Here is a 57,334-nt window from a genome sequence, read left to right on the forward strand (position 1 = left end):
GACCTTGCGCGCCAGGTCCGCGTAGGACGCGCGACCATTTTCCAGCAGGGCGCTGAGCAGCATGCGGTCGTACTTATCCATCGTGGCACTCCTGAAAAATGACGGACTTTCGAAAACACGGTTTATTGCCATGAACACCGTGTTTTGAAAAGTGTACTGGCGGTTTAAAAAGGTTTTGTAACTTATTTTCCGGCTCCAGCCTTTCTAGAATAGCCGTTCACCTGTTCTGCCTGTGAGTTGCCCCATGTCCGGCCTACGTCGCTTTCCCTTACCGTTGATCGCAGCCTTTTTCGCCTTGTACGTGATTTGGGGCTCGACCTACCTGGTGATCCGCATCGGCGTGGAGTATTGGCCGCCGCTGCTACTCGCCGGCATCCGCTTCGTCATTGCCGGGACCTTGATGTACGCCTTCCTGCGTTGGCGCGGGGCGCCGGCGCCGACCTGGGCGCAGTGGAAAGCCGCCGGGATCATTGGCGTATTGCTGCTGGCGTGCGGTAACGGAGCGGTCAGCGTGGCCGAACACACCGGCGTGGCTTCTGGAGTGGCCGCTTTGGCGGTGGCAACGGTGCCGCTGTTTACCTTGCTCTGTGGCTATTTCTGGGGCGCGCGTAATACCCGTCTCGAATGGGCTGGCGTTGCGCTCGGAATGATCGGCATCGTCATGCTCAACCTCGGCTCCAACCTGCAATCGAGCCCGTTGGGTGCAGCCCTGCTGATTTTTGCGGCGGCCACCTGGGCCTTCGGCTCGGTGTGGAGCAAGCATTTACCATTGCCTCAAGGGGCGATGGCCAGTGCCGTGGAAATGCTGGTGGGTGGCGTGGTGTTGCTGATCGGCAGTGCGGTCAGCGGTGAGCATCTGGACAAGGTTCCGCCGATTGAAGGCTGGGCTGCGCTGGCGTACCTGACTGTGTTCGGTTCGATCATCGCCTTCAACGCCTACATGTACCTGTTGAAGCACGTGCGTCCGGCCGCTGCCACCAGTTATGCCTACGTCAACCCGGCGGTGGCGGTCTTGCTGGGGATCGTGTTTGTCGGTGAGACCATTGGAGTCGAGGAAGCACTGGCCATGCTGGTGATTATCAGTGCCGTGGTGCTGATTGGCTTGCCGCAGTGGCGTCGTAAGCCGCAGCAGCCGGTGGAGAAGGTCGTGCCGACGGTAGTGCCGACAGAATCCCGTGTGAATTAGGGTAAACTGCGCGCCATTGCACTCTTGTTTCGCACAACCGCGCTGAATTTTCCTACGGTACTCCCATGACTTTCGCCACCCTTGGCCTGATCGAACCCTTGCTGCGCTCCCTTGAGACGCTCGGCTACCAGACTCCGACGCCGGTTCAGGCGCAAGCCATTCCGGCAGTGCTGGCCGGTCGTGACCTGATGGCCGCGGCCCAGACCGGTACCGGCAAGACTGCCGGTTTCGCCCTGCCGCTGCTGCAACTGCTGGCCATGGAAGGGCCGAAAGTCACCGCCAACTCGGTTCGCGCACTGATCCTGGTGCCGACCCGCGAGCTGGCCGAGCAGGTTCACGAAGCCGTGCGCCAGTACGCCGAAAACCTGCCATTGCGCACTTACGCGGTGTACGGCGGCGTCAGCATCAACCCGCAAATGATGAAGCTGCGCAGTGGCGTCGACTTGCTGGTAGCGACTCCGGGCCGCTTGCTCGACCTGTTCCGCCAGAACGCGCTGAAGTTCAACCAGCTGCAAACCCTGGTGCTGGACGAAGCCGACCGCATGCTCGACCTGGGCTTTTCCGAGGAGCTGGCGAACATTTACCGTGCGCTGCCGAAGAAACGTCAGACGTTGCTGTTCTCCGCAACCTTCTCCGATGACATCCGCCTGCTGGCCGGGCAGATGCTCAACGATCCGCTGACTATCGAAGTCAGCCCGCGCAACGTCGCAGCCAATACGGTCAAGCAATGGATCGTGACGGTGGACAAGAAGCGCAAGCCGGAACTGTTCGTGCACCTGATGCGCAAGGGCAAGTGGAAGCAGGTGCTGGTGTTCGCCAAGACCCGCAACGGCGTGGACGCGCTGGTGGAGAAACTTCAGGGCCTGGGCATCAACGCCGACGGCATCCACGGCGACAAACCCCAGGCGACCCGCCAGCGTGCGCTGGACCGCTTCAAGGCGAGTGAAGTGCAGATCCTGGTCGCTACCGACGTGGCAGCCCGTGGCCTGGACATCGAAGACCTGCCGTTGGTGGTCAACTTCGACTTGCCGATCGTCGCTGAGGATTACATCCACCGCATCGGTCGTACCGGTCGCGCGGGTTCGACCGGCGAGGCGATTTCCCTGGTCTGCGCCGATGAAGTGAATCTGCTGTCGGCCATCGAGATGCTGACCCGCCAGACTTTGAAGCGGCAGAACGAGCCGGACTTCGAACCCGAGCACCGCGTGCCGGACACCGATGCCAGTGGCCAGGTCGTCAAAAAGCCGAAAAAACCGAAGAAGCCCAAGGCTTCCGGTGGTGGCGGTGGTAAACGCAATCTGGGTCGGTGGGTTGATAGCGGTGAGGTTGCACCGGCGGAGCCTTCGATCAAGCCTGTGCGCAAGGTGCCGGTGTTCAATACCGGGCCGCGCAAGCGTAAGCCTTGATTAACTTCGGCGTCTGTTAAGCCGCCATCGCGAGCAAGCTCGCTCCCACAGGGGATTTGTGATCGACACAATTCCAATGTGGGAGCGAGCTTGCTCGCGATGGGCGCGCTGCGGCCTTCAATCTTTGCGCTGTAACCATTCAACCATCCCCAACCCCGCCGCTCGCCCACTGGCGAAACACGCGGTCAGCAGATAGCCACCGGTCGGCGCTTCCCAGTCCAGCATCTCTCCCGCGCAGAACACGCCAGGCAGTTGCTTGAGCATCAAACGCTCATCCATCGCCTCGAACAACACCCCGCCAGCGCTGCTGATGGCCTCGTCCAGTGGTCGGGTTTTCACCAGTGTCAGTGGCAACGCCTTGATCGCGTTGGCCAGCAAGGCCATGTCGGCAAAGCAGTCGGCGCTGGTCAGTTCACGCAATAGCGCCGCTTTGACCCCATCGATACCCAACTGACTGTGCAGGTGCTTGGCCATGGAGCGTGATCCCCGGGGTTTGCTCAACGCCGCTGCAACTTTATCCACAGGCCGGCCCGGCAACAGGTCCAGATGAATGGTTGCCGAACCGTGCCGGTTGATTGCCTCGCGGATGGGGGCCGACAGGGCGTAGATCAGACTGCCTTCAATTCCGGTGGCGGTAATCACGCATTCGCCGAGTCGCGGCACGTCATCGTTAAGGCCGATGGCGATGTTTTTCAGCGGCGCGCCGGCGAATTTGCTGACCATCAATTCGCTCCAGGCTTGCACCTCGAAGCCGCAATTACTGGGTTGCAACGGCGCCAGTCCTACACCGCGTTGCTCCAGTGGCAGCATCCACGCGCCGTCCGAACCCAGGCGCGACCAACTGCCGCCACCGAGGGCGAGCAGGGTGGCATCGGCTTGCACGGTTGTTTCGCCTTCCGGGCTGTCGATACGCAAGCCGCCACGCTCGTCCCAGCCGAGCCAGCGGTGGCGGGTGTGGATAACTACGCCACTGTCGCGCAGGCGTTTGAGCCAGGCGCGCAGCAGCGGCGCGGCCTTCATGTCGGTGGGGAATACCCGGCCGGAGCTGCCGACGAAGGTCTCGATGCCCAGTTCATGAATCCACTGACACAACGCTTCGGCGCCGAAGCCGCGCAGCAGCGGGGCGATCTGCGGGGCGCGTTTGGCGTAGCGTGAGAGAAATGCCGGGTAGGCTTCGGAGTGCGTGATGTTCATGCCGCCGACGCCGGCCAGGAGGAACTTTCGCCCCACTGAAGGCATACCGTCGTACAGGTCGACCTTGATCCCGGCCTGGCTCAACACTTCGGCCGCCATCAGACCGGCGGGGCCGCCGCCGATGATGGCGACGCGGGAAGGGGAGGAGGTCGAAGATCGGGTCATGGAGTGCGCTGCGGTTTTGGCGAATGAAGCCGGGCATTCTACCAGCCCAGACCTCTGTAGGAGCGAGCCTGCTCGCGATGGTCTTGAACGATTACGCGGGAAACCGGATGCCCGGCGGCGACGTTGCGTTTTTCGCGAGCAGGCTCGCTCCTACAGGGGGCGTTGGTGAATTCGAGGGTTGGTTAAAAAACAACCGCCGCTCTGTAGCCCAAGCCCCGCATGGCCTGTAGTCCCTTTCACTCAGGTTATCCACAGGCAGCTCCACAGGCATTGTGGGTAAAGCATCCACAGCTCAGTGACAACCTGATGACTGCCATACGCGCTGCGCGCTGTGATGGAGGATGCCGTGTCGGCGGGCCAGGGCCTGGCGGTCCTTGCTGTAGCCGCCGCCGATTACCCCGACCACCGGAATGTCACGGCCCAGGCAATGACGCATCACGCTTTCATCGCGGGCGGCGACGCCTTCGTCTGTCAGCTTCAGATAACCCAGGGCGTCGTCCTTATGCACATCGACCCCGGCGTCATACAGCACCAGATCCGGTTGGTAGAGCGGCAGCAGGTAGTTGAGTGCATCGTCCACCACCTTCAGGTAGTCGGCATCGCCCATGCCTTTGGGCAGTGGAATGTCCCAATCACTTTCGGCCTTGCGTGCGGGAAAGTTCTTCTCGCAGTGCAGGGAAACGGTCACCGCTTCCGGGGTGTTGTGCAGTATTCGTGCAGTCCCGTCGCCCTGATGCACGTCGCAATCGAAGATCAGCACACGGTTCACCCGACCACTTTCCAGCAGGTAATGGCTGATCACCGCCAGGTCATTGAAGATGCAGAACCCGGCCGGGTAATCGTAGTGCGCATGGTGGGTGCCGCCCGCCAGGTGGCAGGCCAGACCATGCTCCAGCGCCTGCTCGGCCGCCAGCAACGAACCGCCCACCGCCCGCACCGTGCGTCGGGCCAGGGCTTCGCTCCAGGGCAGGCCGAGGCGGCGCTGGTCTTCGCGGGATAATTCGCCACTCATGTAGCGCTCGATATACGAAGGGTCATGGGCGAGGGCGAGAATCTCTGCGGGACACAGATCCGGGCGCAGCAGATCGGCGTCGCGGGTCAGGCCGCTGCCCACCAGGTGATCGCGCAACAGGCGGAACTTGTCCATGGGGAAGCGGTGATCCGCCGGAAACTCTGGACTGTAGTCTTCGTGATAAATCAGCGGCAGTGGCATGGTCATTTCATGTAGGAATGAGAGACGGATCCTACCAGCGTTGTAGACTGGCGACATTGAAATGGAGGGGCGGGGCACGATGGAGCCAATACTGGAGCTTGAAAGCGCTCGGCTGCTGTTGCGCCAGTGGCGCGATGAAGATTTACCTGACTTTGCGGCGATGTGTGCCGATCCGCAGGTGATGCGCTATTTCCCGGCAGCCTTGAGTCGGCTGGAGAGCGCCTCATTGATCGGGCGAATCCGTGGTCATTTCGCCGAGCACGGTTTCGGCCTATGGGCTCTGGAACGCAAGGACACCGGCCAATTCATCGGTTTTACCGGGCTCGGTGTGGTCGGTTTCGACGCGCCTTTCACCCCGGCTACGGAAATCGGCTGGCGCCTGGCCCGCGAGCACTGGGGGTTGGGTTACGCCAGTGAAGCGGCGTGGACCGCTCTGCGCTGCGGGTTTGACCGTTTGCTGCTGAGCGAAGTCGTGTACTTTACCGCTGACAGTAACCTGCCGTCGCAGAAAGTCATGCAGGCGATTGGCATGCATCACGATCCGGCCGATGACTTCGATCATCCCAAGCTCTCCGTCGATCATCCCCTGCATCACCACGTGTTGTACCGCATCAGCCGTGAACAATGGCTGCAAACCTTGCATGGATAACCTGACACGGACGTTTACAATGGACCACATGTTGGCCCGGGCCAGAAACTGAATCGACCGCCGCAGCCAAGACTGCGCGGTATTGCGTTGTGTGAGGAGAGTCTGAATGAGCCAAGTGTTGGAAGATCTGGTCGACCTGCTGACGCTGGAGCCGATCGAAGAAAACCTGTTCCGTGGCCGTAGCCAGGACCTGGGTTTTCGTCAGCTGTTCGGTGGTCAGGTGCTCGGTCAGTCGCTGTCGGCGGCCAGTCAGACGGTTGAAGAGGCGCGCCATGTGCATTCGATGCACGGCTATTTCCTGCGCCCGGGCGATGCCGGGTTGCCGGTGGTGTATCAGGTTGACCGGGTGCGTGACGGTGGCAGTTTCAGCACGCGTCGGGTGACGGCGATCCAGAAGGGCCACCCGATATTCACGTGCAGTGCGTCGTTCCAGTACGACGAAGAAGGCTTTCAGCACCAGACCGAAATGCCGCAAGTGGTCGGTCCGGAAAACCTGCCATCGGAACTGGAGATCACCCAGCAGCGCGCGCACCTGATCCCCGAGAAAATGCGCGAAAAACTGCTGTGCCCGAAGCCGATCGAATTTCGCCCGGTGACCGAGAAAGATCCCTACAACCCGCTGCCCTCCGATCCGGTCAAGTACGTCTGGTTCCGCGCCGACGGGGCGTTGGCCGATTCGCCGGCGCTGCATAAATACCTGCTGGCCTACGCATCGGACTTCGGTCTGCTGGTCACCTCGATGCAGCCCCACGGCAAATCGGTGTGGCACAAGGATATGCAGGTCGCCAGCCTCGATCACGCACTGTGGTTCCACCAGGATCTGCGTGCCGATGACTGGTTGCTCTATGCGATGGACAGTCCGTGGGCCGGCAATTCCCGTGGCTTCTCCCGTGGCAGCGTGTTCAACCGCGCCGGGCAACTGGTGGCCTCGGTCACCCAGGAAGGCTTGATCCGTCACCGCAAGGATTGGGCGTGAGCCTGGCCGACGTGCGTCACTGGGTGTTCGACATGGACGGCACCCTGACGGTAGCCGTGCACGACTTCGCGGCGATTCGCGTGGCGTTGGCGATTCCTGCCGAACACGACATCCTGACCCACCTCGCCGCACTGCCGGCCGATGAAGCCGCAGCCAAACATGCATGGCTGCTGGAGCACGAGCGGGACTTGGCCCTTGGTTCGCAACCGGCGCCGGGCGCGGTGGAACTGGTGCGCGAACTGGCCGGGCGTGGTTATCGCCTGGGCATTCTCACGCGCAACGCCCGGGAGCTGGCGCATGTCACGCTGGAGGCCATTGGCCTGGCCGACTGCTTTGCGCTGGAGGATGTGTTGGGCCGCGATGATGCTCCGCCCAAGCCGCATCCGGGCGGGTTGCTGAAACTGGCCGAAGCATGGAAGGTGCCGGCGAGCGAGATGGTGATGGTCGGTGATTACCGCTTCGATCTCGATTGTGGGCGGGCAGCGGGAGCGCGGACTGTGTTGGTGAATCTGCCGGATAATCCATGGCCGGAATTGACCGATTGGCATGCGGCGGATTGTGTTGAGTTGCGGCAGATGCTTTCGGCCTGATCAGGTGGTTGCCTGGTAAATCGCCATCGCGAGCAGGCTCGCTCCCACAATGATTCCCTGGTGTTCACAAATCATGTGTTCACATTGATTCCAATGTGGGAGCGAGCCTGCTCGCGATGGCGTCAGATGCGGCACTGCAAAACTTACTGACTGAACAACGCCCTTTGTCCCTCTGGCGAGGTAAACATCCCATCCCCGTTATGCCCGACCCCGGGCACTTCGATCAGTTGCTGGTTCAACCCCTTGGGTGCCAGCCGCTTCAGGTAGTCAAAGTAAAAACGCCCGCGGGCCAATCGAGACGGCCCTTGCGCCTTGGCTTCACAGCTCTTATCCAGCGCCGGATGATTCGGGTCGGTGTCCTGCTGCCCCAGCAGATAAACGACTTCACGCTTGAGGTAACTTTCCTGCAACTGTGCTGCGGTTTGTCCTTCGGCGTAAGCCGGTAAATCCGCCAGCCCGTACTTCCAGCGATGGAAATTCGGGCAGCCGGCGTGGCTGAACGCCACGGGCCTGCGCTCATCGAAATAAGCGTAGGAGGACGGATTGGCGATCACGTAGCGCACCTGCACGCCGGCTGCATCGAGGTCGGATTGCGCGTGGCCGAGCAACGCATAGCGCTGAACCACCTGCGCGCCGCCGGAGTGCCCGGCGATGACGATTTGCTTCACATCCGGAAACTGCTGACGGTCACCCAAGCGGGCGATGATTTCGTCGAGCGCCGCGTAGGAACTCAGCCGAAAGGGTGCCGTGGATTCGCCGCCGGCCATCCATTCATTGCCTTGCCAGCGCAAAACGGTGTCGGCCACCGGATGGACCGCAACGTCGGTTTCATTGAGGAATTGCGGGGCGATCACCAGGGTCGTTGCGCTTTGCCCCGCCAGTTCGGCCGCGTGCTCACCACTCTGCAGATAGGTTTGCGCATTGCGCAAGCGACCGTGGAGGATGATCAGCACCCGTTCGATTTTTGCCGGGGCGGGGCTGATGCCCACCGCGATTTCACCTGACTTCAACAGCAGGCGCCCTGAACTGAGTTCCTTGACCCCATGCTCGGCGGCCTGGGACGTTGCGCAAGTAAACAGAACAACCAACAACCACTTCTTCATTTACAGATTTTTCGCCGCAAAGGTATCGCACTGGCCAACCTGGCCTTGGGCGAAACCGGTTTTGAACCAGCGCACCCGTTGCGCCGACGTACCATGGGTGAATGAGTCCGGGACCACACGGCCCTGACCCTGTTGCTGCAAACGATCGTCGCCGATGGCGTTCGCGGCGTTCAGTGCTTCTTCGATGTCGCCCGGTTCCAGCCAGTTCAGGCGCTTCTGCGCATTGTTGGCCCAGACGCCGGCCAGGCAATCGGCCTGAAGTTCCTGGCGAACCAGCAAACCACCGTCGCCTTCCATCTGCCGGCCTTGTTGGCGCGCTGCCTGAATTTTCGTGGACACCCCAAGCAGGGTCTGCACATGGTGTCCGACTTCGTGAGCGATCACGTAGGCCTGGGCGAAGTCGCCCGCGGCGGAAAAGCGTTGGGACATCTCCTGGAAGAATGCCATGTCCAGGTAGACCTTCTGGTCGCCCGGGCAATAGAAGGGGCCGGTCGCCGAGGTGGCCAGACCGCAGGCCGAATTCACGCGGTTGCTGAACAACACCAGGGTCGGGTCCTTATATTGGCGGCCGGCCTGCTGGAATATCGCGCCCCAGGTGTCTTCGGTATCGCCGAGGATCGAGCGCACGAATTCCGCGCTCTCATCATTGGCCGGCGGTGCCTGGCGACTCTGGTTGGTGGCGGGCGCCGATTGCTGCTCCATTTGCCCGGTCAGTTGTCCGAGGATCTGCAGTGGATCCTGGCCGGTGATCCAGCCGATGCCGACAATCAGGAGGATCGCCGTCAGGCTCAAACCCTTGCCACCGCCAAAACGCATGCCGCCGCCACCACCGCCGACATCATCGCCACGGGCGTCGACCACGTTGTCGCTGCGTCGGCCTTTTTTCCATAGCATGTGGGAATCCTCTTCTGTTCCGGGGAAAGCGTCGTCCGATGAGTGTTGCTGCCAAGTGGGAGCGGCGCCAGTCCGGCCGTCCGTCTTTTTTCCGCGCACAGGTTGATTCCCGGCTACCCGTGAAGGGTTGCCGAGAAGGTCTCAGGCTTGTATTGAACACGGATAACCCATCGAATTCCCTCGGGCGATGGGTTTTTATCGTGAGAGCGATCGCCGGTCCTGCGGATTATTCGTCGAATGCATCCCACACCGGCGCAAAGTCAGGGCTGACCTGGCGCTCGCGTTTGGACAGGCTGGCGATCAAGGCACGGTCTTCATCATCCAGTCGCACATCCAGCGCCGCGAGATTGGCCAGTTGATTGGGCTCGCTGCTGGCCTTGGGGATCGCGGCCACGTTGGGTTGATCAAGCAGCCATTTGAGCGCGACCTGCGTCGGCAGTACGCCGTGTTTCGCGGCGATCAGCCGGATGGCCGGAATGTCGGATACCTTGTTGCGTGCCAGTGGCGTGTAGGCTGTCAGCGCAAGATCCTGTTGACGGGCGTAGTTGAGCAGGGCGTTTTGTCCGAGCAGCACGTGGTACTCGACCTGGATCGCCGACAGCGGCGCCCCCAGTTCTTCGACGACTTTGCGTAGCAGGGGCAGTGGAAAATTCGCCACGCCAATGTTGCGCGCCAGGCCTTGCTCCTTGAACGACACCAGGGTTTCTATGGTGCGCGGCAAATCCCAATCGGTGGTTGGCCAATGGAGCATGAACAGGTCGACGTATTCGCTGCGCAGGGCTTTGAGGCTACGGTCCATGGAGTGACGCATGGCATCGGGTTGCAGTTGGTCCCACCAGACTTTGGTCGTGACGTGGATCTGTTCGCGGGGTGTCGGACTGTTCGCCAGCGCCTGACCGACAGCGTCTTCGTTGTTGTAGGCCGCTGCCGTGTCGATGTGCCGGTAACCCAGGGCCAGAGCCTGCTCCACTGCTCGGGTGCATTCCTCGCCGAGCATTGGCCAGGTGCCGAGGCCGAGTTTCGGCATGTTCAAACCCTGAGCGTTAATGATGTGCTGCATGGTCGATCTCCTTTTCATAAGCAGTGACACCTGCGATATGGCGCGCGGCGATGTAGCCGAAGGTCAGCGCCGGGCCGAGATTGATGCCGCCAGCGGGGTAGTGACCGCCCATGATGCTGGCCATGTCGCCGCCCGCCGCGTACAGCCCGGCGATGGGTTGCGCCGCGCCATCCAGGACTTGGGCATGTTGGTTGACCTTGAGCCCGGCGAAGGTACCGAAGCAGCCCGGCTGGACTTTCACGGCATAGAAGGGGCCTTGTTCGATCGGTGCGACGCATGGGTTGGGCTGTTGCAGTGCGTCACCCTGCTTGCGGTTGTAGGGTGTGGAACCACGGCCGAATTGCGGGTCCTCGCCGTTGCGCGCGTGGCGGTTGTAGTCCGACACGGTGGTGCGCAAGCCAACCGGGTCGATGCCGCAGGCTGCAGCCAATTCCTCAAGGGTGTTGCCGGTTTTCAGATAGCCGCTGCGGATGAACGATGACAGCGGCACCGGAAATGGCCGAGAGATGCCCAGGCCATATCGACGCTGAAAACCATGGGTGCAGATCAACCACGACGCCACTTCCTCACCCGGCGGGGCGGCGGCGACCATGGCCGTGACGTAGTCGTAGTAGCCGTTGGCTTCATTGACGAAGCGCTGGCCGTTGCTCAGCACACCGATGATGCCCGGTTTGCCCCGCTCGATGATGTGCGGGAAGTGTCCCGTGCTGCCATCGCTGTGCGGCACCTGCGAAACCGGTGCCCAGGCGACGGCGGACGCCATGTCGCTATTCACCCGGGCACCGGCACTTTCGCCCAGGCGCAGGCCATCGCCGCAAACGCCGAGGGGCGGCAAGGCCAGATGCTCATGCCCGGTCGGTGTGCGGGGGAACAGGGCCTTGCGGCGGTCGATGTCATTGGCGAAACCACCCGCGGCGAGCACCACGGCCTTGCGTGCATGGATGCGCACCGAGCCTTTGGCGGTGTTGACCACCGCGCCTCGTACCTGGTCATTCTCGCGCAGCAATCGGCTCACGGGCGCTGATTCCCAGAGCAACACACCGAGGTCATCGGCGGATTTCGCCAGGCGCGCCACCAAGGCCACGCCGTTGACCAGTTGCATCGCCCGGCCATGTACGACGAGATCGAACAGGTGGCGGCTGAAGCGCCGCGTAACGTGCCAGGCCGCCGACAGTGAACGGGTCAGGTTGAGGAATGCCGTGAGGTCCGCCCCCGCCATGATCGGCATGCCCATGAACGATGTTTCCCGCATGGTTTTGCGCAGACGCTTGAGCAGTGTGCCGACTTTTCGTGCGTCGTACGGGGCGGCGATCACCGAGCGTCCACCGGTGCCGGCCCCCGGCGTGTCGCCATGAATGTCGGCAATGGCGTTGCCGTCGGCGAATTGCAGCGAGGTGTGCTGCTCGAAGAACGACACCATCCGCGGGCCGGCTTCCAGGAACGCGTCGATCATCGCCGGATCAAAGCGCTCGCCCAGTTCGTGTTTCAGGTAAGTGCGCGGCAGTTCAACGTCTTCGACGATGCCTGCGCGTCGGGCCAGCGGGTTGCAAGGCACCCAGGCCCAGCCACCGGACCAGGCCGTGGCACCGCCGAACACCGGGTCCTTTTCTACCACTATGACTTTCAGTCCATGCCACGCGGCGGTCACGGCCGCCGACAGTCCCGCCGCACCGGAACCAACGATCAGCACATCGCAGTCAATGTCGGGAAGAAAGTGCGCTTGGGCAGGCATCGTTTGAACTCCGGCGTTTTATTGTTTTGGAATCTTGTTCCAGAAAATATAAGAATCAGGTGAGGCCGAACAAGTCTTGAGGGTCTAAAACGGGCGGTTATCGAACGTTCAGTTCCAGATTTCGCATTCGTTCAGATGTCTTCTAGAATCGAGCAAATTTTGCGTGGAAGCGACCATGGCCGGCAGTCAGATCGAACGTGTTTTCAGTGTGCTCGAAAGCCTCACCAGCGATCCCCGTGGCCTGCCGATGCAGACCCTGGCAGAGCAACTGGATATCCCCAAGAGCGCGACCCATCGCCTGCTGGCCGAGCTGATCCGCCTCGGTTACGTGCGGCAGAATCCGGATAATCTGCGTTATCACCTCTCGACCAAACTGGTGGCGATGGGCTTCCGTTACCTGTCGAGCAGCGGTGCCGACATCGTGCAGCCAGTGCTTGACCGCTTGGCGCAGGAAACCGGCGAACTGGTGCGTCTCGGGGTGATCGACGGTGAGCGTCAGACCTGGATCGCCAAGTCCCAGGGCGCGCGCTCCGGTCTGCGTTACGACCCGGACATGGGCCGCGATGCGCCGTTGTTTTACACAGCCTCTGGGCATGCGTGGCTGGCCTGCATGAGCGATGCCGAAGCCTTGTCGCTGGTGGAGCGGCAGGGCGCACAAGTGCCGGAACATGTGGGGCCGAACGCGCCGCGCTCGAACATCGAATTGCTCGAACGCCTGCGTCTGGCGCGGGACCAGGGCTACGCCTGGGTCGAGGAGAGCTCGGCGGTCGGCACTTCGGCGATTGCGGCAGTGGTGCGCCATCCCGCCGATGGGCGGGTGATCGGCGTGCTCAGCGTCGCCGGGCCGAGTGCACGGATGCCGGGGGCGCGGCTGCATGAGCTGGCGCCGTTGTTGCTGGCGTACACCGAGGAGTTGAGTGCAGCGAGCCTGGCGTCGGAGTTGTTCAACTAAGGCCTGTGCAAATCGACTGTGGGAGCGAGCAAGCCCGCTCCCACATTTTGAACAGCGCACAGCTTGAGAAGCTGTGCGCTGTTCGAACACTTTCAGGATAGGTCTGTGTAAGAATCTGGAACCAGGTTCTAAATTATTGGAGTTCATCGCTCCAATAACACTCACAAGAGGACCGTATCTTGAATTCGCCACTTCGCATCGCCCTGATCGGTGCTGGCAACATGGGCCAGCAGCACTACCAGCATCTGCAATCCCTGACTGAAGCGACGTTGTGCGCCGTGGCCGATCCGGGACCGCAGGCGGCCAGTCTTGCGGCGCAATGGGGCGTAGCCTGTTTCGCCGATCATCGTCAGATGCTGGAGCAGGCGAAACCGGACGCCGTGATAGTTGCCAACCCGAACACGCTGCACGTCAGCACGGCCCTCGATTGCCTCGCGGCCGGCGTGCCGGTATTGCTGGAAAAACCGGTGGGCGTGCACCTGGATGAAGCCAGGGAGCTGGTGACTGCCTCGAAGGCGAGTGGCGTTCCGGTACTGGTCGGACATCATCGTCGCCACAATCCGCTGATCGTCCGCGCCCACGAGCTTGTCCACAGCGGCGCATTGGGTCGGTTGACCACGGTTACGGCGCTCTGGCAGTTGCGCAAGCCCGACAGCTATTTTGAAACACCCTGGCGTCGCGAGGCCGGCGCGGGGATGCTGTTGACCAACCTGATCCACGACCTCGATCTGCTGCGGCATTTGTGCGGTGAAGTGCGCCAGGTTCAGGCCATCACCAGCAACGCCATTCGCGGGTTTGCCAACGAAGATTGCGCGGCGGTACTGCTGCAATTCGACAACGGTGCACTGGGCAGCCTGACCGGCTCCGATGCGGTGGCTGCGCCCTGGAGCTGGGAGCTGGATTCGGGGGAGAACCCGGTGTATCCGCGTCATCCTGATCAACCGTGCTACTTGCTGGCCGGGACAGGTGGGGCGCTGAGCATTCCGCAGCTTAAACGCTGGCACTACAACGATGTCGATGGCGGCTGGCATCAACCGTTGCTGGCAACCCAGGAAAACTTCAGTGCTGATGAAGCCCTGCGTCTGCAGTTGCAGCACTTCGTGCGAGTTGCGCGCCGGGAGGTCGAGCCGCTGGTGAGTGCCGCCGATGCCGCGCGTACGTTGGCGCTGATCGAAGCCATCCGCGAAGCCGCCGAAACCGGGCGTGCCTGCGCGCCATCCTTGATCGAGGGGTGAGCATGAGCGAGCGTATCTTCTCCCTGGCCAGCCTGACCGTGCTGGAGTTATCACCGCCCGACATGGTCGAGGTCGCCGCGCGGGCCGGTTACAGCCATGTCGGCTTGCGTCTGGTACCGGCAACCCCGGAAGAGCACCATTTTGCCTTGGTGGCCGACCACGAACTGCGGCGCCAGACCCTGGCGCGTCTGCGCGATACCGGTATTCGGGTGCTGGACGTCGAAATTCTGCGTCTCAAGCCGGAGACCGTTGTTACCGACTTCGAGAAAATCCTGGCGGTGGGTGCCCAATTGGGTGCCAGTGAATTGCTGGTGGCCGGCAACGACCCTGATGAACAACGGCTGACGGAACATTTTGCCGAACTCTGTGATCTGGCGGCACTCTATGGGCTGCACCCGCATCTGGAGTTCATGCCCTGGACCGATGCGCGCAATCTTCAACAAGCCGCGCGAATCGTGGAAAACGCCGGGCGTGAAAACGGTGGCGTACTGGTGGACGCCTTTCACTTCGACCGCTCTGGATCGCTGTTGGAAGAACTGGTCAAAGTTGCCCCCTCACGGTTACGGTATGCACAGTTGTGTGACGTCGCAGGACCACGGCCGGTGGATATGGCGGAGATCTTGCGTCAGGCGCGTAACGAGCGGCGTTTCCCCGGCGATGGCGATTGTGACCTGCCGGGGTTGTTGCGCGGTTTGCCGGCTGACATTCCATTGAGCCTGGAGATTCCCACCGTGCAGTTGCTGGAGCAGGGCGTGAGTGGGTTGGAGCGGGCACAGATGGCGCTGGATAAAACCCGGGAATTGTTTGCGCGGCTGTAATCGGTGCTGCGCACCTTTCACTGGTAGGAGCGAGCTTGCTCGCGATGGTCGTCAACGATAATGAAGGCTGCCTGGAAAAACATGGCGCCCTCAGGTTCATCGCGAGCAAGCTCGCTCCTACAAAATAAGGATGTAATAAAGGAAACCCAATGACCGTCAGCACTCCGCTTTCCGGCGTCAATCAGCCCTTCAAAGGGATCCTGCTGATCATTGTCGCAACCTTCCTGTTTTCCACCCACGACGCCTTTTCCAAATACCTCTCCGGTTTCTATCCCATTGTCATGGTGGTCTGGGCGCGCTACGTGGTTCACACCTTGTTGATGGCCGGGATTTTCCTGCCGCAGTCCGGGTTGCGGGTGCTTCGCACCAAACGGCCATTGCTGCAGGTGATCCGGGCGCTGTGCCTGCTGGGCACCAGTCTGTTTTTCACCACGGGGCTGATGTACATCCCGCTGGCCGAGGCCACGTCGGTCAACTTCCTCGCTCCGGTATTGGTCACCGCGCTGTCGGTACCGCTGCTTGGCGAGCGGGTGACCCAGGGGCAATGGCTGGCGGTGATTTTCGGTTTTAGCGGAGTGCTGATCATCGTTCACCCCGGGGGCGATCTGTTTACCCCGGCGGTGTTGCTGCCGTTCTGCTCGGCGCTGTTTTTCTGCTTCTACCAACTGCTGACCCGCAAGCTCAGCGAGATCGACAGCCCGACCACCAGTAACTTCTTCGCAGGCTTGTGCAACACGCTGGTGATGAGTGCGCTGGTGCCGTTCTTCTGGCAGACGCCGAACCTGGTGCATGGCGCGATGATGCTGGCGCTGGGGGCTTGCGGGATGACGGCTCACCTGTTCCTGACCCAGGCTTTCCGCCTCGCGGCACCGGCACTGCTGGCACCGTTCAGCTATTGCCAGATCATCTTCGCCGGCCTGCTGGGCTGGCTGCTGTTTTCCCATACGCCGACACTGACCACCGTGCTCGGCATCGCCGTGATCTGCTGCAGCGGGTTGGCGGCGGCCTGGCAGCAAAGCCGCAAGTAGAAAGTAACCGGAAAACAACGGTGGGAGCGGGCTTGCTCGCGAAAGCGGAGTGTCAGTCACCATAAATATCGACTGACACTGCGCATTCGCGAGCAAGCCCGCTCCCACAGGGGCATTGCGCTTAACTTTAGTCAGTGACGGTCGGAATCTTGCGCGGTGCCATGAAGTACATCCAGATCAGCGCGATGAAGTACATCGCCGGAATCATGGTGAACAGCACGGTGTAGTTGTTGTTGGTGATGGTCAGGATGTGGCCGACCAGTTGGGTCATGAACATCCCGCCAATCGCCGCACACATGCCACCGAAGCCGAACACCGTACTCATCATGTGCTTGGGCGTGTAGTCCATCACCAGGCTCCAGATGTTCGCGGTCCAGGCCTGGTGCGCGCCGATGGCCAGGGAGATAGCGGCCACCGCGACCCACAGGTTGCTGGAACCGGCCGCCATGATCACGCCGATGATGCAGCAGGCGAACAGGAACATGGACATCAGTCGCGCCTTGATCGGGTTGACGCCGCGACCGATCAGGAACGAGGAGAGGATGCCGCCGCCAACGCTACCGAAGTCGGCAGTGAGGTAGATGATGATCAGCGGGATACCCATCTGGGTGACGTTGATGCCCAGGTTGTATTGCTGATTGAGGAACGGTGGCAGCCAGTACAGGTAGAACCAGAACACTGGCGCAGTGATCGAGTAGGCGAGGGCGAAGGCCCAGGTGCCGCGCATGCGCAGGATTTTCGAGAACGGCACGCGGGTTTGTTCCGGCTCGACTTCTTTCTGGATGTAGTCCAGCTCGGACTGTTTCACGTTCGGGTGGTCTTCCGGGTTGAAGTACTTCAAACCCCAGAACAACAGCCAGATCCCGCCCAGTGATGCCATGCACAGGAACGCGGCCTGCCAACCCCAGACGTGCAGGATCAGTGGCAGCAGCATCGGCGTGAACATCGCGCCGACGTTGGTCCCGGCATTGAAAATACCGGTGGCTACCGCACGTTCACCGGCCGGGAACCACAGGCGCGTGGTTTTCACGCAGGCCGGGTAGTTGGCCGCTTCGGTCAGGCCGAGGATGAATCGGCAGACCATGAAGCCGACCGCCGAAGTGGCCAGGCCGTGGGCACCGGTCGCCAGGCTCCAGAGCAGCACGGCGCAGAAGAACACGCGCTTGACGCCGACCCGGTCGATCAAACGGCCTTGCAGCACGAAACCGATGGCGTAACCGACCTGGAACCAGAAGTTGATGTTGGCGTAGTCCATCGCCGTCCAGCTCATTTCCTTGGCCAGGATAGGCTGCATCACGCCCAGGGCGGCGCGGTCGATGTAGTTCAGGGTGGTGGCGAAGAACACCAGTGCCAGCATGCCCCAACGGGTTTTGCCGACTGCCATGGCGCCGCGGATTTTGTCGCCGATGCCACCTGTGGCGGTGCTCATGGCAGGTGCCATGCGAGAACTTTGAGAAGGAATCATGTGTGCCATCCGTTCAATGACTGACAAGCGGGGCTCGTCGTGACTTCAAGGGCGCGTGATCAATCGGTCTGTCGCGGCGTGCGCGAAAGGGCTGATCGGCTGTGTTCGTCGGCTGACGGGTTATTCAGCGAGCGGCACGGTTGTGCCGGCGGAGCGCGGGGTTCGGATGGACGCCAGGCAAGGCGTAATGACGGTAGAGCGAGTGAGCAAGGCGTTGAATGAGCGCATGAGCGTATACCCGTTTTTTGAAATTTTTATGTGGTGTTCTGGGTCTTGTTGACCGGGGCCGACGATTTCAAGACCGGACCCAATGTGGTGTTGATGTTGCGCAGTGAACAAAAAATCGTCAATTCGCTATCGGCCATTGTGTTCGATAATCGCACGCAAAACTAACTGGGTAGTACACTTTAAGTTGCTCAATGCATCGACCAGCTCAATAATCCATCCACTCTTTTAAAAGCGGCGCAAATTCCCTGTAGCCGAAGCCTCCACCGGGAGCCGAAACATGCAGCGTTCCATTGCCACCGTATCCTTGAGCGGTACCCTGCCGGAAAAACTCGAAGCCATTGCCGCCGCCGGGTTCGACGGCGTCGAGATTTTCGAGAACGACCTTCTCTACTACGACGGTAGTCCACGGGAAATTAAACAGATGTGCGCCGATCTCGGGATCGCCATCACCCTGTTTCAACCGTTCCGTGATTTCGAAGGCTGCCGCCGCGATCGCCTGTCGCGCAACCTGGAACGCGCCGAGCGTAAATTCGACCTGATGCAGGAGCTGGGCACTGACCTGGTGCTGGTGTGCAGCAATGCCTCGGCCGAGTCCATCGGTGATGAACAGGTTCTGGTCGACGACTTGCGACTGCTGGCCGAGCGTGCCGGGGCACGTGGCCTGCGCATCGGCTACGAAGCACTGGCCTGGGGCCGGCATGTGAACACCTGGCAACAGGTGTGGAACATCGTGCGTCAGGCCGATCACCCAAGCCTCGGCGTGTTGCTGGACAGCTTTCACACCCTGTCGCTCAAGGGCGATCCAAGTGCTATCGCCGAGATTCCCGGCGACAAGATTTTCTTCGTGCAAATGGCTGACGCGCCGATCCTGGCCATGGACGTGCTGGAGTGGAGCCGGCATTTTCGCTGCTTCCCGGGCCAGGGTGAATTCGACTTGCCGGGATTCCTCGCGCCGATCATCAAGAGTGGCTACACCGGGCCTCTGTCGCTGGAAATCTTCAACGATGGCTTCCGCGCCGCGCCGCCACGAGCCAATGCCGCCGACGGCTTGCGTTCGTTGCTGTATCTGGAAGAGAAAACCCGCGAGCGTCTGGCCCAGGAAGCCAAGCCTGCAACCAACTCTGAGATTCTGTTCGAAACGCCCAAGGCCAGTGAATACAACGGTATCGAGTTTCTCGAGTTCGCCGTGGACGAAAGCCTCGGCGCCAAGCTCGTCCATTGGCTTGAGCGACTGGGTTTCGTCAAGGCCGGGCAGCATCGTTCCAAGAGCGTCAGCCTGATGCGCCAGGGCGATATCAATTTGATCCTCAACTCCGAACCTTACTCCTTCGGCCACAGCTTTTTCGAAGCCCACGGCCCTTCGTTGTGCGCTACCGCCGTGCGAGTCAAGGACAGCGCCAGTGCGCTGGCACGAGCCGTGGCTTACAAGGGTCAACCCTATCGCGGGCTGGTGGGCCCCAATGAACTGGAACTGGCGGCGGTACGTGCGCCGGATGGCAGCCTGATTTATCTGGTGGACCAGGATGCCGACGTCTACGGTACCGACTTCAATCTGCTGGCGGATGCACCGGTCAGCGGTGGCCTCAAGCGCATCGACCACATGGCCATGGCGCTGCCGGCAGACAGCCTCGACAGCTGGGTGCTGTTCTATAAGAGCCTGCTGGATTTCGAGGCGGACGATGAAGTCGTGCTGCCGGATCCTTATGGTCTGGTGAAGAGCCGTGCCTTGCGCAGCCGGGACAGTTCGATCCGCCTGCCACTGAACATTTCCGAGAACCGCAACACCGCGATCTCACACGCGCTGTCGAGTTATCGCGGCTCCGGCGTGCACCACATCGCGTTTGATTGTGATGACATCTTTGCCCAGGTCAGCCGTGCAAAAGAGGCGGGTGTGCCGCTGTTGGATATTCCGCTCAACTACTACGATGACCTGGCGGCGCGGTTCGATTTCGACGACGAGTTCCTCAGTGAACTGGCCTACTACAATGTGTTGTACGACCGTGACGCCCAGGGCGGTGAACTGTTTCATGTGTACACCGAGCCGTTCGAGGGGCGGTTCTTCTTCGAGATCATCCAGCGTAAAAACGGTTATGCCGGCTACGGCGCGGCCAACGTCGCGGTGCGCCTGGCGGCCATGGCCAAATCCCGTAGCGGTGCATTGCGCCAGGCGAAGTTGTAGGTAATTCGTAAACGCGGGATTAAACGTGGGCCGCGCGGCTTCCTTCACTGTGCCGCGCAGCCCATAATCGCCAGCCTGTGCAGTGATGGCCGTGAGCCCGCAATGACAATGACTTCAGAACTCCCCGCAGCCTCCGTAGAACCTGGTGCCGAGCCGCGCAAGAGTCGCAAGAACAACCCGGAAAAGACCCGCGAAAACATCCTGCAGGAGGCGATTGTCGAATTCGTCCAGCAGGGGCTTTCCGGTGCCCGCGTCGATGCCATCGCCGAGCGCATCCACACCTCCAAGCGCATGATCTATTACTACTTCGGCAGTAAGGAGCAGCTCTACGTCGAGGTGCTGGAGAAACTCTACGGCGATATCCGCAACACCGAAAATCGCCTGCACCTGGCAGAGCTGGCGCCGGTCGAAGCCATTCGGCGGCTGGTGGAGTTCACCTTCGATCACCATGATCGCAACGTCGATTTCGTGCGCATCGTCAGTATCGAGAACATTCACAACGCCGAGTACGTGAAGCGCTCCGATGCGATCAAGGCGATGAACAACACTATCCTCGATTCACTGGGCGAGATTCTGCGTCGCGGCGCCGAGCAGGGGCTGTTCCGTACCGGGCTTGATCCGCTGGACGTGCATTTGCTGATCAGTTCGTTCTGCTTCTATCGCGTCTCGAACCGCCACACCTTTGGTGAGATTTTTCAGATCGACCTGCCGGACGAACGTATCAAGCAGCGTCATCGGGAGATGATTTGCGAGTCGGTTCTGCGGTACCTGCAAGCCTGAGGTGAGGTGAGGGGGTTGGCCCCTCACTTCACTCATTCAGTCATTCATGCTCTGGAAATGCTCAAGCATCCGCTGGGCATCCGGGACTACGCCGCTGAACAACTCGAATGCTTTGACCGCCTGAAACACCGCCATGTTGCCGCCGTCCAGCGTCCGGCAACCGAGGGCGCGGGCGTTGCGCAGCAGTTCGGTTTCCAGTGGGAAGTAAACGATCTCCGCCACCCACAATTCGGTTCGCAGCAGCTCGACCGGCACGGGCATGCCCGGCAGTTTTTTCATGCCCATCGGCGTGGTGTTCACCAGGCCGTCAGCCTGGGCCAAGGCGTCGGGCAGGTCATACCCGGCCACCGCCCGACTGACGCCGAAATGCTGATTGAGGTTGTCAGCCAGATCCTGAGCGCGGCGGATGTCCACGTCAAAAATGCTCAGCTGTTGTACGCCTTCGCTCAATAACGCGTGGGCCACCGCCGCACCTGCGCCACCAGCGCCAATCTGTACGACACGTTCAACGGCAACGCCTTTCAAACCCCGGCGAAACCCCTCGGCAAAGCCCAGGCAATCGGTGTTGTGGCCGATGCGTTTGCCATCCTTGAGCACCACCGTGTTGACCGCACCGATACCGCGGGCCTCCGGCGAAAGTTCGTCGAGCAGCGGGATGATCGCCTGCTTGCATGGAAAGGTAATGTTCAGCCCGGTGTAGTTCATGCGCTCGGCAGCCATCAACAGGTCGGGCAGGGCGTTGCTGTCGAGCTTCAACTGATCAAGATCGATCAGGCGATACAGATAGCGCAGCCCCTGGGCATCGCCTTCATGCTCGTGCATGGCCGGTGTGCGGGACGCCTGGATGCCGGCGCCAATCAGCCCGGCCAGTATCACGTGGTTCTGAGTCACGGCGATCACCCCTTCAAACGATGACTGAAGTGTTCCAGCGCCAGGCGATAGCCATGACTGCCAAAACCGGCCATCACCGCCGTTGCAATGGCGGATACGAACGAATGGTGGCGGAAGGGCTCGCGGGCGTGCACGTTGGACAGGTGGACTTCGATCACCGGCAGTTCGCTGGCGACCAGGGCGTCGCGGATGGCGACCGAGGTGTGGGTCCACGCGGCAGGATTGATGACGATCCCGGCGCAGCGACCGCGGGCGGCGTGAATCCAGTCGAGCAATTCGCCTTCATGGTTGGTCTGGCGAAACTCCACCGCCAGGCCGAACTCTTCGGCGGCGCGTGCGCACAGGGCCGAAATGTCTGCCAGGGTTTCGTGGCCGTAAGTCGCCGGTTCACGGGTGCCGAGCAGGTTCAGGTTCGGGCCGTTGAGCACCAGAACGATAGGGGGCATCGGAATCTCTCCACTTGTTATTTTTGGAATCGGCCGAGGGCTTCAGCCTGTGGAGATAAATTGTACTAACTAGTTAATTTGGTCAATTGGAGTGAAGGCACGTTGGCGGTTTGTGGGCGGTGATCGGACACTTTCGCAGGTCAGCGCGGCAGGTGCTCCACGAGGAAATCGATAAACGCCCTCAAGCGCAGCGGTACATGGCGACTTTGCGGGTACAGCAAGGTAAACGGCCGCGATCGCCCGCCATAGGGCTTGAGCACTTCCACCAGCGAGCCGTCGGCCAGTTCCTTTTCCACGATAAAACGGTAGGTCTGAAACAACCCCGCACCGTGTTTGGCCAGGGTCACACCGCCCAGCACATCGTCGGAGCAACTGAGGTTGCCCTCGGCCAGAATCTCCCGGGGCACGCCTTCATCGTTGAACAGCCAGGCAATGCGTCGGCCGCTGCTGGGCAATTCGTACTGGATGCATTCGTGGTTTTCGAGGTCGTCGAGGGTTTGCGGAGTGCCGGCCCGTTTCAGGTAATCAGGACTGGCGATCATCACCAGGGCGGCATCTTCCAACGGTCGGGCGATCAGGCCGGAATCCGGGATGGCTCGCACGCGAATCGCCATGTCGTAGCCTTCGCCGACGAAATCGATGTTGCGATTACTGATGTGCGACTCGACCTTCACCGCCGGATAGCGCGCCCGAAATTCGGGCAACAGCGGCAGAATTCGATGATGCGCGTAGGTGGTCGGAATACTGATGCGCAACGTACCGGACGGCACTTGCTGCTGACCCATCACCTCGCGCTGGGCCTCGACCAGTTGCGCAAGGGCCTGGCGACATTCTTCGTAATAACGGCGACCACTGTCGGTCAGCTTCACACTACGCGTGGTGCGCGCGAACAGGCGCACACCAAGGCGTTCTTCCATGCGCGACACCGAACGGCTCACGGCAGCGGGGGTGACACCGGCCACCAGCGCCGCGGCAGTAAAACTGCCGGCCTCGGCGGCCTGGCAAAACAGCTCGATGCTGCCCAACTGAAGATCGTCGAATTGTCGCTGCATGATTGATTACACCGGGGATCAGATGAAGAAACTGGACCAGTATTTATCAGGTGCCAGCGTCGTAATGAAAGGTTTTCTTACCATTGCACGCGGTGTTCCTCAGGGCCGGGTAACGCCAGGACGCTAGTCTGAGGACGCAAGAATTGATTCGACGGCCAATGCCAGCGGTCGGATTCTCCAGGGAATGTCGAATCCTCGGACTCATAAACCTAACGGATGGGTTAGCATGAAGGTATGTAATCACAAGGGACTGTCGGTGGTGATCATGTTGCGAGACGAGCATTGTCCGCCTCATGCGCATGTGGAGGCGGGTACATGGAGTGCGAGGTTCAGGTTCAGCTTTTGGCACAACGGTGTCGAGCTCTGGGATGTAGTTCCGCTTTCGCGTCGGCCACCGTTGGCAGTGCTTGAGGGATTGCGCCAATCGCTCCAGCAGCCTGCCCATTTGCGGCGCGCCCGGGGCATCTGGTGGCGAAAATTGCAAACGGCTTGTCTTGATAATCAATTGTGGGACTGGCAAAGCAACGAAGTCGTTGTGGTGAAAAGGGTTGTCAGTACGACCAACATGATTGGGTCGGCTTGCTACGAACCTGAATCGAACAAGACGTTGCTGTCCCTGATAGGCACACAGGAAAGTGTAGAGATCGAGTTATGAAAACGATAAAAGCCAAGGTTCAGGCCGATAATCCCGTAACGGAAAGCAGCCTGGACAAAGCCATTGAACGTGGCGAGTTACGTAGAAAAAATAGCCTGCAAGCGACGGCGGTTACCTACCTGCCCCCCTGTCTGGCCGTCAGCTTCGAAGACGGCAGCGGCGTATTGTTGCCCGTAGCCAACTATCCGGAGTTCGATGATTTTGAGGGCGAGGAACTTGCCAGTCTGACTGTCGGCTACGCGGGTACTGCCCTGTGCCATGAAGGCAAGGACCTGCATGTATCTATTGCTGGGTTGATTTCTGCGAGCAAGCCCCTGATGGCCATGGCGGCGTCGGTCGTTGCTTCGCGCAATGGTCGCCAGAGCAGCGCCGCAAAGTCTGAAGCTGCGCGGGCCAATGGCAAGAAGGGCGGGCGCCCGCGCAAGGTCGATGTTGTCTTGCCGGTACCCACAAAAAAGCCGTCGTGAAGACGGCTTTTTTGTGCCTGGCAGGTGTCATCAACGCCGGGTCAACATCACCCCGGATTCCATGTGATGGGTCCACGGGAACTGGTCGAACATCGCGCATTGGCTGATGCGGTGGGTGTCGTGCAGTTGGGCGATGTTGGCTGCCAGGGTCTCCGGGTTGCAGGAGATGTACAGGATGTTGTCGAAGCGCCGGGTCAGCTCGCAGGTGTCCGGGTCCATGCCGGCGCGGGGCGGGTCGACAAAGACGCTACCGAACTCGTAGCTCTTGAGGTCGATGCCGTGCAGGCGGCGGAACGGACGCACTTCGTTCAGGGCTTCGGTCAGCTCTTCGGCGGACAAACGCACCAGGGTGACGTTATCTACCGCGTTTTCGCTGAGATTGCTCAAGGCCGCGTTGACCGAGGTCTTGCTGATTTCGGTGGCCAGCACCTTGCGCACGCGTGTGGCGAGGGGCAGGGTGAAGTTGCCGTTGCCGCAGTACAGCTCCAGCAAATCATCGGAGCGATCGCCGAGCGCATCGTATGCCCAGTTGAGCATCTTCTGGTTCACCGTGCCGTTGGGCTGGGTGAACGCGCCTTCAGGCTGGCGATAGCTGAAGGTGCGGCCGCCGACTTCCAGCTTCTCGACCACGTAATCGTGACCGATGACTTCGCGCTTGCCCTTGGAGCGGCCGATGATGCTGACGTTCAGGTCCGTCGCCAGTTTCGACGCCGCTGCATGCCAGTGCTCGTCCAGCGGGCGGTGATAGCACAGGGTGATCATCGCGTCGCCGGCCAGAGTGGTCAGGAACTCCACCTGGAACAGCTTGTGGCTCAGGGGCGCACTGGCTTGCCACGCTGCCTTCAGCTGCGGCATCAACTGGTTGATGCGCAGGCTGGCAATCGGGAACTCTTCGATCAGGATTGGCGTGCGTTTGTCTTCCTGGGAAAACATCGCGTAATGGCGCTCGCCTGCCTCGCGCCACAGGCGGAACTCGGCGCGCAAGCGGAAGTTTTTCAGCGGCGAATCGAAAACGGCTGGCTCCGGTGCATCGAACGGGGCCAGCAGGTCACGCAGGCGCGTAACCTTTTCTTCGAGCTGAACGGCGTAGGCCTGGGAATCAAAAGTCATGCGTTGAACCAACCCAGCTTGATCACGAACAGAATCGACAGGATCACCAGCGCCGGGTTCAGCTCACGGCCACGACCGGACATCAGCTTGATGGCGGTCCAGGAAATGAAACCGAAGGCGATGCCATTGGCGATGGAGTAAGTGAACGGCATTGCCAGCGCGGTGATCACCACCGGCGCGGCGACGGTAATGTCGTCCCAGTCTATTTCGGCCAGGCCGGATGTCATCAGCACGGCGACGAACAGCAGTGCCGGCGCGGTGGCGAAGGCCGGAACGCTGGCGGCCAGTGGCGAGAAGAACAGCGCCAGCAGGAACAGGAACGCCACCACGATGGCAGTCAGGCCGGTGCGGCCACCGGCACTCACGCCGGCGGCGGATTCGATGTAACTGGTGGTGGTCGAGGTGCCCAACAGGGAACCGGCCATGGCTGCAGTGCTGTCAGCGATCAGCGCGCGGCCCATTTTCGGCATGTGGCCGTCCTTGCGCATCAAACCGGCGCGCTTGGCCACACCGATCAGGGTGCCGGAGTTGTCGAACAGATCGACGAACAGGAAGGCGAAGATCACGCTGACCAGGCCGATGTCCAGTGCACCCTTGATGTCCAGTTGCAGGAAGGTCGGGGCCAGGGACGGCGGCATCGACATCACGCCGCCGAACGGGGTGAAGCCCATCACGATGGAAATGATGGTCACCACCAGAATGCCGATCAGCACCGCGCCGCGCACGGCAAGGGCTTCGAGGGCGACGATCAGGGCAAAACCGAGGGTGGCGAGGATCGGGGCCGGTTGTTTCAGGTCACCGAGGCCGACCATGGTCGCCGGGTTGCTGACCACGATGCCGGCGTTGTGCAGGGCGATCAGTGCCAGGAACAGGCCGATACCGGCAGCAATCGCCGAGCGCAGCGGCAGCGGGATGCTGTTGATGATCCATTCACGGATGCGGAAGATCGACAGCAGGAAGAAGCACACCGCCGAGATGAACACCGCACCCAGCGCCACTTGCCAGGTGTGGCCCATGTGCAGGACCACGGTGTAGGTGAAGAAGGCGTTAAGGCCCATGCCCGGTGCGAGGGCGATCGGGTAGTTGGCGATCAGGCCCATGGTCGTCGAGCCGATGGCAGCTGCCAGACAGGTGGCGACAAACACTGCGCCCTTGTCCATGCCGGTCTCGCCGAGGATGCTCGGGTTGACGAACAGAATGTAGGCCATGGCCAAAAAGGTCGTGATGCCCGCCAGAATCTCGGTCCGCACGTTGGTGTTGTGTGCCTTGAGTTGAAACAGCCTTTCCAGCATGTCTGCTCCCCGTGGCGCGCCGGGCGCCGTGAATGTATCGACCTCAACAGCAAAGCACAGGCAGCAGAACGCGCCTGGAAATTACTGTGGGCCGGAAAAAGCCGCGCATCATACCAGTAGCTTGGGAATATGGCTGCTTTGGCGGTGATCGTCGTCGATGTTTTGCGACAAAGCCAAGTGCGCCATACTGCGCGCTGGTTTTTTGGGGTGGATGGGTCCTGCATGAAAAAGCGTCTGGTTGCCGCCCTCGGAATAGGGGGGGCGTTGTTTCTCGGGGCGCAAACGGCCGTGGCAGCCTCGGCTCCACCTCTGACGCAGTTGAAAGTACTCAAAGTCGCGTCGCCATCCTGTGGTGTCGAGAACATCGACGAAGGGCAAACCCGGACTCGCTGCGATCACATTGGCCCGAACATCACGGTGTACGTGCTGGAAGTGGGTTATGGACGCGAGGCCCATGTCGCCCTGGACGGTTTCGAAGTGAATGGCACCCGCACACCAGTTTGTGCGTTCAAGAACGGCAACCTGACCAGCTGCACTCCCGGGGAAAAAACCGTCGGCTATTTGTATGCCCTCGATCTGGCGGGCAAGCAGGAAGGCACGCTGACCTTCAGCAATACCTCGATCAACGCGCCCGGCAATACGATGTCGACGCAGCTTTATATCCAGTAACCGCACGTATCGAACAAGGGTCAGAAAGCTGACTACGCTTAAAAGATCATTCCGTGGACAGTACCCGATGACCTTTAGAGCCTTGATTGCCCTTGCCGAGGGCACCGACGACCTGCAAACCGTGACCCTGATCGACGTACTGCGCCGCGCCAAAATAGAAGTGGTGGTGGCCAGTATCGAAGGACGGCGCATGCTCACCTGCGCCCGCGGCACTCGCCTGACGTCCGATGCGATGCTGGTGGACTTGCTGGCGCAACCCTTCGACTTGATCGCCTTGCCCGGTGGGGCGGTGGGTTCGCAGCACCTGGCTGCCCACCAACCCCTGCAACAATTGGTCAAGGATCAGGCGGCGGCCGGTCGCCTGTTCGCCGGCATCGCCGAAGCGCCCGCCGTGGCACTGCAGGCCTTTGGCGTATTGCGTCAGCGGCGCATGACCTGCCTGCCCTCGGCCAGCCATCAACTGCTGGGCTGTACCTTCGTCGATCAACCGGTGGTGGTCGACGGCAATTGCATCACCGCCCAAGGCTCGGCCGGCGCATTGGCATTTTCCCTGGCGCTGGTGGAGCAACTCTGCGGTAAAGCCACTCGTATGGCCGTGGCGGGGGAGTTGCTCGTTTAGAGAGTGTCAGACCTTCGCCTCTTCCTTCTCTTCATCTTTAGCCATGTGCATGCGATCGCGGCTGGCCAGTGTCGGGAACAGTTTGACCCACACCCCGGTCACCACCAGCGTGCCGATCCCGCCCATGACCACCGCTGGCACGGTGCCGAACCAGTGGGCAGTCAGTCCCGATTCGAATTCGCCCAACTGGTTCGAGGCACCGATGAACAGTCCATTGACGGCGCTGACCCGACCGCGCATTTCGTCCGGTGTTTCCAGTTGAACGAACGAGGCGCGGATCACCATGCTGATCATGTCTGCCGCGCCCAACACCACCAACACCGCCAGGGAAAACCAGAACGATGTCGACAGGCCGAAGGCGATGGTTGCCACGCCGAAGATGCCCACGGCCGTGAACATCACCCGTCCGACGTTGCGTTCCACGGCAAACCGCGCCAGGAACAGCGACATCAGCAGCGCGCCTACCGCCGGCGCCGAGCGCAGCAGGCCAAGCCCCCACGGGCCGGTCAGCAGAATGTCCTTGGCGAACACCGGCAGCAGCGCTGTGGCGCCACCCAATAGCACCGCAAACAGATCGAGGGAGATTGCCCCGAGAATGTCCGGACGACTGCGGATGAAGCGAATGCCCGCCAGCAGCGAATCCAGAGTGGCCTTGCCCTTGTTCAGCGGGGTTTGTCGGGCCGGCAGGTTGAGCATCAGCAAGCAGGCGATGACATACAAAAGCACCGTCGGGCCATACACCCAGACGCTGCCGAAGGCGTAGAGCAAGCCGCCGAGGGCTGGAGCGACGATGGTTGCCGATTGCTGGGCCGATTGTGCGGCGGCCACTGCACGGGGAAACAACGCGCTGGGCACGATACTGGGCAACAGGGCCTGGGTGGTCGGCATTTCAAAGGAGCGAGCGGCACCGAGCAGGAAGGCCAGGATAAAGATCATTTCCCGGGTGACATGGTCGGTGGCGCTGCCAATGGCCAGCGACAGGGCGATCAATGCTTGGAAGGACTGGCAGATCGCCGCGACCTTGCGCCGGTCATAACGGTCGGCGACGTGCCCTGTGTGCAGCATGAACAGTACGCGCGGGGCGAACTCGACCAGGCCGACCAGACCCAGGTCGAGCACATTGCCGGTCAGTTGGTACAGGTTCCAGCCGATGGCCACGGTGAGCATCTGGAAGCCGCTGGCGGTAAATACCCGGGCCAGCCAGAACGCGAGAAAAGGGCGATGGTGACGTAACAGCAAGGGCTCTTGGCTGGGCATCTGCGGGAAGATCTGGGGAGAGGGGAGTGGCGAGATTATCACCAGCCTGTAACAAAAAGTTGCTGTGACAAAAGATTTAGTTAGCCAGACATCGATTTTCATGTGGGAGCGTGCTTGCTCGCGAAGGCTGAGTGTCAGTCGACATTGATGTTGAAGCTGATGCCCCCTTCGCGAGCAAGCTCGCTCCCACAAGGAGATATGTTTCTGCCTGTTACCCCGGCCGTGAGGCAACTTGTCACGCGGCAAAAGACCACGCGGTTCATCCCCGAAATTGGGACTACTCTTTCAACGTTGATTGATCCAGATCAAAACCCACAAAAGGAATTGATCCGGCGGCCGCAAGGCCAGACTCCCTGCGTTGTGATGCGTGCAAAAAAAGAACAAAAGGGGATTCGCCACACTCCATACCCGTGGGGGCCGTGGGTGCAGGCTTCCAGCCCGCAGCCGTACTACCTGACAGAGGAAGACTTATGTTCGGTTTAGAGGCACTTGATCTCGCCCGAATTCAGTTCGCGTTCACCATCTCGTTCCACATCCTGTTTCCGGCCATCACCATCGGCCTGGCGAGTTACCTGGCGGTACTCGAAGGCCTGTGGCTGAAAACCCATAACGACACCTACCGCGACCTCTACCATTTCTGGTCGAAGATCTTTGCCGTCAACTTCGGCATGGGGGTGGTTTCCGGGCTGGTAATGGCCTATCAGTTCGGCACCAACTGGAGCCGCTTCTCGGACTTCGCCGGTTCCGTGACCGGGCCGTTGCTGACCTATGAAGTGCTCACTGCATTCTTCCTCGAGGCCGGGTTCCTCGGTGTCATGCTGTTTGGCTGGAACAAGGTCGGGCGTGGCCTGCACTTCTTCGCCACCGTGATGGTGGCCATTGGTACGTTGATCTCCACGTTCTGGATTCTCGCTTCCAACAGCTGGATGCAGACCCCTCAGGGCTTCGAGATCGTCAACGGTCAGGTCATCCCCACCGACTGGCTGGCGATTATCTTCAACCCTTCGTTCCCGTATCGCCTGATGCACATGGCCACGGCAGCCTTCGTCGCCACGGCCTTCTTCGTCGGCTCCTCCGCGGCCTGGCATTTGCTGCGCGGCAAGGACAACCCGGCGATCCGCAAAATGCTCTCGATGGCCATGTGGATGGCATTGATCGTCGCGCCGATACAGGCGGTCATCGGCGACTTCCACGGTCTAAATACGCTCAAGCATCAGCCGGCGAAAATCGCCGCCATCGAAGGCCACTGGGAAAACAAGGGCGACGAGGCGACGCCGTTGATCCTGTTCGGCTGGCCGGACATGAAGGAGGAGAAGACCAAATTCGCTGTCGAAATCCCGTACCTGGGTAGCCTGATTCTCACGCACTCCCTGGATAAACAGGTGCCGGCGCTCAAGGAGTTCCCGCCTGAAGACCGGCCGAATTCGACCATCGTGTTCTGGTCGTTCCGGATCATGGTGGGGCTGGGCTTGCTGATGATCTTCACCGGATTGTGGAGCCTGTGGCTGCGCAAGCGCGACACCCTCTACACCTCGCGGCCGTTCCTGTACCTGGCGCTGTGGATGGGGCCGTCCGGCCTGATCGCGATTCTTGCCGGCTGGTTCACCACGGAAATCGGCCGTCAGCCTTGGGTGGTCTATGGTCTGATGCGTACGGCGGATGCGTCGTCCAACCATAGCTTCATGCAGATGAGCATCACCCTGATCCTGTTTGTCGTGGTTTATTTCGCGCTGTTTGGCGCCGGTCTTGGCTACATGATGCGCCTGGTGCGCAAGGGGCCGAAGATCGACGAAGGCAAGGAAACCAACGACGGTGGCCCCGGCCAGAAGCGCACACCGGCCCGGCCGCTGTCCGCCGCCGACGACGATCACGCCGATGCCGGCCACAGCCTGACCAAGGAGATTTGAATCATGGGTATTGATCTTCCGCTGATCTGGGCCGTGATCATCATCTTCGGCATCATGATGTACGTGGTCATGGACGGTTTCGACCTGGGCATCGGGATTCTCTTCCCGTTCATTCCGGGCAAGACCGATCGCGATGTGATGATGAACACCGTCGCCCCGGTCTGGGACGGCAACGAGACCTGGCTGGTGTTGGGTGGCGCGGCGTTGTTCGGCGCGTTTCCGCTGGCCTATTCGGTGGTGCTCTCGGCGTTGTACCTGCCGCTGATCCTGATGTTGATCGGGTTGATCTTCCGCGGCGTGGCCTTCGAGTTCCGCTTCAAGGCCAGGGACGACAAGCGCCATCTGTGGGACAAGGCGTTCATCGGTGGCTCGGTCACCGCGACGTTCTTCCAAGGCGTTGCGCTTGGCGCGTTCATCGACGGGCTGCCTGTGGTCAACCGGCAGTTCGCCGGTGGTTCACTGGACTGGCTGACACCGTTCACGATGTTCTGTGGTGCGGCGCTGGTCGTGGCCTATGCATTGCTCGGTTGCACCTGGCTGATCATGAAGACCGAAGGCAAGTTGCAGGAGCAGATGCATGACCTGGCACGGCCATTGGCCTTCGTGCTGCTGGCGGTGATCGGTATTGTCAGCATCTGGACCCCGTTGGCCCACACGGATATCGCCGCACGCTGGTTCACCATGCCAAATCTGTTCTGGTTCATGCCGGTGCCGATCCTGGTGCTGGTGACGATGTACGGACTGATCCGCGCCGTGGCCCGCAACGCGCATTACACGCCGTTCCTGCTGACTCTGGTGTTGATCTTCCTCGGTTACAGCGGGTTGGGCATCAGTCTGTGGCCGAACATCATCCCGCCGTCGATCTCGATCTGGGACGCCGCCGCGCCGCCGCAAAGCCAGGGCTTCATGCTGGTGGGCACGCTGTTCATCATCCCGTTCATCCTGGGCTACACCTTCTGGAGCTACTACGTGTTCCGCGGCAAGGTCACCCATGAAGATGGTTACCACTAGTCTGCTGCACAACGAATCTGTGGGAGCGAGCTTGCTCGCGATGGCGTCCTGACAGACGCCATTGATCTACATCGGAGGATTTATCAATGAACGGCAAACATTCCCTGCACGACATTGAAGAAGCCGAAAAAAAGCCGCTGTGGCAGCGGCTCGGTTGGTTGGCCCTGATCTGGGTCGGCAGCGTGGGCGCCCTGTTCATCGTCGCCAGCCTGATGCGTCTGTTCATGAACGCGGCCGGCCTGACCACGCACTGACATCTCTCCCGTGGCCTCGAGGCACGGATTTACGACCCTCCTACCGGAGGGTTTTTTTTGCCTGTTACTTGCGCGCCTTGAGGATCACGAATTTCGGATTGGCCGCCACTTGCTCGACGCCACGGAACAATCGCGCCAGCTTGCTGTGGTAACCCAGGTGACGATTGCCGACGATGTACAGCGCGCCGCCCACCACCAGCGCTTCGCGGGCCTGCTGGAACATCCGCCAGGCCAGGAAGTCGCCCACCACCTGTTGCTGGTGAAACGGTGGATTGCACAGCACGACGTCAAGCGATTGCGGTTCCTGGCCGGCCAGGCCATCACCGGCGCGCACGATCACTTCCCGTTCACCCAGCGCTGCGCGCCAGTTTTCGGAGGCCGATTGCACGGCCATGTACGACTCGTCCACCAGTGTGTAGTGGGCCTCGGGGTTTTGCAGGGCGCTGGCGATGGCCAGGACGCCGTTACCGCAACCGAGATCGGCGACCCGCGCCGAACCGAGGTTTTTCGGCAGGTGTGGCAAAAACGCCCGGGTACCGATGTCCAGGCCTTCGCGGCAAAACACATTGGCGTGGTTGAGCAGTTCGATGGCCGGTTCGTCGAGTCTGTATCGCGTTGGGTAGGGCGACACCGCCGGGGTTTTGTCTTCAGCGGTGGCAATCAATAGCCGCGCCTTCTTCACCGCCAACGAGGCTTGCACGGGGCCGATGTAACGCTCCAGCAAGTCGCCCGCCGCCCGGGGCAAATGCTTGATCATGGCTGCGGCAACCACTTGGGCGCCAGGTGCCAGTTGACCTTGCAGGCGGATCAGTTGTTCTTCCAGCAGGGCCAGGGTTTTCGGTACACGAATCAGCACGCAGTCGAACAGCCCGGCAGGGGTTTCGCTGGCGGGTACGCTCGGCACGGCATCAAAGGCCAGGCCGTTGCGCACCAGGTTCTTTTCCAGACCCTGGAAAGCCAGGAACGAATCACCGCTGCTGATCACCCGCACCTTGCCCGCCAGGCTGGCCGCCAACGCGCCGAAACTGTCATTGAGCACCAATACCCGGGTGTCCGAAGCCGGTTGCTGTTCGGCCAGATGATTGAGCAGGTATTCATCGGCCGCATCGAAAGCTTGCAGCGGTTCATTCTGCTGTTCGGGCTGGCGGATCAGGTCGAGGCTGGCGAAGGGTGTTTCGAGCAAAGGCATGGGGCGGGGCTCTGGGTAATCAACGGATGTCCCGCTGCCCGAAGGCGGTGGAGCGGGCGGAGCCGTCCGAGTGTAATGCGACGTGAAGGTCTACACGCCATCACTCAGGAGGGATCGCAAATGGTACGTTTTTTTTGCCTGGATTACTCGCAGGTTTTCCCGCAGCCGGGCGCTTTCAGATGGCTCCGGACCGGGCCGCGGCAATGACGGCCGCCATCTTGTTGTTGACGCCGAGCTTCTCGATAGCCCTGTGCACATGAAAGTTGATTGTGCGTTCACTCAAACTGAGGATCCTGGCAATTTCATAGGCCGTCTTGCCATCGGCCGACAGTTTCAATACTTCGAGTTCCCGCCGTGACAAGGGGGGAGCCTGGGGGCGAGCCGGTTTTCTCGGTTGCCTTGCGATCGCCAGCGCGTGCAAATGGCGAGTGATGAACACCGAGAATCCAAGATGCTCGTACAGCTCATAGGCTGAAATCGGGCAGTGGCTTCTGGCCAGGCTGAGAATACTGCGCTGACCGGTTTCCTCATCAAAGATCGCCTGGGACCAGCCATGCTGCAAACCTTGTTGCTGCAGCAAGTGCCATAGCCATGGCGTCTTGGAAAAAAGCTCTTCGCTCCAGAGAACAGGCAGCGTTGAACGATTGCAATGCGCCACTATCGGATCTATTTGCGTGGCGTTGTTTTTTTTATATTGAGTGTTCCACTCATGGGGGAAATTATTCAGGTTCACCGCACTGCTATCGACTCCGACTGAGTTCGAAGTAATTGAAAAGCCACAAAATTTATATCCAAGGTTTCTAGCGAAGTTGAGCGCGATTCGATAGGCGGTTTTGATCTCTTGCGTGTGTGACAATTGCTTGAGCTGTGACTCCTTCCAGATTTCCATACAAGGGTCTCTCCATCACCGTTTCTTCTGGGCGCGATCTTGGATCCAAGATTCGGCACGTCACGAAGTGTAGGATAATTCCTACGGTGATGCTGCGACAATTTTGCTCTTTTGACTGTTGGAAAAGTGTATTTCAGGTTCTTAGGCAATCGATGGGATATAAAATGCCATATGTCATTTTATAATGATGGGTGTGCGCCACATTTGGTAAACAGTCACTAGTGCAGATTAATGTCACTACAAACTGTCGGTGGTTACGCTGCTTTCTTTGCGGGACACTGGGGTGTCTTTCGATTGGAGCCTTCCATGTCCGTCAGTGAAGAAAAATTTACCCGTCAGACCTTGCTTGAGGTTCATCCGCTGACCCAGAGCCTGTTTACCTTGCGTGCCACCCGGGATGCAGGGTTTCGTTTTCGGGCGGGGCAGTTTGCCCGGTTGGGCGTCACCAAGGCTGACGGCAGCACGGTATGGCGCGCCTATTCCATGGTGTCCTCGCCTTTTGACGAGTTCCTCGAGTACTTTTCCATTGTCGTACCGGGCGGTGAGTTCACCAGCGAGCTGAGCCGACTGGGTGTTGGCGATGCATTGTTGGTCGACCGCCAGGCCTTCGGTTATCTGACGCTGGACCGGTTTGTCGATGGGCGTGATCTGTGGTTGTTATCCACAGGCACGGGCATCGCGCCGTTCCTGTCGATACTCCAGGATTTCGAAGTCTGGGAGCGATTCGAGCGGATCGTTCTGGTCTACAGCGTTCGCGAAGCCCGGGAACTGGCGTATCAGGAGCTGATCGCAGGGCTGGCGAAGCGTGATTATCTGGCGGAGTACGCCCATAAACTGCAATTGATCACCACGGTCACTCGTGAACAGCATCCCGGCTCATTGAACGGGCGGATCACCGCGCTGATTGAAAACGGCGAACTGGAGCGGGTCGCGGGTGTTGCGCTGACGCCTGAGCATTCACGGGTCATGCTGTGCGGCAATCCGCAGATGATCGATGATACGCGCAAGCTGCTTAAACAGCGGGACATGCACTTGAGCCTCAGCCGACGACCTGGTCAGGTGGCGGTGGAAAATTTCTGGTAAAAAAAGGCGCCTCGAAGGCGCCGTTTTTTTGCTAATGCCGTCAAGGCCGGTTGTTCTGGGCCTTGAGCAAGTCGCGGATCTCGCCCAGCAACTCTTCTTCCTTGCTTGGAACCGGCGGCAGGCTAGGGGCCACGGCCTCTTCGCGCTTCAGGCGGTTGATGACCTTGACGCCCATGAAGATCGCGAGAGCGACGATGACGAAGTCGATGATGGTCTGGATGAATTTGCCATAGGCGAGCACCACCGCCGGAATCTCGCCGTCCGCTGCCTTGAGCGTTATGACCAGATCACTGAAGTCCACGCCACCGATCAGCATCCCGATTGGCGGCATGACCAGGTCACCGACAAACGAGGTAACGATCTTGCCGAAGGCCGCACCGATGATGATGCCGACGGCCATGTCGACCACGTTGCCTTTGACCGCGAAGGCCTTGAACTCATTTAGCACGCCCATAGGTTATTTCCTTGTTACAGATGAGGTTGATGAACGCAGTGTAAATCAGCAAATCGCATTCTGCTTGAATCAACTGCCTGCCGTGCTTGCCAGCAATCGACACCGGGTGGTGTTAAAAAATTCACCGATTGATCTCGTCTGTGGAGCGACCAGGCCTTGCGCGGTGTTTTGCATGCGATGTTTTTTCAACGATATGGCTTCGTTTGTGTGAGCAAACCAAGGTTGAGGGAGGCCACCCCTGAAACGGGACGTTAAAGTTGATCGGGTAGTTAGTGGTCAGGGGCGGTATTGAAATTGATTGCAGTTGTAGCGATATTAACTGTTTCGTTAGTTTTGGGAGGCTAACAAGTAGCGTGCTTCCCTGAATTAATCACTGTGCTCTGTGTAAGTGATTCAGAGTTGTACATTAAGTGTGTAAGTGAATAAAGTTTGTATAAGTTTTCAGGTTGTTCAGACAGGCATGCCCTTAGAGTTTGTTGAGTATGTTGAACGAAAAACCTATACAAGGTTTTGTTTGGCGGGTGTTTATCAATATACCTGATTTTTTATGGGGGTATTTGTAATCATCAAAAGGGTTGCGAAGTATCCGGTCGCACTCGCGCGCTTGAGCTGAGCTATCATCGCGTTTTTTTCCGGGAGTTCCGATGGCCAAGGCCAAGCGCATGTACGGCTGCACCGAGTGCGGCTCAACCTTCCCCAAATGGGCCGGCCAGTGCGGTGAGTGCGGAGCCTGGAACACGCTCACCGAAACCATGGTGGAAAGCGGCGGGGCAGCCGCCCCCAGCGGTCGTACCGGCTGGGCCGGCCAGCAGGCGCAAATCAAGACCCTGGCCGAAGTCAGTGTCGAAGAAATTCCGCGCTTCTCCACCGCTTCCAGCGAGCTCGACCGGGTTCTGGGTGGTGGTCTGGTGGATGGCTCGGTGGTGCTGATCGGTGGCGACCCCGGCATCGGCAAGTCGACCATTCTGTTGCAAACCTTGTGCAACCTCGCCAAGAGCATGCCGGCACTGTACGTCACCGGTGAGGAATCCCAGCAGCAAGTGGCCATGCGTGCGCGACGCCTGGGATTGCCTCAGGATCAACTGCGGGTCATGACCGAAACCTGCATCGAAGCCATCATTGCCACGGCCCGTCAGGAAAAGCCCAAGGTGATGGTGATCGACTCGATCCAGACGATCTTTACCGAGCAACTGCAATCGGCACCGGGCGGTGTGTCCCAGGTGCGTGAGAGCGCAGCGTTGCTGGTGCGTTATGCCAAACAGAGCGGTACGGCGATTTTCCTGGTGGGCCACGTCACCAAGGAAGGCGCGCTGGCTGGCCCTCGGGTGCTGGAACACATGGTCGACACCGTGCTGTATTTCGAAGGCGAGTCCGACGGGCGCCTGCGTCTGCTGCGGGCGGTGAAGAACCGTTTCGGTGCAGTCAATGAGCTGGGTGTGTTCGGCATGACCGACAAGGGCCTGAAAGAAGTCTCCAACCCCTCGGCGATTTTTCTGACCCGTGCCCAGGAGGAAGTTCCGGGTAGCGTGGTGATGGCAACCTGGGAAGGCACGCGGCCGATGCTGGTGGAGGTTCAAGCGCTGGTGGACGACAGTCACCTGGCCAATCCGCGTCGGGTCACGCTGGGGCTGGATCAGAACCGGCTGGCGATGTTGCTGGCGGTGCTGCACCGTCACGGTGGCATTCCGACCCACGATCAGGACGTGTTTCTCAACGTGGTCGGCGGGGTCAAGGTGCTGGAAACGGCGTCCGACCTGGCGTTGATGGCGGCGGTGATGTCCAGTTTGCGTAACCGACCGTTGCCCCACGATCTGCTGGTGTTCGGTGAGGTCGGGCTTTCCGGTGAGGTGCGTCCGGTGCCGAGCGGTCAGGAGCGATTGAAGGAAGCCGCCAAGCACGGGTTCAAGCGGGCCATCGTGCCCAAGGGCAATGCGCCGAAAGAGGCGCCGGCCGGGTTGCAGATCATTGCCGTCACTCGGCTGGAGCAAGCGCTGGACGCGTTGTTCGAGTAACTCACAGAGGAAACTCAAAACCTGTAGGAGCGAGCCTGCTCGCGATAGCGGTGTGTCAGCCAGCAGCAATGTCGGCTGTCAGATCGTAATCGCGAGCAAGCTCGCTCCCACAAGGGCATCCGGTGGCGGCTAGATCTCGATCAGCGCACCCAATTCGCGCTCCAGTTCCTGCGGATCAGCGAGGTTGAGCTCGATCAATCGCCGAAGGCGCTCGATGGACTCCAGACTGATGTGCAGGCAGACAAAGCCGAGCTGACCATGGTCGTCGTGGGCCAGTTGCACATCCATGGTGATGTCGGCTTCTTCGCTCAGATGAATGTCGACCAGAAAATCCTGCTGCGGATTGCCCTGCCAGTGTTCGGGTCGTTCAATCAGCAAGCCCTTGAGCGACAGGTCAATCAACTTCACCGGCCAAGTGGACTCCCCCTGACTCAGCTCGGTTCGGGCATCGAACGCAATACGTTTGAAGCGGCGACGTTCGGCAGGGTACTCGCTCATGGCGCGATCCTCGGAAATGTACGCTGACTATAGACCCGCATGATCAAAGGCTGCCAGCGCGTGCAGGTGTCCAGACCAATGTCGGGCTATGGCCATTGCCGTCAGGAGAGCTAAACTCGGGATTGCTGTCTTTCTTGTCCACTCTGGCTGGAATAATAAAATGAAAAATAATAATAGCCCGCTACGCCATTTGCCTTGGCTGGTGCTGGCAATCGTAGGTGCGTGTGCGCTGGGTGTCGTGGCATTACGCCGAGGCGAGGCAATCAACGCCTTGTGGATTGTGGTCGCTGCCGTGGCCATCTATCTGGTCGCCTACCGCTACTACAGTCTGTTCATCGCTAACAATGTCATGCAACTCGATGCGCGACGGGCCACTCCCGCTGTGCTCAACAATGACGGTCTGGACTACGTGCCGACCAACAAGCACATTCTTTTTGGTCACCACTTCGCGGCCATTGCCGGCGCGGGGCCTTTGGTCGGTCCGGTGTTGGCGGCGCAGATGGGCTACCTGCCCGGCACGCTGTGGCTGATCGCCGGCGTGGTGCTGGCCGGTGCGGTGCAGGACTTCATGGTCCTGTTCATGTCCACCCGCCGCAACGGTCGTTCCCTGGGCGACATGGTCCGCGAAGAAATGGGCCGCATCCCCGGCACCATCGCGCTGTTCGGCTGCTTCCTGATCATGATCATCATCCTCGCGGTGCTGGCGCTGATCGTGGTGAAGGCCTTGGCCGAAAGCCCTTGGGGCATTTTCACGGTGATGGCGACCATCCCGATCGCGATGTTCATGGGCATCTACATGCGCTACATCCGCCCGGGTCGCATTGGTGAAATCTCGGTGATCGGCGTATTGCTGCTGCTGGGCTCGATCTGGCTCGGCGGGCAGATCGCCGCCGATCCGGTGTGGGCCAAGGCATTCAGCTTTACCGGTATCCAGATCACCTGGATGCTGATCGGCTACGGTTTTGTCGCGGCGGTATTGCCGGTGTGGCTGATCCTGGCGCCCCGTGACTATCTGTCCACCTTCCTGAAAATCGGCACCATCGTTGCCCTGGCCATCGGCATCCTGGTGACCATGCCCGAGCTGAAAATGCCGGCCCTGACCCAGTTCGTCGACGGCACCGGCCCGGTATGGAAGGGCGGTCTGTTCCCGTTCCTGTTCATCACCATTGCCTGTGGCGCGGTCTCGGGTTTCCACGCGCTGATTTCCTCCGGCACCACGCCGAAGCTGCTGGATAACGAAACCAACGCTCGCTACATCGGTTACGGCGGCATGCTGATGGAGTCGTTCGTGGCGATCATGGCCATGGTTGCCGCTTCCGTGATCGAGCCTGGCGTGTACTTCGCCATGAACAGCCCGGCGGCCGTGGTCGGCGGTGATGTGGTGGCCGTTGCGACAGCCGTCAGCAACTGGGGCTTTGCGATTACCCCGGAAGCACTGCAAGCGGTGGCCCACGACATTGGTGAAACCACCATCCTGGCCCGTGCCGGTGGTGCGCCGACCCTGGCGGTCGGGATCGCGCAGATCCTGCACAGTGTTCTGCCGGGCGAGAACACCATGGCGTTCTGGTACCACTTCGCGATCCTGTTCGAAGCGCTGTTCATCCTCACCGCAGTCGACGCTGGTACCCGTGCCGGGCGCTTCATGCTCCAGGACTTGCTCGGCTCCTTCGTCCCGGCGCTCAAACGCACCGAATCCTGGACCGCCAACCTGATCGCCACCGCAGGCTGCGTGGCGATGTGGGGCTGGTTGCTGTACCAGGGGGTGATCGATCCGTTGGGTGGCATCAATACCCTGTGGCCACTGTTCGGTATCTCCAACCAGATGCTGGCCGGTATCGCGTTGATGCTCGGCACCGTGGTACTGATCAAGATGAAACGCCAGCGTTATGTCTGGGTCACCATGTTGCCGGCGGTATGGCTGTTGATCTGCACCACGACAGCGGGCTTCATCAAGCTGTTCGACGCCAACCCGGCGATCGGCTTTTTGTCGCTGGCCAAGAAATACAGCGATGCCTTGGCCAACGGCCAGATCCTCGCCCCGGCCAAGGACATCACCCAGATGCAGCACGTGATCTTCAACGCCTACACCAACGCAACGCTGACTGCGCTGTTCCTGTTCGTGGTATTCAGCATCCTGTTCTATGCACTCAAGGTCGGCATTGCCGCCTGGGGTAAAAAGGAACGTACGGACAAAGAATCGCCATTCCAGGCGCTGCCGGATGCGTAACCAGAGGATTGCAGCATGTTCAATGACTTGAGTCGCCTCGGTAAATACCTCGGTCAGGCCGCGCGCCTGATGGTCGGCATGCCCGACTACGACAACTACGTCGAGCATATGCAGACCAAGCACCCGGACAAACCGGTGATGAGCTATGAGATGTTCTTTCGGGAGCGTCAGGAAGCCCGTTACGGTGGCAAGGGTGGGCCGAAATGCTGTTGATCCGGTTGTCGGATTAACAGCCATACCTGTGGGAGCGAGCTTGCTCGCGATGGCGGACTGTCAATCAACAGTGATGTTGAATGTTAAGCCTCTATCGCGAGTAAGCTCGCTCCCACATTTGTTTTGTGTTGTTTTTTCACTGTGTGAAAAAGGAGATCCAGTTTGTCCTCTCCCATCCCGGTCACGATCCTCAGCGGCTTCCTCGGCGCCGGCAAGACCACTTTGTTGCGTCACCTGCTCAAGGCCGAGCACGGCCTGAAAATCGCCGTGATCGAGAATGAATTCAGCGATGCCGGTATCGATACCCAGTTGTTGGGCGATGAGCCGGTACAAGTGATGACACTGTCCAACGGCTGCGTTTGCTGCACTATCCACACGGACCTGACCAAAGCGCTTTATCTGTTGCTCGAGCGTCTGGACCAGGGCGACATCGCCTTCGACCGCCTGGTGATCGAATGCACCGGCCTGGCCGACCCGGCGCCCGTGGCACAAACCTTTTTCATCGACGAAGAGTTGCGCGAGCGCTATATCCTCGACGGCATCATCACCCTGGTCGACGCAGCACATGCCGACTTGCACCTGACCCAGACCATCGCCCAGGCGCAGATCGGTTTCGCCGACCGCTTGCTGGTGAGCAAGCGTGACCTGGTGGACGAAGCGACCTTCACCGCGTTGAGCGAGCGCCTGACCCGTATCAACCGACGCGCCCCGATCCGCGTGGTTGACCACGGAAAGATCGACCTGGCCGAATTGCTCGACGTGCGCGGCTTCAACCTCAATGCCGACCTCGGCGGCGGCGTGAGTTTGCGCCCGGTCAGCCAGGCCCCGTCCATCGACCGCATTTCCAGCCTGGTGCTGCGCACTGAAAAAGCGCTGGATATCGACAAGCTCAGCGAGTTCATGAACGAGTTGCTGGAGGAGCATGGCAAGCAGTTGCTGCGCTACAAAGGCGTGTTGAACATCCTCGGCGAATCGCGTCGCATGGTGTTTCAGGGGGTGCTGAAACTTTATGGTTTCGACTGGGATACCGAGTGGGCTGAAGACGAAGTGCGCGAGAGCGTGATCGTGTTCATTGCCGATGACTTGCCGGAGGAAAAGATTCGCGAGGGATTTGCGCGGGTGGCGGCGGTCTGAAGTTTTATGGCGTCTGTGAGGACGCCATCGCGGGCAAGCCCGGCTCCCACAGGTTTCTGGTTGAACACAAAGTCTGTGCTTGGCCTCGAACACTGTGGGAGCGGGCTTGCCCGCGATGCGATCTAGCCGGCAACACAATGTTCACGGGGTGTATTGAGCAGTGTCTGCTCCAGATGATCCAGATGCCGGTTTATCAGCATGGCCGCTGTCGCAGCATTTCCACGTTCAACAGCATCAACAATCGCCAAATGCTCCTGCCACGCGCAAAAACTGTGCGTCTGCTCCTCACACTGCGCAATCGCCAATGACGTCAGCGGCACCAGACTGCCAAGAAAATGCGCCAGCGGCGCATTTCCAGCCATTTCGGCCAACTGCAAATGAAACTCTCCCGACAAACGAATCGCCTGGCCACGCTCGGCGCATTGACGCTCGTTATCGACCAGTGTCCGCAGGCGCTTCAAGTCTTGCGCGCATGGCCGCTGACACGCCAGCCGTACCAGCATGATCTCGGCCAAACGCCGGGCATGCAGTGTCTGCCGGGTCTGCTCGGCATCAAGTTCGGCGACGCGGGGACGATGGTTGGCTCGAAGTATGATGATTTGCTGGTGGGACAGTCGCGTCAGCACATCACGCATGTCGCTGCGCCTTGCACCGAACATCTGCGCCAGGCTTTCTTCGGTAAAGCGACTGGCTGAATGGATGCGCTGCTCGAAAATGGCATCGAGGACCCGCGAATACAGATCATTCACCGAAGGGCGGACGGGCAGGGTAGCGAGCGTTTGTGGCGAAGCGAAGCTGTTCATGGCCAATCTCCAGATCGAAGAGGTTTCAACTGCCGAGGTTGTCTTCCGGGATGTTCAGTTCGATGCCCATGCGCTGGCCTTCGCGCAAAATGTGCCGACGCATCTCGGCGCTGGCCTGCGCGCTGTTCTTGCTGCGGATCGCCCGCACCACGGCTTCGTTTTCTTCAAGGCGTTCAGCCAGATGCTCCGGGGAGTTGCGCAACACTTCGGCGCTTTGCTTGAGGGCATTGCTGGTTTGCTGGACCACGCTCTGGAAGATCGGGTTTGACGTCAGCGTGAACAGCTCTTCGTGGAACGCGATGTAGGCGCTTACGCCGGCTTCACTGTCATTGGCCTCCAGGGCTTCACGCATGTCCATCAGGGTCAGGCGCAGTTGCCCGACTTCCTTGCTGCTGATCGACTGCGCCACGAGGCCGACGATGAATGGCTCCAGGGTGTAGCGCAGTTGCAGCACGTCTTCCAGGCTCGCGGCGGCCACCGCGCTGTCGTAGGGCTGGTCATCGCTGAGACTGGTCTCGAGTACGACGACGCCTTTGCCCGGCATCGAACGCACCAGGCCAAGGGTTTCCAGGACGATGACCGCTTCACGCAGGCTTGGGCGGCTGATACCCAGTTGTTCGGCCAGCTCGCGTTGCCCCGGCAGCATTTCGCCGGAGCGCCACTGACCACGGGCCAGTGCGGCCCGAAGTTTTTCTACGACTGAATTGACGACCGTTGAGGTGGTAATCACTGTGTGCTCCATGGATAAAGGCAGGGGAACCCGCCATCTGGCGGGCTCCCACATGATTCAAAACTCCTGCTGATGCGCCGGCGCGACCGGTTTTTTCGGCTGGAAGGTATAACCCATCTGGCCGGAAAGCACCTTGTTCGCACGCTGGATATCGATGTCCTTCTCCCAGCGGGCGATGGCCACGGTGGCGACACAATTGCCGATCAGGTTGGTCAGCGCGCGGCCGATGCCCATGAACCAGTCCACCGCGAGCACCAACACCAGACCGACCACCGGAATCGCCGGGATCGCCGTCAAGGTTGCCGCCAGAATCACCAGTGCCGATCCGGGAATCCCGTGGGCACCTTTGGAGGTGATCAGCGACACCAGCAAAATGGTCAGCAGGTCAGTCATGGCCAACGGCGTGCCGGTGGCGTTGGCGATGAACACGATGGCCAGGGTCAGGTAGATCGAGAAGCCGTCGAGGTTGAACGAGTAACCCGTTGGAATCACCAGCCCCACCGTCGAACTGCCGATGCCCAGATGTTCGAGCTTGCGCATGATTTGTGGCAGCACAGCGTCGGACGAAGCGGTGCCCATGACGATCAGCAACTCTTCGCGCAGGTACTTGAGCAATGGCCACATCTTCAAGCCGGAGAGGCGCATCACCAGGCCGAGAATCAGGGCCACGAAGGCCACACAGGTCAGGTAGAAGAGGCCGACCAGGTTGCCCAGGTGTTGCAGCGAGTCCAGGCCATATTTACTGGTGGTGAAGGCGATCGCGCCGAATACGCCGATCGGTGCCAGTCGCACGATCATGCCCATGATGCGGAAAATCACGTGGCTGAGTTCATTGATCAGCCGCGAAATACCCGATGCCGCCTCGCCCACCAGATTCAGTGCACTGCCGAACAGCACGGAGAACAGCAGGACCTGCAGGATGTTGTTATCGGCAAAGGCACCGATCACCGACGTCGGAATCAGGTCCATCAGGAACTGTGTGGTGGTGTGCATGTGCTGTCCGCGCTGGGCAATGTCGCCCATGTCGGCTGCGGAAAGCTGCTCCAGGTGAATGTTCGCACCGCTGCCGATGCCGGTGCTGAAGGCGAACACCAGGCCGATCACCAGGGCGATGGTGGTCAGCACTTCAAAGTAGATCACCGATTTGAGGCCGATACGGCCGACCTTCTTCAGGTCGCCGGCACCGCTGATGCCGCTGACCACTACGCAAAACACAATCAAGCCAATGAGCATTTTGATCAGCTTGATAAAACCGTCACCGAGCGGTTTGAGCTGAGCGGAGTATTCGGGAAGGGTCAGCCCACAGACGATGCCGAGCACCAGTCCGAGAACCACTTGGAGGAAGATTGAACGCGAGCACCATCTGAGCATGGGAGGAATCCTGGTCGGCGTCCTGGCTGCCGTGTGCGGAGCACATCAGATTCAGGACTTAATTATTGTGGTCTTACCGGTATGTCCAGTGCAGGCTCAGTTTATGGTGTGTTTTTGGATGTCCGCAAGCAAAAAATCGAAAATTGGCATGACCGGTCTTACCAGTTGTTCGCCATGCCTCGATCTTGAGCGGTTTTGCGAACAAAAAAATCGGCAATGGATGCCGATTTTTTTTGTTGTCCGGGGTGCTCCACCTGATGTCAGCCTCATGGGTTTACTTTCAAAGTGTTTTTCAGGACTTTGTATGAGGTACTTCTCTTTCAAGAATGCTCAGAATGAAAGTTATTTTTGAGCGTTCCTCCGTGCGGGCAAGGTAAACATAAGGCGAGCCTCTATAAGTTTGGCCGCCCACATATTTATTATCTTCAGTTACAAGCGAAACAGGTATGTGAGTGGGAGTAATATTATCCAAGGTTATCGGTCTGTTTTGGTGGTCAATGAGGGTGAAGGTTGTCGGATCGTCATCGTCTGAATCTACCGCGCCCAAAACATTAAGCCAACTTTCGCTTATAAGCTTGTTGTAATACTCTCCCGAGTTTTTTATGGACAGTACATAGCCATTGGCCGTGTACCGAAAATGCAGCTTCAGTGGGTGGACCGAACCGCCTTGCTCGTTGGGGCGGATGCCGAGCAGACGAGAGTGATCAAGGGTTTGCGGTTTGCCGGTAAAGAATCCTCCGCTGAACATGTGTACAGTGGCCAGCGCCGGTTTTTCATAAAGAAGTTCAAGAAAGTTAAGTTTGTGATCGAACATGCTAAGCGTAGCGGTAAAGGACTTTTCAATAGAGTTGCTCATTATGAAACCTGCTATTTGAGTGTGATTGGTTTTGCTTTTAAGCAGGGTTCAGATTAGGCATTTTTGATAGTGTTTTGGTGTTGTGTATGTTGCAGGAAGTTGGAGAGGGAAGTGTCTGGTGATGAAGTTTGATCGCTGACAACAACGGTTGTCGATGTGTTGGTTCGCATTGTTTGTGAATGTCGCAAGCAAAAAAAAACCGGCCATCTCTGGCCGGTTTCTCATGACTGCGGTTTAGCGGGGCTGATTAAGCGCCGTATACCGGCAGCTTCTTGCAGATAGCCTTGACCTTCTCACGAACGGCATCGATCACCGCTTCGTTGTTCAGGTCAGCCAGGATGTCGCAGATCCAGCCAGCCAGTTCCTTGCACTCTGCTTCCTTGAAGCCACGAGTGGTCACAGCCGGGGTGCCGAAGCGCAGGCCGGAGGTGACGAACGGGGAGCGTGGGTCGTTTGGCACGGAGTTCTTGTTCACGGTGATGAACGCTTTGCCCAGAGCGGCATCGGCGTCTTTACCGGAGATTTCCTGCTTGATCAGCGACAGCAGGAACAGGTGGTTCTGAGTACCGCCCGACACTACGTCGAAGCCGCGCTCGATGAACACGCCGGCCATGGCCTGGGCGTTCTTCACCACTTGTTGCTGGTAAGCCTTGAACTCAGGCTGCAGCGCTTCCTTGAAGCAGATCGCCTTGGCCGCGATCACGTGCTCCAGCGGGCCGCCCTGGGCGCCCGGGAATACCGCGGAGTTCAGCTTCTTCTCGATGTCGGCGTTGGCGCGAGCCAGGATCAGGCCGCCACGTGGACCACGCAGGGTCTTGTGGGTAGTGGTGGTCACCACGTCAGCGAATGGAACCGGGTTCGGGTAGACACCAGCGGCAACCAGGCCGGCCACGTGGGCCATGTCGACGAACAGGTAGGCACCTACCTTGTCGGCGATTGCACGGAAGCGCGGGAAGTCGAGGATCTGCGAATAGGCAGAGAAACCGGCCACGATCATTTTTGGCTTGTGCTCAACGGCCAGGCGTTCGACTTCGTCGTAGTCGATCAGACCGTTGGCGTCGATGCCGTACTGGATGGCGTTGTACAGCTTGCCGGAGGACGAAACGCTGGCACCGTGAGTCAGGTGACCACCGTGGGCCAGGCTCATGCCCAGGATGGTGTCGCCGGCCGACAGCAGGGCCAGGTAAACGGCGCTGTTGGCTTGCGAGCCAGCGTGCGGCTGAACGTTGGCGTAGTCGGCGCCGAACAGCTCTTTGGCGCGGTCGATAGCCAGCTGCTCGACGATGTCTACGTACTCGCAACCACCGTAGTAGCGCTTGCCCGGGTAACCTTCGGCGTACTTGTTGGTCAGTACCGAGCCTTGAGCTTCCATCACCGCAGGGCTGGTGTAGTTTTCCGAAGCGATCAGCTCAATGTGCTCTTCCTGGCGCTGAGCTTCTTGCTCCATGGCGGCAAAGAGATCGGCGTCGTACTTGGCAATAGTCAAATCACGGCTGAACATGGCGGTCCTCAAGGATCGGGGGCGGAAAAGGGGGGCATTCTAACCTAATGGGTTTTAGATGGCATATGAAACGGCATCATGTCGCAGACAAGCGGGCTTCATGACGGGGTCAGCGGTGATCGTGCTGGTCTCATCGCGAGCAAGCTCGCTCCCACAGGGCTCTCGGGTGTACACAAAGTGTGCGAACACTGTAGATCCACTGTGGGAGCGAGCTTGCTCGCGATGAGGCCAGTTGCCGCGCCGCAAATCTCAATCGAACATGAACAGGGCATCATTGCTGAACTGCCCTTCGAACCGGCCCGCCGGCATCGGCCGACCGAACAGATAACCCTGTACCTCGTCGCAACCGTGCTCCCTCAGGAAATCCAGCTGCTCATGGGTTTCCACGCCTTCGGCGATCACCGCCAGGTTGAGGCTGTGGGCCATGGCAATGATTGCCCGGGCGATTTGTGCATCCTGCTCGCCGCTGGGCAGGCCATCGACAAAGGTGCGGTCGATCTTCAGAACGTCGATCGGGAACTGCTTGAGGTAGTTGAGCGATGAGTAACCTGTACCGAAATCGTCGACCGCAATGCTAAGGCCGAGGTTTTTCAGGCCGTCGAGGATCTGCATCGCCTCGCTGACTTCGCGCATCAGGATACTTTCGGTCAGTTCCAGTTCCAGGCACGCCGGCGGCAGGCCGGTTTCCTTGAGGATGGTGGCGATACGCGTACCGAGCTGGCCGTCGGAGAACTGTCGCGCCGAGATGTTCACCGACACCTTCGGCACCCGTACCCTGGCCTGATGCCAGGCCTTGAGTTGACGGCAGGCTTCGCTGATCACCCAGTCGCCGACATCCACCACCAGCCCGAGCTCTTCGAGCACCGGAATGAAATCCCCCGGCGGCACCAGCCCACGGCGTGGATGGCGCCAGCGCAACAGTGCCTCGGCACCGGTCAGGCGCTTGCCGTCACCGCTGAACTGCGGCTGGTAATACAGCACGAATTCGTTCTGTTCCAGGGCATGGCGCAAGTCGCTTTCCAGCTCCAGACGTTCCAGCGCACTGGCGTTCATGTCCGCCTGATAGAACTGGAAGTTGTTCTTGCCACGCTCCTTGGCGTGGTACATCGCAGTGTCGGCATTCTTCATCAACTGGCTGAGTTCGTTGCCGTCCTGCGGACTCAGGGCGATGCCGATACTGGCGGTGACGAAGAACTCGCGGCCTTCGAGCACGAATGGTTTCACCAGGCTGGCGAGAATCTGTTCGGCCACATGGATCGCCCGGTTCAGGGCGATTTCACGGTTGGCTCGCGGTTGCAGGAGCAAGGTGAATTCGTCACCGCCCATGCGCGCCACGGTGTCGTCATCGTCGACGCAACCGAGCAGGCGCGTGGCCATTTCCTTGAGCATGCGGTCGCCAGCGGCGTGGCCCAGGGAGTCGTTGATCGGCTTGAAACGGTCGAGGTCGAGGAACATCAGCACCACCCACGACTTCTGCCGTTCGGCCGATTGCAGTGCCGTGTGCAGGCGATCCTGGAACAGTGAACGGTTGGGCAGGTGGGTCAGGGCGTCGTAGTAGGCGAGGCGGTGGATCCGTTGCTCGCTGGCCTTGCGCTCGCTGATGTCGCTGAAGAAACACACATAACTGGCCAGGTCGCCTTCGTCGTCGAGTACGGCGGTGATCCCGACCCAGGCCGGGTAGTGCTCGCCGTTGCGACGCTTGAGCCAGACTTCGCCTTCCCAGGTGCTGTGCTGGCCCAATTGCTTGAGCACATAACGCAGATGGGCTTCTTGCTGGTCGTCGACGGTCAGCATGTTCGGCAGTTGGTCGAGGACCTGCTCCACGGCGTAACCGCTGACACGACTGAAGGCTTCGTTGGCCTGGACGATGTAGCCGGCCGGGTCGGTGATCAGGATCGCCGAGGTCGAGTGTTCGAATACCGTGGCGGCCATGCGCAGATCTTTTTCGGCCCGGCGTTGCTGGCTGATGTCGCGGCCGACGCCGAGCACGCCTTCGAACGTACCGTATTCGTCCCAGACCAATACCAGGCGCAGTTCGATCGGGATCTTGCGCCCGTCGGCCCGCAGGCAATCGAACAGGAACAGTTGGGTTTGCACCTGGCTGCGCAACAGCGCCAGTTGGTCCGGTTGATCCAGCGCTTTGCTGACCCGGTCCATCAGGTGGTAGATGCCGGTCAGTTGTTGCGGGTTGGCGATGGTCGATTGCCAGCCGTTCTGGAAAATCCACTCGGCGTCGTAGCCCAGCACTGCTAGTACCGAAGGGCTGACGTAATTGAGGTTAAGGCGGCTGTCGGTGGAGAAGATCACGTCGCTGATGCTTTCGGCAAGCATGCGGTAGCGCTGCTCGCTGTCGCGCAGCGATTCGCTGGCTTCGATCTGGTCGGTGATGTCCTTGGCCACGCCGATGATCCGCGTGACCTGGTCGTCCTTGTCCCGCGCCAGTGCCTGCTCGCGAATCTCGAAGCGTCGCCACTGGCCGTCCCGATGGCGGAAGCGCAACTGGCACTGCATCAACTGGCGATAACCGGCCTGGCGCTGGATCTGGCGAGAGCGGTGGTAATAGTCGGCGTCTTCGGGATGCAGGAGGATTTCCCAGAAGTATTCGCCCATCTGGTGCAGTTCGTTGCGGTTGTAACCCAGGGTCTGGCCCAGATGGTGGTTGCTGTAGATCATGCGCTGGCTGATCACATCCTGCACATACAGATGATCCGGCACGGTGCGCACCACGTCCGACCAGAAGCCTTCGCGCTCCTGCAGCGACAGCTCGATGAGCTTGCGACTGGTGATGTCAGTGATGCTCAGGATCACCGCATTGTAGTCGTCCGGGGTTTGCGGCAGACACAGCACCAGCCACAGGTGCTGGATGCGGCCGCTGGCGTCCTGCAACTTGATTTCCAGCTCAAGCTGTTGCTGCTGGTTGAGCATCGCGTCGAGCACCTGGTTGCCGATGGCGGTGCCGTCCTGCGGATTACCGTCGATCAGCAATTTCCAGGCTTGGTCGGCGCTATCGACATTAAGCAGTTGCAACGCCACCTGGTTGACCTCGGTGATCCGCAGTTCCTTGAGCAATGGCCGGCGTTGCTCCGGGATCGCCAGCCACGCTTGCAGTTGCTCACTGCCCTGCAGTTGTGCCTTGTCGAAAAAGACCTTGAGCCCGGACATATCGAGGACGCACAAGGCCACGCCGGTGCCTTCGAAAATGTCCTGGTAACGCCGGCGGCCTTCCTTCAACTGGCGCTGACGCCGGCGCGTGTTCAGCAAGGCGAGGAACGGCAGCATGGAAAACGCCAGGCCCAGCAGACATTTGCCGATGAACGCCGGCAGCAGCTCTTCCAGCACGCGCTGACGGTCGAACAGGCCGCGCAATTGCCAATCGCTGCTGCTCAGCGGAACCGTCAGCACGCTGTTGGCGACATCGTCCTCGGTCAGCGTGCCCGGATTGACCGAGGGCAGCGCTTCGTCGCGGCTGATTATTTGATGACTGATGCGATTCTCCACCAGCCACAACGGGCGGCCACCGGCCTCGCGTTGCTTGGTCAGGGACGAAAAGAAGGTGGGTGTCAGGCGCAGGACCCAATAGCCTCGGGAACTGCCGCTGGCCTGATGCAACAATAAATGCACCACGGAACCGTCGGTGGCGTTGCTGAAGTAGTGCGCCTGGGCGTGGCTGCGGCGTACCAGTTCACCCAGGTAGTTGTTGTCATCGCTGTCGGGAGCGCTGTCACTGATGACTCTTCCCGAGGGACTGAGCAACGCCAGGCTGCGCAGATCAGGCAGCGACTGTTGCAGCTTGCGCAACAGGGCCTGCAGTTCATCGGCGCCCTGCGGTTGCTCGACGATCGGCAACAGGTTGAGGGCGATCTGCGCGTTGAGCGCCATGTTCAGGCTGACCTGCGCGGCCAGATCGGCGGTGTAGTCGATGGTGTACTGACGCTGGTTCTTCTGGGTTTCGCGCAACTGGTCGAGCAACTGCCAGAACAGCAGGGCCAGCAGCAATAATACGAGTGTCGCCAAGGTGCCCTTCAAAGTTCCGCGCAGGGGGGAGCCGGGCGCTGTGGCCGGCGCACTGGAAGTCGGAGGCGGAGGGACAATGGACAAGCTGTAATCCTGCGGTTTGGCTGGACTGGCGCGACATGCACTATAAGCCGGACGCCCGAAGGGCGGCTAGCATGCCTTGAGTTGTGGCGAAGTGCCAGCCCCTGTCCGTCGGCTGGACTGCCACCGGTCATTAAGGTAGCTTTGCGGGTTACGCGGGAGCGTTCCAGCTCCTAGACTCAGACTTTTTTCAGCGCGCACGTCTTGATCTCCTCAAGCGGGCGACGCGCACAGTCTGGCCGGGCATTGCCTGCGCTCCAATCATTCATCAGTCACTGACCCTAGGTTCTCCATGGCTCAATACGTATTCACCATGCATCGGCTGGGCAAAGTTGTTCCGCCGAAGCGGGAAATCCTGAAAAACATTTCTCTGTCGTTCTTCCCCGGCGCCAAGATCGGCGTGCTCGGCCTCAACGGTTCGGGTAAATCCACGCTGCTGAAAATCATGGCTGGCGTCGACACCGAGTTCGAGGGCGAAGCCCGTCCGATGCCGGAGCTGAACATCGGCTACCTGCCCCAGGAACCACAACTGGATCCGACCAAGACCGTGCGTGAAGTGGTCGAGGAAGCGGTCAGCGTGATCAAGGACGCCCAGGCACGCCTGGACGAGGTCTACGCCGCCTACGCCGATCCGGATGCCGACTTCGACAAGCTGGCTGCCGAACAGGCCAAGCTCGAAGCGATCCTGCAGGCCAGCGACGGCCATAACCTGGAGCGTCAGCTGGAAGTCGCCGCCGATGCACTGCGTCTGCCGGCGTGGGATGCCAAGGTTGAAGTCCTCTCCGGTGGTGAAAAACGCCGTGTGGCCCTGTGCCGTCTGCTGCTGTCCGCACCGGACATGCTGCTGCTCGACGAACCGACCAACCACCTGGACGCCGATTCCGTCGCCTGGCTGGAGCATTTCCTGCACGACTTCCCGGGCACCGTGGTCGCGATCACGCACGACCGTTACTTCCTGGACAACGTTGCCGGCTGGATTCTGGAACTCGACCGCGGCGCGGGCATTCCTTACGAGGGTAACTATTCGGGTTGGCTCGAAGCCAAGTCCGATCGTCTGGCTGCCGAATCCAAGCAGCAGTCGGCTCACGAAAAAGCCATGAAGGAAGAACTGGAGTGGGTGCGCAAAGGCGCCAAGGCCCGCCAGTCGAAATCCAAGGCTCGTCTGCAACGCTTCGAAGAAATGCAGTCGCAGGAATTCCAGAAGCGCAGCGAAACCAACGAGATCTACATCCCGGCCGGTCCACGCCTGGGCGACAAGGTCATCGAATTCAAGAACGTCACCAAGGGCTATGGCGATCGCGTATTGATCGACAACCTGTCGTTCGCCATGCCTAAAGGCGCCATCGTCGGTGTGATCGGCGGTAACGGTGCGGGTAAATCGACCCTGTTCCGCATGCTGATGGGCAAGGAAACACCGGATTCGGGCAGCATCGAAGTCGGTGAAACCGTGCAGCTCGCTTGCGTGGACCAGAGCCGTGAGGACCTGGACGGCAGCAAGACCGTGTTCCAGCAGATCTCCGACGGTTCCGACCAGATCCGCATCGGCAACTACGAGATCCCGTCGCGTACCTATGTCGGTCGCTTCAACTTCAAGGGCGGCGATCAGCAGAAGTTCGTCAAGGATCTGTCCGGTGGTGAGCGCGGTCGCTTGCACCTGGCCCTGACCCTGAAAGAGGGCGGCAACGTCCTGCTGCTCGACGAACCGTCCAACGACCTCGACGTCGAAACCCTGCGCTCCCTGGAAGAGGCCTTGCTGGACTTCCCGGGCGCCGCCATTGTGATCTCTCACGATCGGTGGTTCCTTGACCGCGTCGCGACGCACATCCTGGCGTACGAGGACGACTCGCAAGCGGTGTTCTTCGAAGGTAACTACAGCGAATACGAAGCTGATCGCAAAAAGCGTCTCGGCGAAGCAGCTGCCCAGCCGCATCGTGTACGCCACAAGAAACTGGCCTGATTTCAGGTTGGTTGCATAAAGAGCGGAGCCTTCGGGCTCCGTTTTTTTTGCGCGTTTTTTCAGTGATACCGCGGCGCATTCATCGCGAGCAAGCTCGCTCCCACAGGGGAATGCATTTCAAACTGTGGGAGCGAGCTTGCTCGCGATAGCGATCTCCCTTGTGGTGCAAAAGCCAGATCTTGAATCCCTGTTCGGGTGCAAAAAAGGCCAGAAAACCGGAATAATTTATATTCTGTGCACCATTTAATTTCATGAATGCGACATTCTGCTCTGTTCCTGTGCGTGAATCGTTTGTTACAGTCCGGCTCAATCTCCTCCAACGACAATAAATTTGCCGAGACTTTTCCATGATCGAATCCGTCGAATCCTTCCTTGCGCGCCTGAAAAAACGCGACCCGGACCAACCCGAATTTCACCAGGCTGTCGAAGAAGTCCTGCGTACCCTGTGGCCGTTTCTTGAAGCCAATCCGCATTACCTGACCTCCGGCATCCTGGAGCGCATCTGCGAGCCGGAGCGGGCGGTGGTGTTTCGCGTGTCGTGGGTCGACGATCAGGGCAAGGTCCAGGTCAATCGTGGTTTCCGCATCCAGATGAACAGCGCGATCGGCCCGTACAAGGGGGGCCTGCGTTTCCACCCGTCGGTGAACATGGGCGTCCTGAAATTCCTCGCGTTCGAGCAAACCTTCAAAAACTCCCTGACCTCGCTGCCCATGGGCGGCGGCAAGGGTGGGTCGGACTTTGATCCGAAAGGTAAAAGTGATGCGGAAGTCATGCGCTTCTGCCAGGCCTTCATGAGCGAGCTGTACCGCCACATCGGCGCCGACGTTGACGTACCGGCCGGTGATATCGGTGTCGGCGCGCGGGAAATCGGTTTCCTGTTCGGCCAGTACAAGCGCCTGAGCAACCAGTTCACCAGCGTGCTGACCGGCAAAGGCCCAAGTTACGGCGGCAGCCTGATTCGCCCGGAAGCCACCGGTTTCGGTTGCGTGTACTTCGCCGAAGAAATGCTCAAGCGTCGCGGCCTGGCCGTGGAAGGTAAACGCGTAGCGATCTCCGGCTCCGGCAACGTCGCGCAATACGCGGCGCGCAAGGTCATGGACCTGGGCGGTAAAGTGATTTCGCTGTCCGACTCCGAAGGCACGCTGTATTGCGAAAGCGGTTTGACCGAGGAGCAATGGCTGGCGGTGCTGGAGCTGAAGAACGTACAGCGCGGGCGTATCCGTGAACTGGCCGACCGTTTTGGCCTGGAGTTCCGCGCAGGTGAGCTTCCGTGGAGCCTGAGTTGCGACATCGCGCTGCCGTGCGCGACGCAAAACGAACTGGATGCCGAAGCCGCTCGCACCTTGCTGCGCAACGGCTGCATCTGCGTGGCCGAAGGCGCGAACATGCCGACCACCCTTGAGGCGGTGGACCTGTTCATCGAGGCGAACATTCTGTTTGCGCCGGGCAAGGCATCCAACGCCGGCGGTGTGGCAGTGAGCGGGCTGGAAATGTCGCAGAACGCCATGCGCCTGGCGTGGACCGGTGGCGAAGTGGACAGCAAACTGCACGCGATCATGCAGTCGATTCACCACGCTTGCGTGCATTACGGCGAAGAGAATGGCCGGGTCAACTACGTCAAGGGCGCGAACATCGCCGGCTTCGTCAAAGTCGCCGATGCCATGCTGGCCCAAGGCGTCGTCTAAGTCGGTTCGATACGGATCACCTCTATCAGTTGATCCCCGGCGGGGCGCTGCCACAGCACTTCGTCGTTGAGTCGTGCGCCGAGCAGCGCCCGACCCAGCGGTGAGCTCCAATTGATCAGGCCGTGGGCGGCATCGGCCTGATCTTCGCCCACCAGTTGTACCCGGCGTTCGGTGGCGTGTTCATCGGCGTAGGTCACCCAACTGCCGATTTGCACTTTCTCGGTCGAAGTCGCGGCGGGTACCACCTGAGCGCTGCCCAGGCGCTGCTTGAAGTAACGCAAATCACGTTCGAGATCCGCCAGGCGCTGCTTGTCGGCCTGTTCGCCTTTTGCCGATTGTTCGGCGTGCAGGGATTGCAGTTCGGCGACTTTTCCCTGCAACAGGTTCAGGCCTTGCGGCGTGACGTAATTGGTCTGCGCGCTGACCTGCCGTTCGACTGGCTGATCGGCTTGCGCGGCGGCACTATCTTCATTGACGAAGGCACGGCTCATGGAATTCTCCCGGTATAGGATTTGGGCCATGGTCGCAGGCATTTGGTTTCACTGGATGTCTGAAAGCGACTTACGGCGAGTGATAGCCTGTCTGCAACCGACGATTCTCAGTGGGAGGTGTGTCAGGTCAGTAGTGATACCACTTCAGCTCAAGCATCACTTCGTTCTCGGCCGTCGCCAAATGGCTGAATTCGCGCCGGGCGCTCAAGCGCAGTCCGAGATTGCGGGATATTTCCCATTGCTGATTCAAGCTCAGGCTACGGCGCACCTCGCCATTGGTGAAAAAGTCGCCCTTGGCTTCCAGGCTCAAATTGCCCAGCGGGTTTTTCCACAGCACGCCACTGTTGAACCCGGCGGCCGGGGCAATGAAAGCGGCGAAATCGTTGTTGTGCTCGATGCGCACAGTGCCCAGGGCAAATCCGAGCAGGTCATCGCCCAGTTGCCAGGTGCCACCGCCACCGCCGTTGACGTGGCTGACCAGGGTTTGGTCATCGTGCTTGCCCGGCACTCGCTCCAGACCACCGGTGACTTGCCATGACAGCGGTTGCAGCAGCTCGTTACGGGGGGTCAGGGAGCGAATCGTTGCCAGGTCCAGTTGTTGCACTTGCCATTCATTGCTTTCGTACTGGCGCAGTTTCAATTGCAGGATTTCGATCTGCGCGCCAAGGGGAAAGCTTTCGTTGTTGTCGTTGAGGTCGTGATAAGCCATGCGCAAGCCGTACTCGCCAAAGGCTTTATCTCCACGGCTGCCGAGGCCGAGCTGCCAGGTGCGGGACTCGTGACCGTCTTCAGGCAGGCCCGGTTGCGGGATATCCAGCTCCGGCGCCGGGTTCTGGTTGATGGCCCGCAGCAGTTCGAAGCTGCGCTGGGCGCGTGCCGGGTCGCGTTCCTGGCCATTGGCGCGGTAACGCTCCAGACGATAGGCCGCATCGATGATCAGTGCCTGACGGTCGCGGGCTTGCGCCTTGAACGCCGGGTCCTGCAATTGTTTCTGATCGGCGCTGACTTTCAGCACCCACTGTTGCTCTTCAGGGTCCAACGGCTCGGCGCGGCTGAGCAACTCGCGCTCCCGGGACGGACGATACTGGATCGATTCCACCAATCCGGCATCTTTCACGGCTTTGACGGTGTCGGTCGGGATGGCGGTGAGCGGGAATTGCTCGGTCAGGCGCAGGCCCGGTCGGGCCACTTGCAGCAGTTCCAGCAAGCGGTATGAGCAGTTTTCGTCGAAGAAGAAATAGTCGAACTTGATCTGCTTCAGCTCCCAGACGTGCTCGACCATGCGCGCGGTTTCCTGTTGCGTCAGGTTCAGGCGGTACTCCCACAGGTCGCGGTTTTCCAGGCTGCGGTATTCCGAGAGCTTTTCCTGATAGGGCACCATCGCGAACAGGCCGGGATAGCCGCCCATCAGGCCTTTCCAGGCATAGATGATGCTGTTGTCCGAGCCCTCGATGTAGGCGCCGAAGTTGATCGCATAACTGAGCAGCGAAGTCTTGTCGCTCTTCACCTCGGCCTGGTCGATGCGCAACAGGGTATGGCCGAACATCGAGGACGGGCTGTTCAGGTAAGCCGCCGGGAAGATCATCACCGCGCTGTCGGGCGAGACGTCCTTGAACCATTGCTTGAACCCGGCGCAGTCCGGCGTCGGCAGTCCGGCCAGACC

At 60.0% G+C, this 57,334-nt stretch carries 51 protein-coding genes (2 of these 51 cut by a window edge); 25 read left to right on the forward strand and 26 right to left on the reverse strand.

Annotated elements, in window-relative coordinates:
* Positions 1–81, reverse strand: partial view of an Lrp/AsnC family transcriptional regulator gene (locus tag KW840_RS23505; protein WP_057713188.1) — the 5' portion only. The gene continues 375 nt to the left of window position 1, outside the view; the window shows 81 of its 456 coding nt (coding positions 1–81); its start codon is at positions 79–81; its stop codon lies off the left edge, out of view.
* A gap of 163 nt (positions 82–244) precedes the next feature.
* Here KW840_RS23505 and yedA point away from each other — a divergent pair, with 163 nt between their 5' ends.
* Both yedA and KW840_RS23515 read left to right on the forward strand, forming a co-directional pair.
* Positions 245–1,186: a drug/metabolite exporter YedA gene (gene yedA / locus KW840_RS23510; protein ID WP_057713189.1), complete on the forward strand. Its 942-nt coding sequence runs from the start codon at positions 245–247 to the stop codon at positions 1,184–1,186.
* A 65-nt stretch (positions 1,187–1,251) separates the two neighbouring features.
* Entirely contained in the window at positions 1,252–2,592 is a 1,341-nt protein-coding gene (locus KW840_RS23515) for a DEAD/DEAH box helicase (RefSeq protein WP_218497972.1), read from the forward strand.
* Positions 2,593–2,709: 117 nt separating this feature from the next.
* On the opposite strand, the gene KW840_RS23520 is transcribed toward KW840_RS23515, so the two are convergent.
* Positions 2,710–3,951 (reverse strand): TIGR03862 family flavoprotein, encoded by a 1,242-nt coding sequence (locus tag KW840_RS23520; RefSeq protein WP_218497973.1) that lies wholly within the window; start codon positions 3,949–3,951, stop codon positions 2,710–2,712.
* 292 nt (positions 3,952–4,243) lie between these two features.
* A complete protein-coding gene (locus tag KW840_RS23525) occupies positions 4,244–5,164 on the reverse strand; it encodes a histone deacetylase (RefSeq protein WP_102670817.1) in 921 nt (306 codons plus the stop codon).
* Between the two features lie 79 nt (positions 5,165–5,243).
* On the opposite strand from KW840_RS23525, the gene KW840_RS23530 reads away from it, so the two are divergent.
* The 3 genes from KW840_RS23530 (at position 5,244) to KW840_RS23540 (ending at position 7,379) form a co-directional block, all read left to right on the forward strand.
* Complete coding sequence (locus KW840_RS23530; RefSeq protein ID WP_218497974.1) at positions 5,244–5,813, forward strand: GNAT family N-acetyltransferase; 570 nt, start codon at positions 5,244–5,246, stop codon at positions 5,811–5,813.
* 106 nt (positions 5,814–5,919) lie between these two features.
* On the forward strand, positions 5,920–6,789 hold the full coding sequence (tesB, locus tag KW840_RS23535) for an acyl-CoA thioesterase II (RefSeq protein ID WP_090451550.1): 870 nt from the start codon (positions 5,920–5,922) through the stop codon (positions 6,787–6,789).
* Positions 6,786–7,379 carry an HAD family hydrolase gene (locus KW840_RS23540; protein WP_008052432.1) on the forward strand — a complete coding sequence of 198 codons (594 nt, stop codon included), beginning with the start codon at positions 6,786–6,788 and terminating at the stop codon, positions 7,377–7,379. Before tesB ends, KW840_RS23540 begins: the two co-directional genes overlap by 4 nt.
* A gap of 143 nt (positions 7,380–7,522) precedes the next feature.
* Here the strand turns inward: KW840_RS23540 and KW840_RS23545 are convergent, their stop codons facing one another.
* From KW840_RS23545 to KW840_RS23560, 4 genes are all read right to left on the reverse strand, one after another.
* Positions 7,523–8,482 (reverse strand): alpha/beta hydrolase, encoded by a 960-nt coding sequence (locus KW840_RS23545; RefSeq protein ID WP_218497975.1) that lies wholly within the window; start codon positions 8,480–8,482, stop codon positions 7,523–7,525.
* Entirely contained in the window at positions 8,483–9,376 is an 894-nt protein-coding gene (locus tag KW840_RS23550; RefSeq protein WP_057713197.1) for a neutral zinc metallopeptidase, read from the reverse strand. It lies immediately after the preceding gene.
* Positions 9,377–9,602: 226 nt separating this feature from the next.
* Positions 9,603–10,436 (reverse strand): aldo/keto reductase, encoded by an 834-nt coding sequence (locus KW840_RS23555; RefSeq protein WP_218497976.1) that lies wholly within the window; start codon positions 10,434–10,436, stop codon positions 9,603–9,605.
* On the reverse strand, positions 10,420–12,168 hold the full coding sequence (locus tag KW840_RS23560) for an FAD-dependent oxidoreductase (RefSeq protein WP_218497977.1): 1,749 nt from the start codon (positions 12,166–12,168) through the stop codon (positions 10,420–10,422). The genes KW840_RS23555 and KW840_RS23560 overlap by 17 nt, the downstream gene beginning before the upstream one ends.
* 175 nt (positions 12,169–12,343) lie before the next feature.
* Here KW840_RS23560 and KW840_RS23565 point away from each other — a divergent pair, with 175 nt between their 5' ends.
* The 4 genes from KW840_RS23565 (at position 12,344) to KW840_RS23580 (ending at position 16,201) form a co-directional block, all read left to right on the forward strand.
* Positions 12,344–13,120, forward strand: coding sequence for an IclR family transcriptional regulator (locus KW840_RS23565; RefSeq protein WP_218497978.1), 777 nt, complete (start codon positions 12,344–12,346; stop codon positions 13,118–13,120).
* 179 nt (positions 13,121–13,299) lie between these two features.
* On the forward strand, positions 13,300–14,355 hold the full coding sequence (locus KW840_RS23570) for a Gfo/Idh/MocA family protein (RefSeq protein ID WP_057713201.1): 1,056 nt from the start codon (positions 13,300–13,302) through the stop codon (positions 14,353–14,355).
* Positions 14,356–14,357: 2 nt separating this feature from the next.
* On the forward strand, positions 14,358–15,173 hold the full coding sequence (locus KW840_RS23575) for a sugar phosphate isomerase/epimerase (RefSeq protein WP_218497979.1): 816 nt from the start codon (positions 14,358–14,360) through the stop codon (positions 15,171–15,173).
* Between the two features lie 149 nt (positions 15,174–15,322).
* Positions 15,323–16,201 (forward strand): DMT family transporter, encoded by an 879-nt coding sequence (locus tag KW840_RS23580; RefSeq protein ID WP_218497980.1) that lies wholly within the window; start codon positions 15,323–15,325, stop codon positions 16,199–16,201.
* A gap of 127 nt (positions 16,202–16,328) precedes the next feature.
* On the opposite strand, the gene KW840_RS23585 is transcribed toward KW840_RS23580, so the two are convergent.
* Complete coding sequence (locus tag KW840_RS23585; protein ID WP_218497981.1) at positions 16,329–17,666, reverse strand: MFS transporter; 1,338 nt, start codon at positions 17,664–17,666, stop codon at positions 16,329–16,331.
* A gap of 505 nt (positions 17,667–18,171) precedes the next feature.
* Between KW840_RS23585 and quiC the strand changes: the two genes are divergently transcribed.
* Together quiC and KW840_RS23595 are read left to right on the forward strand one after the other, a co-directional pair.
* Complete coding sequence (quiC, locus tag KW840_RS23590) at positions 18,172–20,073, forward strand: 3-dehydroshikimate dehydratase QuiC (protein ID WP_218497982.1); 1,902 nt, start codon at positions 18,172–18,174, stop codon at positions 20,071–20,073.
* Positions 20,074–20,175: 102 nt separating this feature from the next.
* Positions 20,176–20,853, forward strand: coding sequence for a TetR family transcriptional regulator (locus tag KW840_RS23595; protein WP_057713206.1), 678 nt, complete (start codon positions 20,176–20,178; stop codon positions 20,851–20,853).
* A gap of 36 nt (positions 20,854–20,889) precedes the next feature.
* Here KW840_RS23595 and KW840_RS23600 read toward each other — a convergent pair whose 3' ends face one another.
* The 3 genes from KW840_RS23600 to KW840_RS23610 all read right to left on the reverse strand — a co-directional run bounded on the left by KW840_RS23600 (position 20,890) and on the right by KW840_RS23610 (position 23,242).
* Positions 20,890–21,744: a shikimate dehydrogenase gene (locus KW840_RS23600; protein WP_218497983.1), complete on the reverse strand. Its 855-nt coding sequence runs from the start codon at positions 21,742–21,744 to the stop codon at positions 20,890–20,892.
* Positions 21,745–21,749: 5 nt separating this feature from the next.
* Positions 21,750–22,190, reverse strand: a complete 441-nt coding sequence (aroQ, locus tag KW840_RS23605) for a type II 3-dehydroquinate dehydratase (protein ID WP_090451531.1) — start codon at positions 22,188–22,190, stop codon at positions 21,750–21,752.
* Positions 22,191–22,330: 140 nt separating this feature from the next.
* The gene (locus tag KW840_RS23610; protein WP_218497984.1) at positions 22,331–23,242 is read right to left on the reverse strand and encodes a LysR family transcriptional regulator; all 912 of its coding nucleotides are present in this window, start codon (positions 23,240–23,242) and stop codon (positions 22,331–22,333) included.
* A 226-nt stretch (positions 23,243–23,468) separates the two neighbouring features.
* On the opposite strand from KW840_RS23610, the gene KW840_RS28705 reads away from it, so the two are divergent.
* Positions 23,469–23,897: a DUF4160 domain-containing protein gene (locus KW840_RS28705; protein ID WP_150813511.1), complete on the forward strand. Its 429-nt coding sequence runs from the start codon at positions 23,469–23,471 to the stop codon at positions 23,895–23,897.
* Positions 23,894–24,364, forward strand: a complete 471-nt coding sequence (locus KW840_RS23615) for a DUF2442 domain-containing protein (RefSeq protein ID WP_090451526.1) — start codon at positions 23,894–23,896, stop codon at positions 24,362–24,364. Before KW840_RS28705 ends, KW840_RS23615 begins: the two co-directional genes overlap by 4 nt.
* A gap of 30 nt (positions 24,365–24,394) precedes the next feature.
* On the opposite strand, the gene trmA is transcribed toward KW840_RS23615, so the two are convergent.
* On the reverse strand, positions 24,395–25,474 hold the full coding sequence (gene trmA / locus KW840_RS23620) for a tRNA (uridine(54)-C5)-methyltransferase TrmA (protein ID WP_057713209.1): 1,080 nt from the start codon (positions 25,472–25,474) through the stop codon (positions 24,395–24,397).
* Positions 25,471–26,766 carry an NCS2 family permease gene (locus KW840_RS23625; RefSeq protein WP_154862151.1) on the reverse strand — a complete coding sequence of 432 codons (1,296 nt, stop codon included), beginning with the start codon at positions 26,764–26,766 and terminating at the stop codon, positions 25,471–25,473. Before KW840_RS23625 ends, trmA begins: the two co-directional genes overlap by 4 nt.
* Positions 26,767–26,988: 222 nt before the next feature.
* Here KW840_RS23625 and KW840_RS23630 point away from each other — a divergent pair, with 222 nt between their 5' ends.
* Together KW840_RS23630 and KW840_RS23635 are read left to right on the forward strand one after the other, a co-directional pair.
* Positions 26,989–27,435, forward strand: coding sequence for a DUF4879 domain-containing protein (locus KW840_RS23630; protein WP_218497985.1), 447 nt, complete (start codon positions 26,989–26,991; stop codon positions 27,433–27,435).
* Between the two features lie 67 nt (positions 27,436–27,502).
* Positions 27,503–28,054 (forward strand): DJ-1 family glyoxalase III, encoded by a 552-nt coding sequence (locus KW840_RS23635; protein ID WP_057713211.1) that lies wholly within the window; start codon positions 27,503–27,505, stop codon positions 28,052–28,054.
* Positions 28,055–28,060: 6 nt separating this feature from the next.
* On the opposite strand, the gene KW840_RS23640 is transcribed toward KW840_RS23635, so the two are convergent.
* Positions 28,061–29,311 carry an MFS transporter gene (locus tag KW840_RS23640; RefSeq protein WP_218497986.1) on the reverse strand — a complete coding sequence of 417 codons (1,251 nt, stop codon included), beginning with the start codon at positions 29,309–29,311 and terminating at the stop codon, positions 28,061–28,063.
* A gap of 470 nt (positions 29,312–29,781) precedes the next feature.
* Here KW840_RS23640 and KW840_RS23645 point away from each other — a divergent pair, with 470 nt between their 5' ends.
* From KW840_RS23645 to KW840_RS23655, 3 genes are all read left to right on the forward strand, one after another.
* Positions 29,782–31,218: a cytochrome ubiquinol oxidase subunit I gene (locus tag KW840_RS23645; protein WP_057713213.1), complete on the forward strand. Its 1,437-nt coding sequence runs from the start codon at positions 29,782–29,784 to the stop codon at positions 31,216–31,218.
* A 3-nt stretch (positions 31,219–31,221) separates the two neighbouring features.
* Positions 31,222–32,229 (forward strand): cytochrome d ubiquinol oxidase subunit II, encoded by a 1,008-nt coding sequence (gene cydB / locus KW840_RS23650; protein WP_056728750.1) that lies wholly within the window; start codon positions 31,222–31,224, stop codon positions 32,227–32,229.
* 86 nt (positions 32,230–32,315) lie between these two features.
* Positions 32,316–32,483, forward strand: coding sequence for a DUF2474 domain-containing protein (locus tag KW840_RS23655; protein ID WP_015096916.1), 168 nt, complete (start codon positions 32,316–32,318; stop codon positions 32,481–32,483).
* Between the two features lie 64 nt (positions 32,484–32,547).
* Here KW840_RS23655 and KW840_RS23660 read toward each other — a convergent pair whose 3' ends face one another.
* Entirely contained in the window at positions 32,548–33,672 is a 1,125-nt protein-coding gene (locus tag KW840_RS23660) for a class I SAM-dependent methyltransferase (RefSeq protein WP_218497987.1), read from the reverse strand.
* A gap of 175 nt (positions 33,673–33,847) precedes the next feature.
* Positions 33,848–34,561, reverse strand: a complete 714-nt coding sequence (locus KW840_RS23665; protein WP_218497988.1) for an autoinducer binding domain-containing protein — start codon at positions 34,559–34,561, stop codon at positions 33,848–33,850.
* A 306-nt stretch (positions 34,562–34,867) separates the two neighbouring features.
* Between KW840_RS23665 and KW840_RS23670 the strand changes: the two genes are divergently transcribed.
* Entirely contained in the window at positions 34,868–35,644 is a 777-nt protein-coding gene (locus tag KW840_RS23670) for a ferredoxin--NADP reductase (protein WP_218497989.1), read from the forward strand.
* A 40-nt stretch (positions 35,645–35,684) separates the two neighbouring features.
* On the opposite strand, the gene mscL is transcribed toward KW840_RS23670, so the two are convergent.
* Positions 35,685–36,098 carry a large-conductance mechanosensitive channel protein MscL gene (mscL, locus tag KW840_RS23675; RefSeq protein WP_090451512.1) on the reverse strand — a complete coding sequence of 138 codons (414 nt, stop codon included), beginning with the start codon at positions 36,096–36,098 and terminating at the stop codon, positions 35,685–35,687.
* Positions 36,099–36,742: 644 nt separating this feature from the next.
* On the opposite strand from mscL, the gene radA reads away from it, so the two are divergent.
* Positions 36,743–38,110 carry a DNA repair protein RadA gene (gene radA, locus KW840_RS23680; protein ID WP_008004292.1) on the forward strand — a complete coding sequence of 456 codons (1,368 nt, stop codon included), beginning with the start codon at positions 36,743–36,745 and terminating at the stop codon, positions 38,108–38,110.
* 129 nt (positions 38,111–38,239) lie between these two features.
* Here the strand turns inward: radA and KW840_RS23685 are convergent, their stop codons facing one another.
* Positions 38,240–38,608 (reverse strand): PilZ domain-containing protein, encoded by a 369-nt coding sequence (locus KW840_RS23685; RefSeq protein WP_057713218.1) that lies wholly within the window; start codon positions 38,606–38,608, stop codon positions 38,240–38,242.
* Positions 38,609–38,768: 160 nt separating this feature from the next.
* Between KW840_RS23685 and KW840_RS23690 the strand changes: the two genes are divergently transcribed.
* The 3 genes from KW840_RS23690 (at position 38,769) to yjiA (ending at position 42,182) form a co-directional block, all read left to right on the forward strand.
* Positions 38,769–40,835, forward strand: coding sequence for a carbon starvation CstA family protein (locus tag KW840_RS23690; protein ID WP_057713219.1), 2,067 nt, complete (start codon positions 38,769–38,771; stop codon positions 40,833–40,835).
* 15 nt (positions 40,836–40,850) lie between these two features.
* Positions 40,851–41,048: a YbdD/YjiX family protein gene (locus tag KW840_RS23695; protein WP_007895266.1), complete on the forward strand. Its 198-nt coding sequence runs from the start codon at positions 40,851–40,853 to the stop codon at positions 41,046–41,048.
* A 162-nt stretch (positions 41,049–41,210) separates the two neighbouring features.
* Complete coding sequence (yjiA, locus tag KW840_RS23700) at positions 41,211–42,182, forward strand: GTPase (protein WP_102672642.1); 972 nt, start codon at positions 41,211–41,213, stop codon at positions 42,180–42,182.
* Positions 42,183–42,304: 122 nt separating this feature from the next.
* On the opposite strand, the gene KW840_RS23705 is transcribed toward yjiA, so the two are convergent.
* From KW840_RS23705 to KW840_RS23730, 6 genes are all read right to left on the reverse strand, one after another.
* On the reverse strand, positions 42,305–42,985 hold the full coding sequence (locus KW840_RS23705) for a GntR family transcriptional regulator (protein ID WP_218497990.1): 681 nt from the start codon (positions 42,983–42,985) through the stop codon (positions 42,305–42,307).
* Positions 42,986–43,010: 25 nt separating this feature from the next.
* Positions 43,011–43,715, reverse strand: a complete 705-nt coding sequence (locus KW840_RS23710; protein ID WP_218497991.1) for a FadR/GntR family transcriptional regulator — start codon at positions 43,713–43,715, stop codon at positions 43,011–43,013.
* A gap of 57 nt (positions 43,716–43,772) precedes the next feature.
* A complete protein-coding gene (locus KW840_RS23715) occupies positions 43,773–45,086 on the reverse strand; it encodes a C4-dicarboxylate transporter DctA (protein ID WP_090451504.1) in 1,314 nt (437 codons plus the stop codon).
* A 292-nt stretch (positions 45,087–45,378) separates the two neighbouring features.
* A complete protein-coding gene (locus KW840_RS23720; protein ID WP_256353612.1) occupies positions 45,379–45,942 on the reverse strand; it encodes a hypothetical protein in 564 nt (187 codons plus the stop codon).
* Between the two features lie 247 nt (positions 45,943–46,189).
* Positions 46,190–47,443 carry a serine hydroxymethyltransferase gene (glyA, locus tag KW840_RS23725; protein WP_057713225.1) on the reverse strand — a complete coding sequence of 418 codons (1,254 nt, stop codon included), beginning with the start codon at positions 47,441–47,443 and terminating at the stop codon, positions 46,190–46,192.
* Between the two features lie 249 nt (positions 47,444–47,692).
* A complete protein-coding gene (locus KW840_RS23730; RefSeq protein WP_218497992.1) occupies positions 47,693–51,541 on the reverse strand; it encodes an EAL domain-containing protein in 3,849 nt (1,282 codons plus the stop codon).
* A gap of 289 nt (positions 51,542–51,830) precedes the next feature.
* Here KW840_RS23730 and ettA point away from each other — a divergent pair, with 289 nt between their 5' ends.
* Both ettA and gdhA read left to right on the forward strand, forming a co-directional pair.
* Positions 51,831–53,495: an energy-dependent translational throttle protein EttA gene (ettA, locus tag KW840_RS23735; protein ID WP_057713227.1), complete on the forward strand. Its 1,665-nt coding sequence runs from the start codon at positions 51,831–51,833 to the stop codon at positions 53,493–53,495.
* A gap of 347 nt (positions 53,496–53,842) precedes the next feature.
* Positions 53,843–55,180, forward strand: a complete 1,338-nt coding sequence (gene gdhA, locus KW840_RS23740; protein WP_057713228.1) for an NADP-specific glutamate dehydrogenase — start codon at positions 53,843–53,845, stop codon at positions 55,178–55,180.
* Here the strand turns inward: gdhA and KW840_RS23745 are convergent.
* Together KW840_RS23745 and KW840_RS23750 are read right to left on the reverse strand one after the other, a co-directional pair.
* Positions 55,177–55,671: a GreA/GreB family elongation factor gene (locus KW840_RS23745; protein ID WP_057713229.1), complete on the reverse strand. Its 495-nt coding sequence runs from the start codon at positions 55,669–55,671 to the stop codon at positions 55,177–55,179. The genes gdhA and KW840_RS23745 overlap by 4 nt on opposite strands.
* Positions 55,672–55,798: 127 nt before the next feature.
* Positions 55,799–57,334, reverse strand: partial view of a DUF4105 domain-containing protein gene (locus KW840_RS23750; RefSeq protein WP_154947284.1) — the 3' portion only. It continues 318 nt past the right edge of the window; only the last 1,536 of its 1,854 coding nucleotides appear in the window; the start codon falls outside the window, past its right edge — the gene reads right to left on this strand; its stop codon occupies positions 55,799–55,801.

It is taken from the genome of Pseudomonas sp. PDM30, assembly GCF_019218985.1.
In the GTDB taxonomy this organism is placed as follows: domain Bacteria; phylum Pseudomonadota; class Gammaproteobacteria; order Pseudomonadales; family Pseudomonadaceae; genus Aquipseudomonas; species Aquipseudomonas jessenii.

Bases quoted from the DNA above. Each gene is read 5' to 3' on its own strand.
- quiC (WP_218497982.1), top strand. From the start codon at position 18,172: ATGCAGCGTTCCATTGCCACCGTATCCTTGAGCGGTACCCTGCCGGAA.
- KW840_RS23745 (WP_057713229.1), bottom strand. From the start codon at position 55,671: ATGAGCCGTGCCTTCGTCAATGAAGATAGTGCCGCCGCGCAAGCCGAT.
- KW840_RS23585 (WP_218497981.1), bottom strand. From the start codon at position 17,666: ATGATTCCTTCTCAAAGTTCTCGCATGGCACCTGCCATGAGCACCGCC.
- mscL (WP_090451512.1), bottom strand. From the start codon at position 36,098: ATGGGCGTGCTAAATGAGTTCAAGGCCTTCGCGGTCAAAGGCAACGTG.
- radA (WP_008004292.1), top strand. From the start codon at position 36,743: ATGGCCAAGGCCAAGCGCATGTACGGCTGCACCGAGTGCGGCTCAACC.
- KW840_RS23665 (WP_218497988.1), bottom strand. From the start codon at position 34,561: ATGGAAATCTGGAAGGAGTCACAGCTCAAGCAATTGTCACACACGCAA.
- glyA (WP_057713225.1), bottom strand. From the start codon at position 47,443: ATGTTCAGCCGTGATTTGACTATTGCCAAGTACGACGCCGATCTCTTT.
- KW840_RS23670 (WP_218497989.1), top strand. From the start codon at position 34,868: ATGTCCGTCAGTGAAGAAAAATTTACCCGTCAGACCTTGCTTGAGGTT.
- KW840_RS23560 (WP_218497977.1), bottom strand. From the start codon at position 12,168: ATGCCTGCCCAAGCGCACTTTCTTCCCGACATTGACTGCGATGTGCTG.
- KW840_RS23645 (WP_057713213.1), top strand. From the start codon at position 29,782: ATGTTCGGTTTAGAGGCACTTGATCTCGCCCGAATTCAGTTCGCGTTC.
- KW840_RS23580 (WP_218497980.1), top strand. From the start codon at position 15,323: ATGACCGTCAGCACTCCGCTTTCCGGCGTCAATCAGCCCTTCAAAGGG.
- yedA (WP_057713189.1), top strand. From the start codon at position 245: ATGTCCGGCCTACGTCGCTTTCCCTTACCGTTGATCGCAGCCTTTTTC.
- KW840_RS23625 (WP_154862151.1), bottom strand. From the start codon at position 26,766: ATGCTGGAAAGGCTGTTTCAACTCAAGGCACACAACACCAACGTGCGG.
- cydB (WP_056728750.1), top strand. From the start codon at position 31,222: ATGGGTATTGATCTTCCGCTGATCTGGGCCGTGATCATCATCTTCGGC.
- KW840_RS23630 (WP_218497985.1), top strand. From the start codon at position 26,989: ATGAAAAAGCGTCTGGTTGCCGCCCTCGGAATAGGGGGGGCGTTGTTT.
- KW840_RS23685 (WP_057713218.1), bottom strand. From the start codon at position 38,608: ATGAGCGAGTACCCTGCCGAACGTCGCCGCTTCAAACGTATTGCGTTC.
- KW840_RS23595 (WP_057713206.1), top strand. From the start codon at position 20,176: ATGACAATGACTTCAGAACTCCCCGCAGCCTCCGTAGAACCTGGTGCC.
- KW840_RS23615 (WP_090451526.1), top strand. From the start codon at position 23,894: ATGAAAACGATAAAAGCCAAGGTTCAGGCCGATAATCCCGTAACGGAA.
- KW840_RS28705 (WP_150813511.1), top strand. From the start codon at position 23,469: ATGAAGGTATGTAATCACAAGGGACTGTCGGTGGTGATCATGTTGCGA.
- KW840_RS23530 (WP_218497974.1), top strand. From the start codon at position 5,244: ATGGAGCCAATACTGGAGCTTGAAAGCGCTCGGCTGCTGTTGCGCCAG.
- KW840_RS23565 (WP_218497978.1), top strand. From the start codon at position 12,344: ATGGCCGGCAGTCAGATCGAACGTGTTTTCAGTGTGCTCGAAAGCCTC.
- KW840_RS23660 (WP_218497987.1), bottom strand. From the start codon at position 33,672: ATGCCTTTGCTCGAAACACCCTTCGCCAGCCTCGACCTGATCCGCCAG.
- KW840_RS23550 (WP_057713197.1), bottom strand. From the start codon at position 9,376: ATGCTATGGAAAAAAGGCCGACGCAGCGACAACGTGGTCGACGCCCGT.
- tesB (WP_090451550.1), top strand. From the start codon at position 5,920: ATGAGCCAAGTGTTGGAAGATCTGGTCGACCTGCTGACGCTGGAGCCG.
- KW840_RS23715 (WP_090451504.1), bottom strand. From the start codon at position 45,086: ATGCTCAGATGGTGCTCGCGTTCAATCTTCCTCCAAGTGGTTCTCGGA.
- KW840_RS23695 (WP_007895266.1), top strand. From the start codon at position 40,851: ATGTTCAATGACTTGAGTCGCCTCGGTAAATACCTCGGTCAGGCCGCG.
- KW840_RS23655 (WP_015096916.1), top strand. From the start codon at position 32,316: ATGAACGGCAAACATTCCCTGCACGACATTGAAGAAGCCGAAAAAAAG.
- KW840_RS23515 (WP_218497972.1), top strand. From the start codon at position 1,252: ATGACTTTCGCCACCCTTGGCCTGATCGAACCCTTGCTGCGCTCCCTT.
- KW840_RS23720 (WP_256353612.1), bottom strand. From the start codon at position 45,942: ATGAGCAACTCTATTGAAAAGTCCTTTACCGCTACGCTTAGCATGTTC.
- KW840_RS23610 (WP_218497984.1), bottom strand. From the start codon at position 23,242: ATGCAGCGACAATTCGACGATCTTCAGTTGGGCAGCATCGAGCTGTTT.
- KW840_RS23635 (WP_057713211.1), top strand. From the start codon at position 27,503: ATGACCTTTAGAGCCTTGATTGCCCTTGCCGAGGGCACCGACGACCTG.
- KW840_RS23640 (WP_218497986.1), bottom strand. From the start codon at position 29,311: ATGCCCAGCCAAGAGCCCTTGCTGTTACGTCACCATCGCCCTTTTCTC.
- KW840_RS23545 (WP_218497975.1), bottom strand. From the start codon at position 8,482: ATGAAGAAGTGGTTGTTGGTTGTTCTGTTTACTTGCGCAACGTCCCAG.
- aroQ (WP_090451531.1), bottom strand. From the start codon at position 22,190: ATGCCCCCTATCGTTCTGGTGCTCAACGGCCCGAACCTGAACCTGCTC.
- KW840_RS23690 (WP_057713219.1), top strand. From the start codon at position 38,769: ATGAAAAATAATAATAGCCCGCTACGCCATTTGCCTTGGCTGGTGCTG.
- KW840_RS23575 (WP_218497979.1), top strand. From the start codon at position 14,358: ATGAGCGAGCGTATCTTCTCCCTGGCCAGCCTGACCGTGCTGGAGTTA.
- KW840_RS23555 (WP_218497976.1), bottom strand. From the start codon at position 10,436: ATGCAGCACATCATTAACGCTCAGGGTTTGAACATGCCGAAACTCGGC.
- gdhA (WP_057713228.1), top strand. From the start codon at position 53,843: ATGATCGAATCCGTCGAATCCTTCCTTGCGCGCCTGAAAAAACGCGAC.
- KW840_RS23520 (WP_218497973.1), bottom strand. From the start codon at position 3,951: ATGACCCGATCTTCGACCTCCTCCCCTTCCCGCGTCGCCATCATCGGC.
- KW840_RS23705 (WP_218497990.1), bottom strand. From the start codon at position 42,985: ATGAACAGCTTCGCTTCGCCACAAACGCTCGCTACCCTGCCCGTCCGC.
- ettA (WP_057713227.1), top strand. From the start codon at position 51,831: ATGGCTCAATACGTATTCACCATGCATCGGCTGGGCAAAGTTGTTCCG.
- trmA (WP_057713209.1), bottom strand. From the start codon at position 25,474: ATGACTTTTGATTCCCAGGCCTACGCCGTTCAGCTCGAAGAAAAGGTT.
- KW840_RS23525 (WP_102670817.1), bottom strand. From the start codon at position 5,164: ATGCCACTGCCGCTGATTTATCACGAAGACTACAGTCCAGAGTTTCCG.